Source organism: Butyricicoccus sp. OF10-2 (genome assembly GCF_003481925.1).
Taxonomy (GTDB): domain Bacteria; phylum Bacillota; class Clostridia; order Oscillospirales; family Butyricicoccaceae; genus Agathobaculum; species Agathobaculum butyriciproducens.
Window position 1 is genome coordinate 1 of record NZ_QUMC01000016.1, and the last position, 55,770, is coordinate 55,770.

Genomic DNA, 55,770 nt, shown 5'->3' on the forward strand with positions numbered 1-55,770 from the left:
GTAAAAAACTCTCGAAATTTCAGGTTCGCACTACAACCTTCGTTCTTTTGAACAAAAGTTTAAGCACATCGTTGTTTAATTTACAAGGTACAATCTGCTGTTTTCAAAGAGTTTTCACAACTTTTCGTTATCTTAACCGCTCATCAACAGCTTATTTAGTATATCAAAACCAGAAGCGTTTGTCAAGAACTTTTTTCAAATTCTTTTTTTGAAAGAATCAAGCCATTCTAAACCAAGCTTTTCGGTTTTGCGCTCGTCTCTGAGAGACAGCTTTAATAGAATACCAAATCCAACAGCGAATGTCAAGAGTTTTTCCGTCTCTGTTCGACATTTATTTCTCATTTCTCCGCACAAGACTGATTACAAAAGCCGCAATCGACAGTCCTGCGCTGACCGCTGACAATGCGCACGCAATAATATCCAGTGTCAGTTTGGCTTTTTTCTGTTTTTTATTCATTTTTGAGCATTTCTCCTTGTATAACTACAGCATGTACCGCTTCGAATGCTTTTACATAAAAGACCCGCCTGAAAGTACGGCGGGTCTTCCTCTATGCAGCTTTGCATCATTTCTTCATCAGTTCTGCCAGCAGCATAACCTTATCCACGTTGCCTTCCACCTTGATCTTACCCTCAGCGATAGCAACCTGCGGAACCAGCTTGCCGGTAAGCATCTTCTCCAGATTCGTCATCGAACCGGAAACGATTGCATCGTGATCAATATACTCATACGGCATAACGGACACATTGCCGTTCAGAATTTCGATGTAGAATACACCCGTAATCTTGCCCGTAAGATTAAACTGCACCGCAACCTTGCCTTCCGTGCCGGCAATATCTGCCTTCTTTAATCTGTTGTAAAACTTTCCAATCAGCTGATCAATATCCATCGGACTCACCCCTGCTCTATTTTCTATCTTTATTATACAACACATGCAAGAAAAAGCAAGGATAATTTTGGTGATTTAGCCGTGAAACCGTAACAAAGCGGCTGTGCAATTTTTAATGCACAGCCGCTTTGTAAATTGAACAGTAATCAACAGTTAATTTCAGGTCTTTCGGTCGAATTTGGTGTGACAATGCGGGCAGGTAATCATAATCTTTCCCTTTCCCTTGGGCACGCGCAGGCGCTGACCGCACTCCGGGCACTTGAAATAGCAGTGTGTCTTACGGTCGGCAAAACGGCCCTGTGCACCGCGAATCCTGTTCGATACCGGACGCCACCATCTCATGAACTTTTCATTCTCCGCATACCGCGCCTGAATATTGCGCGAGAACATGCGGAAATAGCACAGGCACAGCAGCGCAAGAATGAATACGTTCATCCACGCCCAGCCGAGAATGCGCGCAACGATAATGAGCGCAATGCCGAGAATGAGCAGTGCGTTATTGAGCGGGTCGCTGCCGTAGCGGCCTGCCATAAAACGGCGGAAAAAATCCATTTATGCCTCTTCCTTTCCGCAAACGTGCTCGAAAATCAGGTCAAGCACCTCATCACGACCGAATCCCTTCTCTGCCGAGAACGGAATGACCGGCACTTCCTCCGGCAACAGCAATGTCTGACGAATCTCCGCAATATTGCCCTCAAGCTGGCTCTTCTTAATTTTATCCAGCTTGTTGGCGATAATCACCCACGGTTTTCCGGATGCGCGGAACCACTCTGCCATCGTCATATCGTCGCGCGTCGGCTTGTGACGAATGTCCACAATCTGGATGCCCAGCGTCAGCAGATCCATTGCAAAGTAGGTCTCCATCAGAGCACCCCACCGCTGCTGCTCAGCCTTGGAAACGCGCGCGTAGCCGTAACCAGGAAGATCGACCAGATACATTGCCTTGTCGATTGTGAAATAGTTGATGTGAATGGTCTTGCCCGGCTGTGCGCTGACACGCGCAAAGTTCTTGCGGTTCAGCAGCTTGTTGATGACCGAGCTTTTGCCCACGTTGGATTTGCCCGCAAACACGATCTGCGGCAGCGGGTCGTGCGGAAAATCACTTTCCTTCACCGCCGAGCGCAGAAATTCCGCGTTATGCAAATTCGGTTTCTTCATTTCCATATTATTGTACCACCGTTGTCGATGCCGAGTCCGCTGCACGCTTTACCGGTGCGGACTTGCGTTTTTTCTGCTTGGGACGGCGCGAAAAGTCAATCGCGGTCTCCACCACCGTGTCCATGTGCTCCGCAATGACAAAGTTGATGTTTTCCCGAACGACCGGCACGATGTCCTTCAAATCGCTCTCGTTGTCCTTCGGAATGCACACGGTCTTGATACCCGCGCGATACGCCGCCATGGTTTTCTCGCGCAGACCACCGATCGGCAGCACGCGGCCGCGCAGCGTTACCTCGCCGGTCATGGCAACCTCGTGACGAACCGGCGCGCCGGTCAATGCCGAAATCAGCGCCGTGGTGATCGTCACGCCTGCGGACGGGCCGTCCTCGGAATCGCTGCCTCCGGGAAGTGAATGTGCAGATCGTTGTCCTTATAGAACATCGGGTCGATGTTCAGTGCCTCTGCCTTGGAGCGCACGAACGTCACAGCCGCCTTTGCGCTCTCCTGCATGACCGTGCCGAGATTGCCGGTGATTTCGATCTTGCCGGTGCCCGGCACGACTGCCACCTCAACCTCGAGCATTTCACCGCCGACACTCGTCCACGCGAGACCGTTTACAATGCCGACCTCGTCCTTCTTGCTGACCAGATCATCCTTGAAGGTCGCCGTGCCGAGCAGCTCCTCGAGGTTCTCCTTGGTAGCCGTCAGGCTTTCGTCACCGTCCGCGATATGCTTGGCCGCCTTGCGGCACAGCTTCGCCAGCACCTGCTCAAGACGGCGTACGCCTGCTTCACGGGTGTAGCCGCTGATAATCGCATCAAGCGTTTCATCGTCCACGATCAGCTGATTTTCGCTCAGGCCGTGCTTCTTCATCTGCTTGGACAGCAGATGACGGCGTGCGATCAGGCGCTTTTCCTCCGCCGTGTAGGACGGCAGCTCGATAACCTCCATACGGTCGAGCAGCGGACGCGGAACGGTCGAAAGATCGTTCGCGGTCGTCAGAAACACCACGTCGGACAGATCAAACGGCAGTTCAATGTAGTGGTCGCGGAAGGCAACATTCTGCTCGGTGTCCAGCACTTCAAGCATTGCCGATGCCGGATCGCCGCGGAAGTCGTTGCCCATCTTGTCAATCTCGTCGAGCAGGATGAGCGGGTTGGACGTACCGGCACGGCGCAGCGCATCCATAATACGGCCCGGCATTGCGCCGATGTATGTCTTGCGGTGACCGCGGATATCCGCCTCGTCACGCACACCGCCGAGGCTCATGCGCGTGTAGCTGCGGCCCATGGCCTCTGCAATGGACTTGGCAATCGAGGTCTTGCCGACACCCGGAGGGCCGACCAGACACAGCACCTGCCCCTTGAGGTCGGGCGCAAGGCTCTTGACGGCAAGGAACTCCATAATGCGTTCCTTGACCTTCTCCATGCCATAGTGGTCGCGGTCGAGGATCGCCTGTGCTTCCGCGAGATTATGACGTTCCTCGCTCTTCTTATTCCACGGCAGGTCGAGCACGGTATCCAGATAAGTACGCACGACACCCTGCTCGGCCGTCGAGCCGCTCAGCTTGGCAAAGCGGTCCACCTCACGGATGAGCTTGTCCTCGCACTCCTTCGGCAGCTTGAGATCGAGCACGCGCGCGCGATAGCTTTCCGCTTCTGCGGCTACGTCCTGCTCGCCGAGCTCGGTCTGAATGACCTTGATCTGCTCGCGCAGATAGTATTCCTTCTGGTTTTTGTCGATCTGGGTCTTGAGCTCATCCTGAATCTCATTTTCAATCTTGAGGACCTCGGTCTCCTCACCGAGCATGCGGATCACCATCACCAGGCGGCGGGTAATGCCAAGCTCTTCGAGGATCTCCTGCTTGGCTGCCACATCGACCGGAATATTCTGGGCGATATAGTCAGCCAGATAGCCCGGATCGCCGCCCTCGGCTACGGTCAGCTCCACATCGGGCGACAGGCGGGACGCATACTGCGCATACTCGCCGAAGCGCTCCTGCGCGGTGCGCACGAGTGCCTGCGCACGGCGTTCGGTCACGCCGTAAACATAGTCCTCGAGTTCCTCAACCTCGGCATATATGCAGTCCTCGTCCTTTTCGGCGGCGATAAAGTTGTGCGCGAGCGCACGGGTCTTGCCCTCGACCAGCACGCGGATATTGTCGCCCGGCAGACGCAGGATCTGGCGAATCTGGCAGATCGTGCCGATCTGGTACAGGTCGCTCGGCGTCGGCGTATCGGTTTTCAGTTCGCGCTGCGCGGTCAGGAAGATGGTCTGTCCGTTCTTCATTGCCGCTTCCAGTGCGCGAATCGACATCATTCTGCCCACATCAAAGTGGACGATCATATTAGGGAACGCCGTCAGTCCGCGCAGCGGCAGCACCGGCAGGCGGCTGAGGACGATTCCGTTAAGCTCTGTCATATATTCGTTTCTCCTTGCACGGAAAATTGTCTATTAGTTTCAGTATAGTATATCTTCCGGGGTTTGTAAAGGCGTTGAACGTTAAAAATACGGGCGGGAATCTTGTTCCCCGCCCGTATTGGTTTTGATTGATTATGCGCTCTTGGTCGGCTTTCTGCGCGAAGCCTTTTTCGGCGGCTTCTTTTCCGCCGGAACAGCCGTGCGTTCGCCGTGCTCGACAACCGGCTCGCCGGTACCGTCCACAACGCCCGGCGTGATCTCCACGCGGCAGACGGTCTCATCGGACGGAATACGGAACATGATGTCGGTCATCACGTTCTCCAGCACACCGCGCAGACCGCGGGCACCCGTTTTGCGCTCGAGTGCAACCTCAGCCACACGCTCCAGTGCCTCCGGCTGGAACTTCAGCTCTACGCCGTCCATTGCGAACAGCGTTTCGTACTGCTTGACCAGTGCGTTCTTCGGCTCCTGCAGGATGCGGACGAGTGCGTCCTTATCCAGCGTATCGAGCGAAACGATGGCCGGCAGACGACCGATCAGCTCGGGGATCAGGCCGAACTTCATCAGGTCATGCGGCTCGATCTTGGCCAGCAGACGGTCGGTCTGCTCGTCTTCCTTTCCCTTTACCTCAGAACCAAAGCCCATACCCTGCTTACCGGTGCGCTTCTGGATGATACCCTCGATACCGTCAAATGCACCGCCGCAGATAAACAGAATATTGGTCGTGTCGATCTGAATGAACTCCTGATGCGGATGCTTGCGGCCGCCCTGCGGCGGTACGTTGGCAACCGTGCCCTCGAGCATTTTCAGCAGTGCCTGCTGTACGCCCTCACCCGAAACATCGCGGGTGATGGACGGGTTTTCGCTCTTGCGGGCAATCTTGTCGATCTCATCGACGTAGATAATGCCGTGCTCTGCCAGCTCCACATCAAAGTCCGCCGCCTGAATCAGTCGCAGCAGGATGTTCTCGACATCCTCACCGACGTAACCGGCCTCGGTCAGCGTGGTCGCGTCCGCGATCGCGAACGGAACCTGCAGAGTCTTGGCCAGCGTCTGCGCCAGCAGCGTCTTGCCCGAGCCGGACGGACCCAGCATCAGGATGTTGGACTTCTGCAGCTCTACCTCGGTCTCCGGATGGTAGATGCGCTTGTAGTGGTTGTAAACCGCAACCGAAAGGGCAATCTTCGCACGATCCTGACCGATAACGTACTCATCGAGCACTTTTTTCAGCTCCTGCGGCGTCGGCAGGTGCTCGGGCTTTACGAGTGCATGGCTCTGCGGCTCGTACTCCGGCATGAGGTCCAGCTCGTCATCCAGAATGCTGGTGCATACGCCGATACACTCATCGCAGATATACACGTTCGGTCCTGCGATCAGCTTGCGCACGCGGCTCTGCGGCTTGCCGCAGAACGAGCATTTCAGTTCTTTTCCATCATCATAATTTGGCATATGCCACCTCTATACTACGAAAAAATTACAATTACGACAATGCAGAATTGCCTTAGTGCTTATCGAATACCTTGTCGATCAGACCGTATGCAACAGCCTCGTCCGCGGTCATGAAGTTATCGCGCTCGCAGTCAGCCGTCACGGTCTCAACCGGCTTGCCGGTATTTTCGGACAGGATCTTGTTCATGCGCTTCTTGATGATCTCAAGGCGCTTCAGGTGGATCGCCATATCAGTGATCTGACCCTGCGTGCCGGCGGACGGCTGATGGATCATGATCTCAGCATTCGGCAGCGCGTAGCGCTTGCCCTTGGCGCCCGAGGACAGCAGAAATGCACCCATGGAAGCCGCCATGCCAATGCAGATGGTCGAAACATCGCACTTGATATAGTTCATGGTGTCATAAATCGCCATACCTGCGGTTACGGAGCCGCCGGGGCTGTTGATATACAGCGAAATATCCTTATCCGGGTCCTGTGCTTCCAGATAAAGCAGCTGAGCCACGACCAGAGAAGCGGTCGTGTCGTTTACTTCATCGCACAGCATGATAATGCGGTCATTCAGCAGGCGGGAGTAAATATCAAACGAACGCTCGCCGCGGCCGGTCTGCTCTACGACCATAGGGACTAAACTCACTTGGGAAAACTCCTTTCAGCAAGGCGGATAAGCTGCGAAAAAGCGCAGATTTTGTCCTCCTTGAATATAGGTGAAAAAGCGCGAGCGTCGCTCGCGCTTTTCTTATGAACCAACGCTAAGCGTTTGGTTTGCTGTTGTTTGCGCGCTTTGGGGAATCAGCAGAAATTACTCTGCGGTCTCCTCGGTGGTCTCCTCAGCAGCCTTCTTCTTTGCTGCCTTCTTAACCTTGGCGTTCTTCTTGATGAACTCGAGCGCGTTCGAGATCTTCAGATCGCCCTCCAGAGCTTCCTTGGAAACGATGGCCTTAACCTTCTCAACTTCCATCTTGTACTGCTCTGCCATCTTAGCATACTCTTCCTCAAGCTCCTTATCGGAAACAGTAATGCCTTCCAGTTCAACAACCTTCTGCAGTGCCAGACGGGTCTTAACCTGACGCTCAGCCTGATCCTTGAACATTGCGCGGAATGCGCCCATCTCAGTGCCGGTCATCTTGAGGTACTGCTCGAGGCCCATACCCTGCATCTGCAGACGGTAGCCGAAGTCCTGTACAATGGTGTCAACCTGGGAGTCGATCATAGCAGCCGGAATGTCAGCCTTCATGCCGTCGATTACAGCGTCCAGAACCTTCTCCTCGAAAGCGTTGTCAGCAGCTTCCTGACGCTCTGCCTTCAGGCGCTCGGTGATCTCCTTCTTCAGATCATCAAGGGTCTCGCAGGTGTCGGAAACGTCCTTAGCGAACTCGTCGTCGATCTCCGGCAGGATGGTCTCCTCAACCTTGTGCACCTTGCACTTGAAGGTAGCTTCCTTGCCTGCCAGCTCCTTAGCGTGGTACTCCTCCGGGAAGGTAACAACTACGTCCTTCTCGTCGCCGGCCTTGCAGCCGATCAGCTGATCCTCGAAGCCCGGGATGAATGCGCCGGAGCCCAGAGTCAGCTCGTGATGCTCAGCCTTGCCGCCCTCGAACGGAACGCCGTCTACGAAGCCCTCGAAGTCGATATCAACGGTATCGTTCTTCTTAGCCTTGCGCTCTACGGTCTCGGTGCGAGCGTTGCGCTGAGCCATGCGGTTCAGCTCTGCCTTAACGTCAGCCTGCAGAACCTTAACGGTCTCCTTCTCAACCTCGATGCCCTTGTACTCGCCGAGCTCAACTTCCGGCTCAACCGGTACCTTGGCGATGATGGTCAGGCCGCCCTCTTCTGCCGGGTCGCCCAGGTCAACGTCTGCACGGCCGACCGGCTTGATGCCGGACTTCTCAACAGCCATTTCCATAGCGTCCGGGTAAATGATATTGAAAGCCTCTTCAAAGAACACGCCTTCGCCGTACAGCTTCTCGATCATCTTGCGCGGTGCCTTGCCCTTGCGGAAGCCCGGAACGGTGATGTTCTTGCCGGTCTTCTTGAATGCCTTGTCCTTAGCTGCTTCAAACTCAGCCTTGGTGATCTCGATAGTCAGAGCAACGACGCTGTGCTCCTGCTTTTCAGTGTTTTTCAGTTCCATGTTGCCAATCTCCTTACTTACTTTCGATTGTATCTAAATCATTCTACCAGATTATTTTGAGAATTTCCATAGTTTTTTCTATTTTTTCAGAAAAATCGGGATAAAATCCACAAAATCTCCGGAGACGAGCTTCCATTCAATTCCTTCCTGCTCACCTGTTACGGCATGACTCAGGCTTTTTCCATGCAAATGTCCGTAAATACAGCGCTTTACACCGTACTTATGCAGCAGTTCGATGATCTCACCGCAGCGGTAGGACGCGTAAAGCGGCGGATAATGCAGGAAACAGAGTATCTCCTCCGGATCTGCGGCAGCGCCGAGCTTCAGCGATGCCTCGAGCCGCAGCAGCTCGCGCTTGAAGATCTTCTCGTTGTGCGGGTCGGCGAAGTCCTCCTCAAAGGGCCAGCCGCGCGTGCCGCACAGCGCGGTCTTTTCATAGAAAAAACAGTTGTTATGCAGAAAATCAATGGTAGTAAATCCGTTTTCATCTAAGAAACGGTGCATTTTGGAGGCGGTTTCCCACCACAGATCGTGGTTGCCCTTCAAAATGATCTTTTTGCCCGGCAGCGAGTCGATCAGCGCAAAATCGCCTTTCGCTTCCGCAAGGTTGATGCCCCACGAAATATCCCCGCCCAAAACAATGGTGTCCTCCGGCGCAACAAGCGCACGCCAGTTTTTGATGATCTTTTCCGTGTGCCCCTGCCACCGGCCGCCGAAAATATCCATCGGCTTGGCTACATCAGCAGCAAGGTGCAGATCGGCAAGCGTATAAAGCGCCATTACAGATCCTTGAGCAGGCCGACGGTGGACAGAATGTCGGCCTTGTCTACCACGCGGTCAAAGCGCGGCGTTTTGCCTGCCAGAGCGGCGAGTGGAGCGGGTGCCGGTACACCCGTCAGCTGAGAGAGCACCTCCAGCTGGGTAACGTCGTCGTTCTCGAGCGTGCCGCCGAGCGCCTCGATAACCGAGCGGCAGAACTTGAACGGAGACGCGGTGGACGCGATCACGGTCGGCGTTTCGTCGCCGGTGCGTGCGCGGTAGTCCTCGTATACACGAACGGCAACTGCGGTGTGCGTATCGCACAGGTAGTTCTCGTCCTTCCACAGCTTGTTGATGGTATCAGCCGCGTGGCTGTCATCGCAGCAGCCTGCGTCGAACTCAGCCTCGATCTTGGCAAATACATCCTCAGCTACCTTGTAGCTGCCCTCGGTGTTCAGCTTGTTCATCAGCTCAGCAACCAGCTTGTCGTTGAAGTCGGAAGCGAAGAACAGCAGACGCTCGAGGTTGGACGAAATCAGGATATCCATCGACGGAGAAGTCGTGGTGAAGAAATCACGGTTGCGGTTGTACTCGCCGCCCTTCTTGAAGAAGTCAGTCAGCACGTTGTTGCGGTTGGACGCGCAGATGAACTTGTTGACCGGCAGACCCATCTTCTTGGCGATGTACGCCGCAAGGATGTTGCCGAAGTTGCCCGTCGGTACGCAGACGTTGATCTTGTCGCCCTGTGCAATGGTGCCTGCGGCAACCATATCGCAGTACGCAGAAACATAGTACGCGATCTGCGGCGCCAGACGGCCCCAGTTGATGGAGTTTGCCGAGGACAGCATCATGCCGTCCTTGTCGAGCGCTGCGCGGGTATTCTCATCGGTGAAGATGCGCTTTACCGCGCTCTGTGCATCGTCAAAGTTGCCATGGATGGCTACGACCTCGACGTTTCCGCCTTCCTGCGTTACCATCTGCAGCTTCTGCATGGGCGATACGCCGTCCACCGGATAGTACACCATAATCTTGGTGCCCGGTACATCGTGGAAGCCGTCGAGCGCTGCCTTGCCGGTGTCACCCGACGTAGCGACCAGAATGCAGGCGGTACGGGTTTCGCCGGTCTTGCGCAGGGACGCAGTGAGCAGGTGCGGCAGCATCTGCAGCGCCATATCCTTGAACGCGCAGGTCGGACCGTGCCACAGCTCGAGCAGGTTCTTGCCCTCGCCCAGTTTTACCACCGGTGCGGTATCTGCACCGCCGAACTTTTCATCGGCGTAGGCCTTGGACGCAAAGTCCGCCAGCTCCTCCGCCGTAAAGTCGGTCAGGAACTTGCCGAGAATGAGCGCCGAGCGGCCCTTGTAATCGCTCTCCGCAAGCGTTTTCCAATCCGCGTCGGTAAGCGTGGGAAACGCGGTCGGGCAGTACAAGCCGCCGTCCGGTGCGATACCGTTGGCGATGGCGTATGCCGCGGAAACCTTGCGCTCCTTATTTCTTGTGCTTACATAATCCATATTTTTACAACCTCCGCAGTGGTTTTGATTGCTTCTTCTATTGTATAGCAAATATGTATGTTTGGGCAATAGGCAATTCCGTGGAAATTCCGCCGTCCTGTCACAACATTTTCTGCATAAAGTTGAATGCGTTGTCATAAAACAGCCCATCGACCGTTTCCTGCTTGTAGCCAAGTGTCAACATACGGTCTGCCAGACGATACATATCCGCCAGACCGTCAATGCCGATCGGCAGGGTATCGCAGCCATCAAAGTCACAGCCGAGCGCGACCACCTTCTCGCCGTACATACCGAGGAAACGCTCGATGTGGTCGATGGCGTCATCGATCACAGAATCGCTCTGCCGCACGAGGAACGGCGTGTACAGGTTGACGCCGACCAGTCCCCTGCGGTTTGCAATCTCAGCGAACTGCTCATCGGTCAGGTTGCGCGAGTTGCGGCACAGCACGCGAGAGTCACTGTGGGTCGCAACGAACGGACGGTCTGTTGCCTCGCACACGTCCCAGAACCCGCGGTCGGACAGGTGCGATACATCAACGAGTATCCCCTTCTCGCCGCAGTCACGGACCAGCTGCTTGCCCAGCTCGGTCAGACCCTCGTTCTGATCCACGGCGGATGAACAGCCGTAGCGGCTGCGGTAATTCCACGTCAGCGTGATGAGACGCACACCGGCGTCGTAAACATAATCGAGCGCATCCGGCCGGTCGGGCAGCAGCTCCGCGCCCTCGATAGAGAGCAGCGCCGCCGCCTTTCCGGCCTCCACTGCCGCGCGGATGTCCGCCGCCGAACGGCAGAACGTCAGCCAGTCGGCGTTGACGGCAAACTCGCGTCTGGCAGTCGTCAGCATGCGGTCGAACCGCTCATCAGCGGGCGTATCGAGCAGACAGTCGCGTGTTTCCGGCGAATACGGCTGTCTCGCGCCGCAGAACAGCGCAAAGAACTGCACATACGGCTGATACCTGCGCGCTGCTGCATAATTGATATGTAAATCGTTCTCCCGCAGGTGTTTTCCTGTCTCGCAGCACTCATAGATGGTGTCACAGTGCAGATCAAACAGCTTCATACTCACCCTCCAAAGGCGTTTTCCAGATGGTTGATGCGCGGCGGAACCGATGCGTTTTCCTCGCCGTAAACCTCGATCACGTCAAACCGCGGCTGCTTTTCGGTCGGGTGCTCCTGCAGCCACGCCTGTGCAGCGGCGATGATCTTCGCCTGCTTGGCCGGTGTGACGGCTTCGCACGCCGGACCGTAGCGGGCGTTTTTGCGCGTCTTGACCTCCGCAAAGATAACATACTGCGCGTTCTCCGCGATAATGTCAATCTCACCGAACCGGGTGCGGAAATTCGTCGCTGCCGTGTGCCAGCCGCGCTTTTCGAGGTACAGCCGCGCCGCTTTTTCTCCCCACGCGCCCTTCATCGCGGTGCATCCGGATGCTTTTCGTAAAATTTCTTGAGGAAGGTCATCCGGTGGATCGGGCACGGGCCGTGCATGAGCAGGGCCTCATCGTGCGCCTTGGTCTCGTAGCCCTTGTGCTTTTCAAAGCCGTACTGCGGGTACTGCTCGGCGAACTGGCGCATCAGGCGGTCTCGCGTTACCTTGGCGATGATGGACGCTGCCGCGACAGACGGGATTTTTGCATCGCCGGAGACCACGCACTCGTGCGGCTGCTCAAGTCCCTGTGAGCGGTTGCCGTCCACATAGACAAAATCCGCCGGGCGTGTCAGACCGTCCACCGCCTGCTTCATCGCGCGGTAAGTCGCCTGCAGGATGTTGATCTCGTCGATCACCCGCTCGTCCACGAGCGAAACCGACCACGCAAGCGCGTTTGCCGTGATTTCGTCGAACAGCTTCTCACGCTTCTTTTCACTGAGCTTTTTCGAGTCGTTCAGTCCCTCGATGACGATTCCGGCGGGCAGGATGACCGCAGCAGCGCACACCGGTCCGGCGACCGGACCGCGTCCGGCCTCATCCACGCCGCACACCGAGCCGTAGCCGTTCGCCCATGCTTTTTCTTCGTATTCCCAAGTCATGTTTGTCTCTCCTAAAACCAAGGGCGAACACAGTGGTTCGCCCTCGAAATGTTGGTTTATTCCGGCTTCTCGAGCGTAATGCGGCCGAGAACACCGCCGCGGAACTCATCGAGCAGGATGCGCGCCATGCGCTCGGTGTCGATCTCACCGCCGCGCAGCAGAAAACCGCGGCGCCTGCCCGCCTGCTGCAGCAGCTCATAACCGAGGAAATCGCACTCCTCCTCCGGAATGGCGATGCTGTAGCGGTCAATGATGGTCTGCGGCGCCTGTTCGGCGAGCAGCTCCATCAGCTTGCAGCCGAGCGTCTCAACGTCCAGAATATCGTCCTTGATCGCACCCGTGCACGCCAGCAGAATACCGACGCGCTCATCGTCGAACTTGGGCCACAGGATGCCCGGGGTGTCGAGCAAGTCAATGCCGCTCTCCACGCGGAACCACTGGCTGCCGCGCGTCACACCCGGACGATCCGCCGCCTTGGCGGATTTTCTGCCGAGAATGCGGTTGATGAACGTGGATTTGCCCACATTCGGGATGCCGACGACCATCACGCGGACGGACTTGCCGACCAGACCTTTTTCGTTCCACTGGGCGATCTTGTCCGCCAGCAGCGTGCGAACCGCACCGGAGAACGCCTGCGTGCCATTGCCGCTGCGGCTGTCGGTCTGGATGACCGCCATGCCCTGCTCACGGAAATGCTTCGCCCAGACAGCCGTCATGTTCGGGTCAGCCAGGTCGATGCGGTTGAGGATCATCATACGCGGCTTGCCTGCTGCAATCTCATCCATATCCGGGTTGCGGGACACCTGCGGAATGCGTGCGTCCACGACCTCACAGACCGCGTCCACCTGCTTGATATACTCCGCCATCTGCCGGCGGGTCTTTGTCATATGTCCGGGATACCATTGAATATTCATATTACTTCACCGTTCCAAAATCGCTGATTGGGAAAACCACGCTCTGCACATGACCGAGGATGTAGCGCTCATCCACCATGCCGAGACGGCTGTCGCGGCTGTCGGTAGAGGCATTGCGGTTGTCGCCCATGACGAACACGCAGCCCTCCGGCACGGTCTGCGGATAGGTCAGATCGCCCATATGCTCGAGTACATCGATCTTTTCGTTGATATACGGCTCATCGAGAACCTCGCCGTTGACGCTCACGTCGCCGGTTACGGGATCAATGTCCACCGTATCACCGCCGGTCGCAATGATGCGCTTGACGATCGGCTGATTGTTGTAAAAACCCTCCTTGCGCAGCACGACAACGTCTCCGCGCTCGGGCGTATAGTTCAGGTTGCTTACCAGCATGATGCTGTGATCCTCGAGGGTCGGGTACATGCTCATGCCGTCCACGCCGATCAGGCGCACGAAAAACGTGAATACGACCACGAAGAACACCAGAACCGCCATCAAGGATTCGCCCCAGCCGAACAGCTCGCTCGAGAAGCGTCCCTCACTCTTTTTATTTTCGGTTTGCTGCATTATGATTTCCTCCATCAAAAAGATAGCATACAATATTATTATAGCGATAATACAGCGTATGCGCAAGTGAAAACAAAAAACGGAGAGCAAAAGCTCCCCGTTTTTGTTCGGTTGTAATGTTAGAATTAAACCTTCTCTGCGATCTTGGCAGCCTTGCCTACGCGACCGCGCAGGTAGTACAGCTTAGCACGGCGAACCTTACCGCTGCGAACAACCTCGAACTTAGCAACGTTCGGAGAATGTACCGGGAAGGTCTTCTCTACGCCTACGCCGTAAGAAATGCGGCGAACGGTTACGGTCTGGTTTACGCCAGCGTGCTTCTTAGCAATGATGATGCCTTCGAATACCTGAATACGCTCGCGGTTGCCCTCCTTGATCTTTGCGTGTACCTTAACGGTATCGCCGATCTTCAGAGTGGGCAGATCGCTCTTGAGCTGCTGCTCGGACAGGACTTTAACGAGATCCATTTTTTAGTCTTCCTTTCGTCTTAGACATTCTTGCCGCATCGTAAACCCATAAATGAGCAGAGGAATGCCCGTGTTCATTGTTACTCGACTATAATATCATATCATGTAGCGGATTGCAAGTGTTTTTTCAATCCTGCACAGATTTTTGTCTCATTCGCTCGACAGACTCGGCGCGAACGGTCTCGGTCTGCGCCTGCGCCTTCTCGTTGTCATAAAGGCCGATGACAACGTAATCTCCCACCTGCAGGTCCTCAAAGCCGATTTCCTGCGTTTTGCCGGTATCGGAATTGTAAGCAGAAAGCGCTGCTTTCGAGCAGTCTGCCGTGCCATGCTCACCGAATACGGTCGTCTCTCCCGCATCCCGCACAGTGATTGTTTGATTTCGGCTGTCTGTGGACACAATTTCTGCGTCGGCAAGCAATCTAATCGGCTTTTGCTGACCGCAAGCGCATAAAAGCAGACAAATCCCCAATCCCGCAACATAAGAATTTTTTCGCATTTTATCGCCATCTTGCATAATTTTTATCGAAAATTGCTTGCAATTCTTATTCACTTTTATTATACTGAAAATGCTACCCGATGTAAAGGAGTGTTTTTTCATGTGGGCATACGAAAGCGTATTTTATCAGATCTATCCCATCGGCTTCTGCGGTGCGCCGCGCGTAAACGACGGCGTGACTGTTCCGCGCATCCGCAAGGTCAGCGACTGGGCGGAGCATATTGCATCTCTCGGCTGCAATGCCGTGTACTTCTCCCCGATTTTTGAGTCCGACAGCCACGGCTACGACACCCGCGATTTTCGCCGCGTGGACTGCCGTCTCGGCACCAACGAGGATTTCGCCGCCGTCTGCAAAACGCTGCACGAGCACGGCATCAAAGTTGTGCTGGATGGCGTATTCAATCACGTCGGACGAGGTTTCTGGGCGTTCAAGGATGTGCAGGCGAAAAAGTGGGATTCCCCCTACAAGGACTGGTTCCACATCTCCTTTGACGGCAATTCAAACTACAATGACGGCTTCTGGTACGAGGGCTGGGAAGGTCATTTTGAGCTGGTAAAGCTCAATCTGCGCCATCCGGATGTGCAGCACCACATTTTCGAGTGTATCCGGCAGTGGAAGGACGAATTCGGCATTGACGGTCTGCGGCTGGATGTGGCGTACTGTCTCGACAAAGATTTCATCCGTGCGCTGCGCGGCTTCTGCGACTCGCTCTCGCCCGACTTTTTCCTCGTCGGCGAGCTGCTCCACGGCGATTACAACCAGTTTGTCGGAGACGGCATGCTGCACTCCTGCACGAATTACGAGTGCTACAAGGGTCTGTATTCCTCGATGAACAGCTACAACCTGTTCGAGATCACGCATTCGCTGCTGCGCCAGTTCGGTCCGGAAAACTGGACGCTGTATAAAGGCAAGCACCTGCTTTCGTTTGTGGATAACCACGACGTCACGCGCGTTGCGTCCATCCTGCAGAATCCGGCGCATCTGCCGCTGATCTACGCGCTGCTGTTCGGCATGCCCGGCATTCCGTGCATCTACTACGGCAGCGAATGGGGCGCCGAGGGCAAAAAGCAGGACGGCGATGACGCTCTGCGCCCCTCGTTCGAGCAGCCGATCGCGAACGACCTGACCGCCCGTATCACCGCAATGGCGAAGGCGCACCGTGAAAGCCGTGCGCTCTGCTACGGCGGCTTCAAGCAGCTTGTGCTCACCAACAAGCAGTGCATCTGGGAGCGCGAGACAGACGACGAACGAGTGCTCGTTGCCGTAAATATCGACGAGCAGCCGTACCACGCACACTTTGACGCGCGCTGCGGCCGTGCTGTGGACCTCATTACCGGAGAAATGCACGACTTCGGCGGCGGAAGTGAATTGCCGCCGTACTCGGCTTACTTCTGGAAGTGTGAGTGCTGAGCGTGCCCGTAAGCTAGAGAAAACCCTCCGTATGGTTTCATACGGAGGGTTTTAATGTCTTTATGCCGGATCATATCCCGGCAGTTCGCTCTGATCGGCAGGTTCTGCCACAAGCTCTTGATTCAAGTCATTCCAGCAGGCGCCGATATCCGCACGTGTGAAATAGCGAAATCCGCCTGTCCGCGAAGCCAGATAGCCGTTTTTCACGCCGCTGCAGACATAGAGCAGTTCATAGTCGGTCCCGTCCGAAAGCTGAAACCGAAAACTGGTCACATCTCCTCCGTCACCGCTATCATCTATCGTCTTATCTTTGAGCGACAGACCTTCCAGCCGCTCGTACAGCGCTTTGATATCATCTTTTTCTGTAACGATTTTCTTCTCTGCCGCTATAGGAACGCCCTCGAAATGATACATTACAGCACTTTCCACATCATCGGCTGTAAACGGCAAGTCCAGCTTGACCGTTTTTCCACTGCAGCCGATCAATCCCGTCATGAAAATCAGTAAAACGATAAAGCCTGCTGCCTTTTTCATTTCATCACGCTCCTTTACAAGAAGTTACTTTCGCTTTACATAGTCGATAACGAGGGCATAAGTCGTGCCGTCCGCCAGATCGGCGCTGAATACGACAGCCGTACCATCCTTGCGGTAACGCTCGAGCGCGGACTTTTTCAGCGTCAGTGTCTGACCGCTGATCGTGTAATCGCTGCCTGCGTTGAGTGCTTCGATCACGCCGTTGTTCTGCACGGTCACCGTACGCACGCTTGTGCGCGTCAGCGGCAGCGTGAACTTCGGTTCGCTCGGTGAAAACGTGTTGTACTCCTCGACCGCCCAGCTTTCGCCGGTCGGTGCGGAATCGCTCACGGTCAGGGTGAACACCTCGGTCTTGCCGTTTTTCAGTTCAACGCTGATGGTGTAGCTGCCCGCTCGAAGCTGCGCCAGTACACCGCGCGGCAGGATGAGCGAACGCGTCGAAGAATCGAACGTGTAGTCGATGCTCGACAGACCGAGCACCACATCCCGGATATCCTCCGAGGTATTGGCGCCGCTCAGACGCATGCGTACATCTGCGTAGTTCTCCGACTTGTAATAGCGGTCAAAAGACGCATTCTGCACATTTTCGCTCACCGAAGAATCGGTAACAGCAATGGCGATTGCCGCCGTTTTGCCGTCCGAGAGCGTCAGCGTCAGCTTGTAGTTACCGCGCGGCAGCCTGCCCAGCCAATCCGCGCTGATGGCGGCGCCGGTCGAGGTCTGCGTATAGTCCGTGCCTGCGGTGAGGACTGCACCGTTACTCTCGATTTTCTCAATTTTCAGACCGTTCGGCACGGTGACCGCAACATTTTTGCCCAGTGCAGAGAGGTTATTCAGGTCGACCGTTATGCTTTCCGGCGAAACAGCCGCCGTCACGCTGCCCGTGAGCGTCTGTCCGCCTGCGATGGCGGTCACGCCGTTTGCGATCGTGTAGCCGGAGACCCGCACGCTGCTGGCAAAGCTCACGCCGCTGCTCTTGATCTCCGCCTGATAAATCGTGCCGTAGCCGGTGACAGACGCAGGCTTGCTGGCGGTCATGCGGTAGACCGACGCATTCGCAGTGATGGAAACCGTGGATTCGGTATTCAGCTCCAGATGATTGATATCCGCATCCAGCGTCAGCGAAACCTTCTTATCTCCGTTTATTTTTACATCCGCAAAGCCCTCATAGCCTGGGGTGGTCAGCTTTTTCTCGTAGAGCACTGCTGTGCTGCGGACCTCCGTGTTCGGAAAACGAGCGGCGCCTGCCGCAGTAACCTGCAGCAGGCGACCCATAGGCGAGGACACAACGATGTGGTCGCTCATTGTATTCGTCATTGTTACCGTGCCGCCGGCTACGATGATCGTACCCTTGACGTACACGTCATTCAGCTGTACCGCATCCGAGGCCAGACCTTCGGTCAGGTACAGATCGCCGTCGATCGTCGCATCGGACAGCGTGCAGCTTTCCGAGATGGTGACGTTCGCGGTATCGCTCTTGAGGTCGGAGCCGGTATACGCTTTTCCTGCCGTCGAGAGCGAGGTTCCAAGATAATAGTACAGGATCTTCGCCAGCTCTGCGCGGGTGATGACCTTGGTCGGCTTGAAGGTGTTATCCTTGTAGCCGGTGATGATGCCCTTGTCCACAGCCGCCTTGACGTAGCCTGCCGACCACGTTGCAACCTTCGCCTTATCCTTAAACGACAGGTTTGCCGGTTTTACATTACCCGGATCGGCCTTGTACAGCCGTCCGAGGATAACCGCCGCCTGCTCACGGGTGACATAACCCTCCGGATTCATCCTGCCGTTGCCGGTGCCGTTGATGTAGCCGTACTTCTCGGCAATGCGCACCGTGTCGTAGTACCACGAGTTGGACTGCACATCGCTGTACGAAATGCTTGCCTTCTCTGTGAAGTGAAACGCGCGGTTGACATAGCGCATGAACTCCGCACGAGTGACCTTGCGCTCCGGCTCGTACTTGCCGGTGGTCGCACTCGGATTGATGATGCCCTCCTCATCCAGATATTCGATAAAGTTTTTGCTCCAGTGTCCGTCCAGATCGGAGGCAAATGCTGCCGGTATCATCGTTGCCAGCATCGCCGCACACAGGAATGCAGATAATAAACGTTTTTTCATAAGATACACCTCGTATGTGGGTTACAGGCAATACCAAATGATTGAACAAGAGCGATTTACGAGCAAATTTTGCGTACTGATTAGGCGTGGTTTTGCAGCAATACGAGGTATTGCAAAAAATCACAACGACATCAGGACACAAAATTTCCGTAAAGCGCCGCAGCTTTAATCGTTTGGTATTGCCTAAAGTATAACATAGACAAACCCGCTTGACAACAGGCTTTGCCGGACACATTCTGCCAATGTTTACGCATTGCGGACATATTCGAGAAAAATTCGTCCTTTACGGCTTGTACCGCCGAACGCCTCCACGCGCGCACGGCCGACGCCGCGCACAGTCAGACGGTCGCCTTCTGTAATCTGGTGCTCCGGCTTCATGCAGGGCGCGTTGTTGACGAACACCAGGCCCTTCTCGATCCGCGCCTGTGCGTCCTTGCGCGGCAGGCCAAAAATCAGAGCGGCTACACTGTCCAGACGCGGCGACGCCACCGAACCGGTCCCCCGTTTTTCCTCGACTGCCGCGTGCTTCAGGTCACTGAGATCCTCGCGCGTCAGCGAAAGCTGCTTGCGGCCCGCTTTGGCGAAGTGCATGAGGATGAACTCCGCCATGTCCTCGAGCACGATGATGTCTGCGCCTTCCTCGTGCACGAGAATGTCACCGACCACCGAACGGTCGATCTGCAGTCCCATCAGCGAACCGAGGTAGTCGCGGTGCGTGAGCGTGTCCTCCCTGCGCTTGCGGGCGCGCAGCAGCGCCAGCGGCGCGGACATCTTCGCGCTCTCGGCATCCATGTAATCCGGATAAAACAGATAGATCCCGCGTTCCGCGTCCTCATAGCCGCCCCAGAACAGTGCATGACCGGTCCCTCCGGCAAGGCGCACCGCATCCGTGCACAGCGCCCGCTGCTTGAGGTCGAGGAACTTGGTATGGGTCAGATAACCGCGCTGCTCACACGTCTGCTCCTTGTCAAGCAGTCCTGCCAGCAGCAGCTTATCGTCGCCGCTGTGTGCAAGCGCGGTCAGTATCTCTTGCTTGGTCTTCAAGGTATTTTCCTCCATTGCGGCATGGATTTTCCGTTATGCCGCCCATTGTTTTGCATGATAGTATTGTACTATCTTCTTTTTTCGTTTACAATAGAGATTAGCATTTTAATGATGGAGATGATCAAATTGACCGTGAAGGACGCCGTTTTGCAGGCACTCGAACAGGCACGAGGCACCCGCCTTTCCGGCGGACGGCTCGCCGAGCAGCTTGGCGTATCTCGTGCGGCGGTGCACAAGGCGATCGCCGCACTGCGCGAGAGCGGCCTTGCCATTGACGCCGTGACCGGAGAAGGCTATCGCTTGGCCTCGGATGACGACAGCCTGACCGCCGCAGGCATTGACGCACTGCTCGATACCGCGGTCATCGGACGCGAAATCCTGGTCGAGCCGTCGCTCACCTCGTCCAACACAACGATGAAGGAGCAGTATCTCAGCAGAAAGCACGGCTTCACGCTGTTTGCCGAGGAGCAGACCGGCGGGCGTGGACGGCTCGGACGCACGTTCGTCTCCCCTGCCGACACCGGCGTGTACATGACCATTCTGCTGCATCCGACACTGCCGCTGTCGCACCTGTCGTTCGTTACCATTTCGGCGGCGATCGCGGTCGTGCGCGCCATTGAGCAGACAGCTGGCTTCACGCCGCAAATCAAATGGGTGAACGATGTGCTGATGAACGGACGCAAGCTGTGCGGCATCCTCACGGAAGCGACGATCGAGGGTGAAACCGGCACGGTAAGCTCGCTTGTGGTCGGCATCGGCATCAATCTGCAGCCCAATCCGGCGTGGCCCGAGGAAGTACAGGCGGTCGCGGGTGCCATCAGTGACTTCGGCAAGCCGCCCCGCAGAGCCGAACTGGCCGCCGCTGTCCTCAACCACTTCGAGGATGTGTACATGCTGCTCGAGCAGGGCAAGGAACCCGAGCTGCTCGAGCAGTACCGCGAACGGCTGTGCTGCATTAACCGTCCGGTAACGGTCAGCAGTCCGGCAGGCCGCTACGAAGCCGAGTGCGTCGGACTGGACGAGGATGCACATCTGCTGGTCAAAACCGCGGACGGACAGGTGAATGCCCTGTCCTCGGGCGAGATCAGCATTCGACTGTAAACCGCATTTTTATACATTATATATAAGGAGATATTTCTATGTTTCAAACCGCTGCAGGCGTGACCGTTCCGTTCCCCGAAAAGCTGTCCGAGCAGTACGAGCTGGACGGCAACACCATCACCGCAAACCTCAGCTTTGAGAAGCTGAGCGACTTTGTTCATTCGTTCTACGCCGAGCTGGACGAGCCGCTGTTCCTCGCCATCCATCCGGATGCAGAAAGCGATGAGGTCTGGTATCTGGACGGCATGACAAAAAAGCAGCTGACCATGATTTTAGACGGCTACGGCGAGCTGCTGTATCAGGACGGGCTTTCGGCATTCGCCATTGGTTCTCTGACCACCGAGGAGGAGCTTTTCGTACAGAAGTACAAGGTTCTGTCCATTTACAGCGAGACCGCAAAGCGTTTCGTTCCCCTGCTGAAAAAGTACGGCATGGAGCCGACCGGACATCTTGTCACAGCATGGGATACGTTCTCCGAAGAAAAGCCCGGCGCCGCAGAGCGCCTCGAGATCGCCGGTCAGACCGTGCCGGATATGATCAAAGAGCTGTGCAAGATCGGCATGTATAAAGGTTAATTACAGGGCTTATATGAAAAAAGACACCGAAAAAAATCGGTGTCTTTTCTTATCTGGCTTACATTTAGATTTCCATGATGATCGGCAGGACCATCGGACTGCGCTTGGTCTTCTTGAACAGGTAATCACTGACATCGCCCTTGATGGCGGATTTCAGGCTGTTCCAGTCACGCAGATTCTCTACCGAGCAGCGGTCGAGCGCCATCTGCGAAATGGTACGCAGCTCCTCCATGAGAGCCTCGGCTTCCTTGACGTAAACGAAACCGCGCGATACGATATCCGGACCCGCAATGACAACGCCGGTCGTTGCGTCCACGGTTACTACGATAACCAGCAGACCGTCCTCGGACAGATGCTTGCGGTCACGCAGAACGGCAGTGCCGACATCACCGATGCCCAGACCGTCTACCAGCAGACGGCCGGCCGGCACGGAATTGCCCAGACGAGCCGAATTTTCGCTGATCTCGATCGGACGGCCGATCTCACTGACGAGAATGTTCTTCGGGTTGACACCCATCTCGCGTGCCAGACCGGCATGCTGCACGAGCATGCGGTACTCGCCGTGTACGGGAATGAAGTACTTCGGCTTGCACAGACCGAGCATCAGCTTAAGATCCTCCTGGCAGGCATGGCCGGAAACATGGATGGCTGCCGAACGGTCGTAAATAACCTCAGCGCCCTGCTTGTACAGCTCGTTGACCATGTTGTTGATCGACTTCTCGTTGCCCGGGATAGCAGACGCTGCGATCAGGATACGGTCGCCGGAATTGACCTCCACCTGCTTGTGGCTGCCGTACGCCATACGGTACAGCGCGGACATGGTCTCACCCTGAGAGCCGGTGGATACGATGATCAGCTGGCTGCGCGCGTAGCGCTTGATCTCGGAAATGTCGATCATGACCTTGCCGGAATCCTTCAGATAACCCAGCTCCATCGAAACCTTGGAGATCTTCTCCATGCTTCGGCCGCAGACAGCTACCTTGCGTCCTGCCTTGGCGGCAATGTCGAGAATCTGCTGCAGACGCGATACATTGGACGCGAACGTTGCAATGATGATGCGCTGGTCGCTCTCCATGATAAATTTCTCAAGCGATTTGCCGACGATCTTCTCACTCGGCGTGTAGCCGGACGCTCGACGTTGGTCGAGTCGCTCATCAGCGCAAGCAGTCCCTTCTTGCCCAGCTCACCGATGCGGACAAGGTCGATCATCTCACCGGAAACCGGCGTCAGGTCGATCTTGAAGTCGCCCGTGTGCAGAATGGTGCCCAGCGGCGTGGTGATCGCCAGCGCAACCGAATCCGCAATGGAGTGGTTGGTGTGGATAAACTCGATCTTGAAACAGCCGAGTTTAATCGTATCACCGGCGCGCACGCGGTTCATCTTGACCTTCTGGGGCATCTTGTGCTCGGACAGCTTGGTCTCGATGATGCCGCAGGTCAGTCGGGTCGCGTAGATCGGTGCGTTGCACTCGCGCAGAACATACGGAATAGCGCCGATATGGTCCTCATGTCCGTGGGTGATCACATAGCCGCGCAGCTTGTTCAGGTTGCGCTTGAGGTACGTTGTATCCGGAATGACCAGGTCAACACCCAGCATGTCGTCATCCGGAAAGGCAACGCCGCAGTCGATAACTACGATGTCATTGCCGTACTCGATCACCGTCATGTTCTTACCGATCTCGTTCAGACCGCCGAGCGGTATGATCTTCAGTTTTTCCTTCATAATAGTATTATCACTTTCCTTTATCTGATTGTTGTTTATTATATGTACGCGGATGTCGTTTCCGCTTTTCTGAAAAGGCAGACCATGCGATCCCGTCTGTCTTTATCCACATGTGAAGGATGCGGCCCGTTTTCGCTGCAAATGGCACAGCGCATTCCCGCACGGACTGCAAACACTTATTTTTAATATACCACAGCTCAGCAGAATTGTAAAGAGCCAGTCACCAAAGCGCTCTGTACGGCTTCGTCGAAACAGCCAATTTACCTATATACTATTTATGCACAGTGTCCCGCTGTTTTACCCATTCTGCGTGTCCTGCATAATGGCCGGTCAAACCGGGCAGACTTCCCTTTCGGTCCCTGCGGTTTGTAACAAAGCCGCCGATGTGCGTTTTACACGGCTAACCGTAAAAAACCGTTTTTTCGCCCAATTATGCCATACAGATTAACGAAATCCAACGACGAACTCTGTTAAATGTGCACAAAATTCTATGAAACCGTTTGACAAATCGGAGAGGATGCAGTATGATTGGTTACAGTTCGGAAACAGAACGTAAACAAAACAGTAACAACCCAGAAAACAACATCGGTTTTTCCGGTGGCGCGGGAAGTGTTCCCGCTGCGTTTTCACCTGACTTTTAGGAGCGTAACACAAATGTCTATTTCTCTGCGTAAGCATGCTGCCATGTTCCTCGCGGCAACCTTCACGGTAGGCTCGATGGCAACCTTCGGCGCTGCTGCACTGGAGCAGCCGACTGCGGTACTCTCTTCCACTCTGAACCATTCTGTCGGCACGGTGCTCACCTCTGCCGAAATCTCCAATGCACAGCAGGCTATGGTGAAGGCAAAGGCTTCCGCACTCAAGGCACAGCAGGATGCTGCCAAGAAGGCGCAGGAGGAAGCTGCTAAGAAGGCTAAGGCTGAGGCTGCCAAAAAGGCCGCTGAAGAAGCAGCTAAGAAGGAAGCCGAGATCAAGGCCGCTGCAACCCAGGCCGCTTACAACCAGCTGGTCGCAAGTGCAGCCACCGCCCGTCCGGTAGCTTACTCCACAACGTATCTGGCAAGCGATGCCATCAAGCAAATGCCACTGCGCTTGGCAATTATAAACTGACCTTCTACGATCCGTGCGTTGAATGCAACGGCAACAATCTGGCACTGACCGCTACCGGCACCACCCTGACCGAAGGCCGCACGATCGCAGTTGACCCGTCCGTCATTCCGCTCGGCAGCCGCGTATTCATCGAGGGCTACGGCGTGTTCATCGCTGAGGACACCGGCGGAGCGATCAAGGGCAACAAAATCGACATTGCAGTAAGCACCCACGAGCGTGCAAACGAGCTTGGCGTGCAGTACGCAAATGTATATCTGCTGAAGTAAATTTTTGAAGAGCTGTGCGAAAGCACGGCTCTTTTTTTTTGCCAGTTTGAACAGTTTGGAGACCGAGGACAGGTACGTCCTCGGTTTTCGTTTTGTATTTCGCGTCAGAATCGCGTGTACGATGGTTTGGGCGAGTCTGTTCAAAACTATACGCCGAATTTGCAGGAGCGATTGTGCGGCGTTTGAGCGGGTTTTCATTATCATTCCAGAAATTAGGGTTTTCGCTTGCGAAGCGAGAGAATCCTGCCTCCCCGGCAGGCACAAGAAGAAGAGAACCAAGGTTCCCTCCTTCCTATTCAGCACAGCGAAAATCAGAGAACGGTGAATTGCCCGAAGGACAAGAGAGAGTCCTCCAGAGGATACCTGTGCCGCGCAACTCGTTGGTCTGGTGGCACAAGGGAGACCACCGGCCTCCCCTGCGATTACACATCTGCAAATGGTAAAAAAACAGCCACAGACACCCTGCGGCTGTTTTGATTCAATTACGCGCTCTCGCGCTCCTCCTGCACCTTGGCGATGCCATGCTGGATCGGCTTCCACTCGACCTTGCCGACCAGAGCGGCGATCGAAATCGGAACATAGGTGAGCATGAAGAACGGGAAGGTAAAGGTATACAGCACCTTTTTCCACGCCGGACCTGCGATGCGCTTCCACTCGGCGATCATCGTCACCGCGCCGAAGGCAAACAGGCTGAACGTAATGCCGCGCACGGTCAGCAACAGAATACGGCCGAGCATGCGCATAACGCGGTATGTAATGTATGCCGGCTGTGCGAAGCTGGTCACGCACAGGAGTACGGCCAGCAGCAGCGAGCCGATGGTAACAAGGTTGCACGGTGCAACCGTCATCAGCATATCATAGCAGGACATGCCCGCCTTGCCGCCGCGCGTACAGCCGCGCAGCAGTGCGCCGGTATACTTTGCGTCCACCTGATAGAAGCCCTTGCTCCAGCGCAGACGCTGATCCCACGACTGACGGAAATGCTCCGGCTGCTCATCGTAGATGATGGCATTGCCGCAGTAGCCGATCTTACGGCCGCGGACCGCACTGGCGATGGAGAACTCGATATCCTCGGTCAGCAGATGATAATTCCAGCCGCCTTCCTCGCGGAGCACATCAGCCGAAATCAGAAAACCGGTGCCGGAAACCGCACAGTTGACGCCCAGACGGGTTCTCGGGCGGTTCAGGAAGCGCGACTCACGCAGGAACCACAGTGCATAGCCTGCGGAGATCCAGTTCGCGCAGAAGTTCTGCGAATTGCGGTAGCTGGTCAATGCAGAATACTCGCCGGTATCGTACATCTTGTTCATCTCACGGACGAACTGCGGATCTACGATGTTGTCCGCATCGAATACGAAAAACGCATCGTACGCATCCTCACCCTGCTCCTCAAAAATATGCTTGAACAGATAATCCAGCGCGTAGCCCTTGCCGACCTGCACCTTATTAAATCGCTCGTACACGATCGCACCGGCACTGCGCGCTACCTCAGCGGTATTGTCCGTGCAGTTATCTGCAACAACAATAACATCGAGCAGCTCCGACGGATAATCCTGCTCCTTCAAGGTGCGGATCAGTCTGCCGATAACGGCGGACTCATTGCGTGCCGAAATGATCGCCGCGTAACGGTGCAGCTCTGCATTTTCTACACCGCCGCGCTGCTTGCCCCACAAGCCAACCAGAAGGTAAAAGATCTGGTACGCATACGCCGCAGTAAAGAAAATGAACAGCACCCACTGCATGCTCTCCAAAAACCGAAGCATAAAAATTCCTCGTTTCTTCTCCTGATTTATTTCTCTATACTTTAGATATTGTGGCGGTTGTTTCAACCCTTGTACTATAATAGCACTATTAACGCATTATGCAACACATTTTTAACCGGATTTCACAAAATTTTTAATTTTTCACTGTTCGCACAAAATTTTTGTGCTTTCATGCGTTTTTTTCATGCCACTTTGCCCTGTCTTTCCGTAAAAAAACAGTGAACTGAGAGACGCATTCGTTCCGCACCGCTGACGCTCTTTCACTTTTCCCTGCTGTTTGCCTGGATAAATCCGGGTTTTCTCTATAACATCATCAATTTCGTATACATTTCATAAAGGAAAGGAGGGCATTTTCTCTCGCCGCTCTCCCCTGCATATACAGCAAAACGGCTGCCGCATTGCGACAGCCGCCGGTATTTGATTATTAAGGCAACACCGCACAATTAAAGCTGCGGCGCTTTGCGGAAATTTTGTGTCCTGACTTTGTTGCGATTTCACAGTAATACATTAAGTATTACTGCAAAACCGCGCCTCGTTAGTACACAAAATTTGCTCGCAAATCGCTCTTGTTCAATTATGCGGTATTGCCTTAACCGTTTACCTGCTTTGCCAGCTCGTCAGCCAGCGCTTCGAGTGCGCCGAGCTGGTTCTCTGCCAGGGCAGACTTGATGGAGATCGGGTTCTCGAGGATGGTCATGTTCTTCATGCCCTCGAGCATGCCGATCATCTGCTTGCCCGCAGTAGCGGCCCAGGTGCCGTTGTCAATGACGGCAACCGTGCGGTTCTGCAGGTTAAGCGCCTTGATGTCGGACAGATATGCCTCCATCTTCGGCTGAATGCCGCTGTTGTAGGTCGGCGCGGCGAGCACCAGATGGCTGCACCGGAAGCTCTCGGCTACCAGCTCGGAAACGTCGGTTTCGGAAACATCGTACATCGCGATATTCTTCACACCCTTGTCAGCCAGCATACCTGCGAGCACGTTTGCGGCGTTCTCAGTGTTGCCGTACATGGTCGCGTAGGCGATCATGACCGTCTTGTCCTCCGGCTCGTAGGTGCTCCACTTCTGGTACTTCTCCAGCAGCAGGCCGAGATCCTTGCGCCAGATCGGACCATGCAGCGGGCAGATCATCTCAATATCGAGCGATGCCGCCTTCTTGAGCAGCGCCTGCACCTGTACGCCGTACTTGCCGACAATGTTAGTGTAGTAGCGGCGGGCATCGTTCATCCAGACCGTGTCGAACGTAATCTCGTCATTAAAAATGTTGCCTGCCAGTGCACCGAACGTGCCGAACGCATCAGCAGAGAACAGGATCTTGTTCTTCTCGTCGTAGGTGACCATGACCTCCGGCCAGTGCACCATCGGCGCCATGACAAAATGCAGGGTATGCTCGCCCGTGGACAGCTTGTCGCCTTCCTTGACGACCAGCGCACGCGCGGCAACGTCCGTTCCGTAGAACTGGGCATACATGCCGACCGCCTTGGCACTGCATACCATCTTCGCCTCCGGATAGCGGCGCAGCATGTCGTCGATCATCGCACAGTGATCCGGCTCCATATGCTGAACGACCATGTAGTCCAGCGGACGGCCGTTCAGCGCGTGAACGACGTTTTCGATATACTGACGGCTGATGGACTCGTCCGCCGTGTCAAACAGCACGGTTTTCTCATCCAGCAGCACATAGCTGTTATAGGATACCCCCTTGGGGATCGGGAACAAATTTTCAAAGCGGCTCAGGCGGCGGTCGCTGCCGCCAACATAAATGAGATCATCCTTGACCTTTCTGGTACTGTGCATCGCACGACACCTCCGTATAAATATCTATATTGAATTGTAGCATATTTTTGTGCATTCGTCCAGTGGTAGGGTTAGTCTCGGCATACAAAAAACGACCGATGAAACAGCCGGTTTTTGACGGGATACAGGTTTCGATCGATTGCAGCAGCGGGCAGGTACCGAGCACCATGAACAACAGGCTGATCAGCCGGCCGACAATCTCGCCGGGAGTTTGCCGTTCATCGGTCCGTGCAGTATATCGATCGAGCGTTTTGTCTTTGCCATGTGCATTCTCCGTTTCGTTTTTTTGTCTACTTCTATTGCAGCACGGTTTTATTGATGAGAAAAGCACATGTTTCTCATGTTTTGCATTGCAATTCTGCATATATATTGTTTTGTCTAAAAAAAGAAAAAGTGCAGAAAACTTGCGTTTTCTGCACTTCGAAAGCACAAATATTGATTAGCGCTTGGAGAACTGCGGTGCGCGACGAGCTGCCTTCAGGCCGTACTCACCTGATCCTGATCCGAAAAGTCCAGTATTCATGCGGGTTTTCGGGCTTCCCTCTCTCAGTAAACCCATAGGTAAACCCACGAAATCGGGGAATTTTTGGTGCAATTTAACGCAGCCCGAATGCTGCATTCACAACGCTGCTCAATTCCTCAGGTTTATTATACTTGACTTTCGCATAGATGTCCATAGTCGTTTTGCTGTTCTCATGGCCTGCCAGATACTGCACCGTCTTAGGATCAACACCTTTGTAAATCAGATTGGTGATGTAGGTGTGTCGCAGCATGTGCGGAGTCACCTAGAAGTCCATCGCATACACCAGTTTGGGATTGTTCGGCTGATGCTCACCAAGCCTTGGCTTTATTCTATGCTTCCTCGTTCGACAAAATATTCTACAATGATATCGAATTTGCTCGAATGGGAAGGGTAACCCCTGCCTTGCCGAGCATCTCCTGCATCTGGACAAGTGGCAACTCCAACATCCAGAAATTGTAGTCCTAAAATACGCAGTCAAACATATTGGGCAACAGTAAAAGTGGTTTTGATTTTCGCGGTAGCTGCGTTCATTGAAAACTTGCAATTTGCGAACAACTCGCATATTGACTTTCTTGCTTTCTTGGATTATAATATTTGCGAATGAACTGCAAATTGGAGGTGCGGTGACTTGCATAGCTACAGCACGCGGCAGCGAAAGGTTCTGCTTGCCTATTTGAGCCAGCACCCGGACGAGCTGTTGTCCGCACGGCAAATTGCGGACGCTTTGGCAGATAAAAAAATCAGCCTGAGCGCCGTATATCGAAACCTTGCACAGTTAGAGACAGAGGAAAAAGTGCGTCGGAGCAGTAAGAGCGGCACGCGCGAGGTCTACTATCAATACCTTGATGCCGAAAGCTGCAAAGGTGCGCTGCACATGAGCTGTATCAAATGCGGCAAGACCTTTCACATGGCAGCTGGTAACGCAGCTTTGCTCGCAAAGCTTTTGGCGCAGAGCGAACAGTTTATGTTGGACACGACTGACACGATCCTCTATGGAACTTGTTCGGACTGCAAGGGAAAATAACGATTGGAAAGGAGGACAGACCATGACAAAGAAATTTCGTTTTATGACGGGCTTGCTGGCCGTAGTGCTGGCCTTTGTTATGCTGTCCTCTCTTGCCTATATCGCAGCGGAATCCGACCATGACTGTACTGGCGTGGACTGCGCCATCTGCCATCAGATCAACGTCTGCGAAAACCTGCTCAAAAGCATTGGGCTTGCCGGCTCCGCCGCAGCTACTGTAACGGCGATTCTATATATTCTGTGCCGGATCATTCCCTCCTGTACAGAGGTTGCCCGCACCTTTACGCTGGTTTCTCTCAAGGTCAAACTTTCAAATTAAAAATAAGAACTTTTTACAAGGGTGTAGTCTATCTGTTTTCGGATAGACTTTTGCGGCGTTGCTGTTACCCTTGTATTTTTGCGCCCATTTTTAAGTTCTTATCATGATTTGGAGGTAACAAACCCTATGAAAAAAATAACTGCGCTGCTGCTTGCGCTTTTGATGCTCGTCGGCGCTCTTGCCGGCTGCGGAAAGCAGAACGATACCAACAAAACCGACAAACTGAGCATTGTCACCACCATTTTCCCCGAATATGACTGGGTGCGTGAGATTTTAGGTGACAAAGCCGATAACACCGAAGTCACGATGCTGCTTGATAACGGCGTTGACCTGCACAGCTATCAGCCACTGCCGATGACATTGTCAAAATCTCCAACTGCGACCTGTTCATCTATGTGGGCGGCGAGTCCGACGGCTGGGTGGACGATGCTCTGAAAAATGCCACCAACAAGAACATGAAGGTCATCAACCTGCTGGATGTCCTTGGCGACAGCGTCAAGACCGAAGAAGTGGTCGAGGGTATGCAGGAAACAGAGCACGATCACGACCATGACCACAGCAAGGAAGTCTCCACCTTTGAAGATGACGAGGTTCAGGACAGAAGCCTGTCTGATTGGGCGGGCGACTGGCAGTCTGCCTATCCCTTTGTGCTGGACGGAACGCTGGATGATGCGTTTGCAGCGATGGCAGAGAAAGGCGAAATGACCGCCGAAGAATACAAGAACTACTATCAGAACGGCTACAAAACGGACATTACCAACATTGATATTGAGGGTGACCACATCGAGTTCACCTACGAAGATAGCAAGAAGGTCGGCTCTAACTACAAGTATGTCGGCTATTACATTCAGAACTGGTCTACCGGCACGAAGGCGGCCATGTATCGCTTTGAGGCGGAGGACAAGGATTCCGGCGCGCCGGTCTACATTGAGTTCAATGACCACATGATCGAACCGGCCGCCGCCGAACACTTCCACATCCGGATGAGCAACGAGAGCTTCGACGCGATCGTCGATCCCGAAAACTCCTGGCCTACCTTCTTCCCGGCTGATATGACCGGCGAAGAGATCTGCGAACACATGGAAGGGCATGACCACGACGAGGACGAAGACCACGAGCATGAGGAAGAAAAGGACGAGCACGTTTGGCTTTCTCTGAAAAACGCGGAGGTTCTTGTAAATGCCATTTCCAAGTCCTTGCAGGAGCTGGACCCCGACAATAAGGACATCTACGCTACCAACGCCGCTGCCTATATCGAAAAGCTCTCTGCGCTGGACGGCGAATATCAGGCTGCCGTGGACGCTGCGACCTATAAGACCGTTCTGTTCGGCGACCGTTTCCCGTTCCGCTATCTGGTGGACGATTACGGTCTGAGCTACTATGCCGCTTTTGTGGGCTGCTCCGCCGAAACGGAAGCCAGCTTTGAGACCGTTTCGTTCCTTGCTAAGAAGGTGGATGAATCGAAACTGCCCTGCGTTCTGACCATTGAGGGCGCACAGCATAAAATTTCCGAAACCATTATCCAGAACACCGCTGAGAAAAATCAAAAGGTGCTGACCATGGATTCCATGCAGTCCACCACTTCTAAAGATGTGGCAAACGGTACGACCTACCTCTCCGTGATGGAGAAGAACCTGTCCGTGCTGAAAGAAGCATTGGGTTAAGGAGGTAGGTCTATGGCTCAGCTCACTTGTCAAAATCTCCGCGTCGGCTATGATGGGAAGTCCGTTCTGCAAGATCTCAGCTTTGAGGTCTTTGCAGGCGACTACCTCTGCATCGTAGGGGAAAACGGCTCTGGTAAGAGTACACTTATGAAAACGATCCTTGGCTTGCAGCCGCCCATCAGCGGCAGAATTTTGACAGGCGACGGGCTGAGGAAAAATGAGATCGGCTACCTGCCGCAGCAGACCGTCGTACAAAAGGATTTCCCTGCATCCGTGAGAGAGATCGTTCTCTCCGGGTGTCAGGGGCGCTGCGGCAGCCGCCCCTTTTATAACAAAGAAGAAAAACAGCTTGCCGAAGAAAACATTCGGAAAATGCAGATTGATAAGCTCTCAAAGCGATGTTATCGAGAGTTGTCCGGCGGGCAGCAACAGCGGGTATTGCTTGCCCGTGCGCTGTGCGCCACACAAAAAATGCTGCTCTTGGACGAGCCTGTTTCCGGGCTTGATCCCAAAGTGACAGCGGAAATGTATCGTCTGATCGACGAACTGCACCATCGGGACGGTATCACCATTATTATGATTTCTCACGATATTGCCGCCGCAGTCAAATACGCCAGCCATATTCTGCATATTGGCAACACCGTTTTCTTCGGAACAAAGGCAGAGTATCTCCAAAGCCCGCAAGGGCGGCTATTTGCCGCAGAGAAAGGCGGTGATGAACAATGACTGCAATCTTGGAAAAACTGACCCTCTATTGGGCGTACCCCTTTGTCCGCTATGCGCTGGTGGTCGGCGTGCTGATTGCGCTCTGTTCCTCTCTGCTGGGCGTAACGCTGGTGCTGAAACGGTTTTCCTTCATCGGTGACGGACTTTCTCATGTGGCGTTCGGAGCATGGCGGTTGCCGCTGTGCTACAAATCACCAACGAAATGCCGCTGGTCATGGTCATTACAATCATCAGCGCCGTGCTGCTTCTGCGTACCGGGCAGAACACGAAGATCAAGGGCGACGCCGCCATCGCCATGATCTCGGTGGGGGCACTTGCTATCGGCTATCTGCTGATGAATTTGTTCTCCACATCCTCTAACTTGTCCGGCGATGTGTGCAGTACGCTATTCGGCTCGACCTCTATTCTGATGCTGACGAAAAGCGAGGTCTGGCTGTGCGCGGTGCTGTCGGTGGCGGTCGTGGCGGTATTTGTTCTTTGCTACAACAAAATTTTCGCTGTGACCTTTGATGAAAACTTTGCAAAGGCTGTGGGGACAAAGGCCGATTTGTATAACTTACTGATTGCCATAACGGTCGCCGTTGTGATCGTGTTGGCAATGAACCTTGTCGGCTCACTGCTCATATCCGCCCTTGTTATTTTCCCGGCGCTGTCTGCCATGCGGGTCTACAAAAACTTCCGTGCGGTGACGATCTGTGCGGCCGTCCTTTCCGTCTGCTGCGCCGCACTGGGCATTCTGATCTCCATCCTAGCTGGAACGCCGGTCGGCTCGACCATTGTGGCTGTGGATATTTTTGCATTTCTGATTTTCTCAGGAATATCCCGATTGGGAGGTATCCGCACATGAAACAGGCTTTGTTTATTCTCGCCGTCGCGCTTTATCTGGTTTCCCTCTGCGCCTGCGGCGATCAGAAGATCCAGTCCAAATCGAAGCAGGGCAGCGCGACCCAGCAGGTCGTTCAGGAGCAGATGGCGAATGCCATAGGCGAAACAACCGCTCCGCCGACTGCAATTCCGGAGCAGCAGCCTGCTTCGGATAAAACTGCACCGAAAAAATCCGTTCCGGAACCGGAGCAGACGCAGCCCGCCGAAGCGCTTCCGGACTATGAACCGGCACAGGCCTCCGGCGAACCGGATGTCGATCTGACTACGCTCAGCAGCACGATGGTCTACTCCGAGATCTATAACATGATGTACGAGCCGGATCGGTATGTCGGAAAGCGCATCCAAATGAATGGGCAGTTTGCGGCCTATGGGAATCCGAACACCGGCGCGGTGTACACGGTCTGCATCATCATGGACGCGACTGCCTGCTGCTCGCAGGGGCTGGAATTCGTCCTCGCGGGCGAGCATAGCTATCCTGCCGACTATCCCGAACTGGGAACAGAAATCACGGTCGTTGGCACATTCCAGACCTACGAAGAAAACGGATATATGGACTGCCATCTGGTCGATGCAGAGATAACCAAGTAAGAAATCGTATCTTGCAAAAAATAGCAGCTTTCCACCGAAGCCGCATTTCTGCGCAACGGTTGACGAAAGCTGTCTGTTTTGCTATATTATGCCCGTCAGCACAGAATATATCCGATGCGTGGCTTCCTGCATCGAGCGAGCCGGGTGGTATTGAATAGCGCTTTACAATCACCCGGCGGTTATCGCCCTAAAATGCAACTTTTCTGCGAATACAAGCTGATTTTCAGTTTCCACAGTGTCGAACATACTCTGCATCGAAATACCCACCTATCGACTTTGCGGTTTTGTGGGATTTTTTGCACGACCGCAAATATACACACGCCCCAGCGAATGGTGTTCACCCCGCAGCAATTCACTGTTTCACAAAGGAACTGCACAAAAGCGATAACTATTTCACCTTTTTCACTGCCCTTGCTTTACAGAGACGAAAATTGGTGATTTTCGACCCTTAGATGTACAAAAACAGGCGGCACCCAGCTGAGTGCCGCTCAGCCTGTAGAAAAAGTCTGTCTTAGCAATCACGCCAAGGCAGGCTTTTTCGTTTGAAAAGGGAAAAATAGCAGCCAAGAAAAATAATCGGCCGCCAAAATCCTTCTCCACCTCTTCCTATGAGAAGGATTTTTGCGTTTCCATTTCCAAGCGGCCAGTTTTTTCAAATTCATGGCAGCAAATTTAAGCTTCACCCAGTTGGTAACCTGAGCCAAGCCTCTGTACTGCGTATAGCGCATACCGTGCTTTTCTTTTGCATCGGCAAACACACGCTCAATTTTTTGTTGTCTTAGCTTGTAGATATCCCTGTACGAAGGTGTGTGTCGTACATCCTCAGCCATCTCCACAAAGTGCTGCCAGATATGCCTTGTAACGTTTTTTTCGCACTTGGCATTTTGTGTACACATCGCTTTTGTTGGGCAGTCTGCACACAGATAAGAACGGCTTTTGTATTCGCGGTAGCCATCGCGGTTTGTGGTAGAATGAAGTCAGAACTCTGCCACTTTCAAAGATTCTTTTGCAGATCCAAGGGGTTTTGTAGGCGCTGTCGGCTGCAACGATTTTGTGTTCGGGGTAGTGCTGGCAAATATCATCATACAGAGAATCAAATGCTACGCTGTCGTGAATATTTCCTGGCGTAACATGTACACCTAAAATAAAGTTGTGCTTGTCACAAGCGGTATACGCTTCATAGGCAAAGACTTTCTTGTGTTCGCCCGAATACGCCGCATTCCGGGTCTGTAGTCGAAACAGTCTTTTCTACCATTTCCGATTCACCGGAGTTATCTCCACTGCCAGAATCATTCCCGTTGTTGTTTTCGTCGAAGGGCTTCTTTCCGTGCGCTTCTCTGTCCAAATATCCCTCGTCCGCAGCTGCCTTTAATACCCAGCGAAAAATACACTCTACCGATGCGGTATTAAAACGGTGTTTGAAGTTATAGCTCACCGTTGAAAAATGCGGAACCTGCTCGTTCAGCGGATATCCAATAAACCACCGATGCGCCATATTCATCCCAATCTCTTCCAGTGTTCGGTGCAGAGAACGAATGCCGTAGATATGTTGAATCAGCACAATTTTGAACAGAACAACAGGATCAATGCTGGGACGTCCATTGTCTTTGCAGCACAAATCCTCAACAAATTCATACACCTTATTAAAGTCGATCGCTGCATCGATCTGACGCAGCAGATGGTCCTGAGGAACCATCTGTTCCAAACTTACAAACTCAACTTGATTTCTGTTTTCAATATTTTTCGTTAGCACGTTTATCACTCGTACTTATTATTCCATTTTTCGAACCATTTTACCAGAAAAAGGCCACCCAAATACTTCACGGTCAAACTCCATAATGAGGCCTCCCAATGTGTTACAGAGTAGAGATTTCTATGTATGTTGCGGATGATAAACTTAGGGCAATACCGCATAATTGAACAAGAGTGATTTGCGAGTAAATTTTGCGTACTGACGAGGCTCAGTTTTGCGGTAATACTTGATGTATTACCGTGAAACTGCAACAAAGTCAGGGCACAAAATTTCCGCAAAGCACCGCCGCTTTAATTGTGCGGTGTTGCCTTAGTTTTAATATATACTTAGGGCTTATTTGCTTTTCTTATTCAGCAGTTCACCATATGATCTAAATTCGTCAATGCGATGATCTCCTACAAGGGGACTGCATCATCTGCTTTGCGCTGGCGTTCAACCGGAGCAGTCTCTCACTCTGGGGGATTCCTTGGCGAATCAACTCCGCATTGATGCTTTCAAGATTAGCAAGAACGATCAATTGTTGCAGGCTTGCTTCATCCCGAATATTTCCTTTGGAATCCGGGTGTGTCTGGCGCCATTCCTTTGCCGTGATGCCGAACAGTGCAACATTCAGCACATCTGCTTCATTGGCGTAGGTAAAGCACTGACGCTGTGGGATCACATCCGGCGGAATCAGTACATCTTTGATTGCATCCGTATGCTTCCTCCGTATTCTGAAATTTGGTTGGCTGCAAATCTCGGAAACGGAGGGCGGGCCGCGGCAGCGGGGTTGCGCACAGGGCGCAAAAAATCCCACAGCGACACCGCTGCGGGCATAAGAGTATTTGAGGGTAACGATGATGGACGGGGCGGGGTATCCTCAAAAGGACGCAAAAAGTCAGGGCATCCGATGCCCGGCCATAGGTGAATGAAGGAGGGCTGCCATTCGACAGCGACGACAGTGCCGCGGATGTGAGGATACCTCATAAGAACCGCCTGTTCCGGCTTGGAGCCATGTTTTTCATTATCGTGCAGGTTCGGCCTCTGCGCTCAAAGCAGAAGATCACGACAGAAAAGCGGAGAGATTGCTGTATCGCAGTCTCTCCGCTTTCAACATGGATGGCTGTTCAGAAGCTCTGAACAGAGGGATGTATCAGATGGTGTGTTCTCAGTGGTCGAATGCCTGCCGGTTATTTCTTAGGCGGGTATAGAATGCTGCTTCAACCCCCATGTTCGTTGCCTACCGATTGGCCTCTTGTTCCTACATTTTGCTGACAACAGCCCTGATATCTACCACTATAAAAGCTATCCCTCGCTTGTTCATCTGCCTCCGATCATCCTTCCGGAAATTGCTCATTTGTGTACTTCCGCCGATAGCTGGACCATAGTTGAAGTCCCACTGGGACAAACGGGCTGGTGACATCACATAGCTGCCATGTTCAGCCGGATGCATCTGCTCCTGTGTTCATTTTTGAAATGATGTCAGAGAGGAAGCTGTCTGCGTTCCCAGACCTCAGGTCCTTTTTCTGAAGCAGCAGCACGCGTTCATCGTCGCAGACCACAAGCCACAAATGCAATGATTCAAAGACGCTCTTTATCCGTGTATAAGAGAGATGTTCTTCCTTCTCCTCTGCGCAGATCGTTACACCGGCATCCTCGAAGCGGATAGTGGTTTTGAACTTTTCCCAATCAACGGCCCGCCGCAGCTTCAGCGCTTTCCACGCCTCCTTTTTGCAGGATGCCGGTATGCGCGGCGGCGTTCTTCCGCGAGCAAGGGCAAACTCCAGCAAACCTGCAATGATCACGGCTCCGCCCACAATGATTCCCGCGGTGGTTTTTGGCGGCATCAAACCAAGAATCAGTGTCAAAAGGCCCAGAGCCAGCAGGAACACGCCATAAATGCGGTAGCGCACCGTCCGCTTTTCGCGCGCCGGGCCTTTCGCGGCGTGAGTTCTGATGCGGTCTATCGCATTCCACATAGCAGGGCAGCGCCGCCGGCTTTCAGCTTCCAAACACTGGTGCAGCAGCTCTACGGTTTCTCTGTCCACAGCAGGGTCATCGCAGTTGCTTATTTGAAAAAGATACATGGTGCTTCTCCGTTTCGAAATCGGCTCATTGAGAGTGCCGGAAAATCCATTCACAGCATATCGACTGCCCGGCGGCAGTCCGATATGCTGTGATGTGCTGATGGTACTTTGCATAAGAATTGCCGACCGCTTGCATCCTATTTTTCAAACAGATGCAGCAGATATCCGTAGCCCTCGGCCTCCATTTTTTCATAGGGGACGAAGCGCAGAGCCGCACTGTTGATGCAGTAGCGCACGCCATTGGGGGACTCCGGATCGCCGGTGAACACGTGGCCGAGGTGGGAGTCTCCGGCACGGCTTCTGACCTCTGTGCGGCGCATGCCGTGGCTCAGGTCCTCCAGTTCCACCACGGCAGGGCCCTCAATGGGCTTTGTGAAAGCCGGCCAGCCGCAGCCGCTTTCGTACTTATCCGTGGAGGAAAAGAGCGGCTCGCCGGTGACGACATCCACATAGATACCCTTTTCAAACTTGTCCCAGAACTCGCCCGTGAAGGCACGCTCCGTGCCGCTCTCCTGCGTAACACGGTACTGCTCCGCCGTCAGCTTGTCCCGGATGGACTCCGCCGCAGGCTTCTGATAGTCGCCCGGGTCGATGCGCAGCCGGGAAAAAAGCTCCATCTCCTCGCGCGGGATGTGGCAGTAGCCGTCCGGATTCTTTTCGAGGTAGTTCTGATGGTATTCCTCGGCGGGATAGTAGTTCTTGAGCGGGCCGATCTCCACGAAGAATTTCTCGCTGCGGCCGCGCTCGATCTCCGCGATGCGCTTCACCGTTTCTCTCGCGCTTTCATTGGTGAAGTAAACGCCGGTCTGGTACTGGCTGCCCCGGTCGTTTCCCTGCCGGTTTTGTACCGTGGGGTCGATGACATAGAAGTACGCCATCAGCAGCGCGTCGAGGCTCACCTGCTCGGGGTCGTATTCCACCCGCACGGTCTCCCGAAAGCCGGTCTCTCCCTTGCAGACGGTCTTGTAATCGGCGTCCGCCTCGCAGGTGCCGTTGGCGTAGCCGCTCTCGGCGTCGATAACGCCGGGGATGGACTGCATCAGCTGTTCCATGCCCCAGAAGCAGCCGCCCGCCAGATAGATGACATTGTCTGTGGTATCCATATAGGTGATCTCCTCGTCAGACCGGTCAAAAGCCGGGCCGTCCATGTTTGCTTCCTGTCCGCTCTTTTCCTTCGGCACAGTCTGCCGCCCGGCGGCGCAGCCGCTCAGCAGCAGTACCGCGGCGAAAAGCAGGGCTAATACACTTCGATACATCGCGTTTCCTCCTTTCAGGGGAATCCGGGCTCACTCCGCCCCTTGCCCGCCGAGGGCAATGCAATGGCGCGCAGCAGGCACTTTTTTAAATCTCAGGTCAGCCCATATCGGCGGCAAGAGCCTGGTCGATGAGTTTTTGCAGCGTCTCCGCCTGCTTCTTTTCCGTGATGGCGCCTACGATGGGTTCACCCACGATGTTGCCGCTGCGGTCGACCACATAGGTTGTGGGATAGGCAAAGATGTTGGTGGTAAACTTTCCCGCCTCACCGTCGGAGTCAAAATACACATTCTGATAGGTGGCGCCTTTCTTGGCAAGCACCTCCTTCGCCTCGGCAATGGCCTTCTCGTCGCCGTCCAGCGTGAAGGTGTTGACGCCGATGAGCGCGCCGCCCTTCTTCGCCAGTTCCTTGTTCAGCGCGTCCAGCTCGCCAAGCTCACCCACGCAGGGATTGCAGGTGGTGAACCAGAAATTCACCACGGTGACGGCGTTGGCGGAGAACAGCTCGTCGCTCTTCACCGTGTTGCCATCCAGGTCCTTGCCATCAAAGACGGGGAATTTCTGCATACTGCCGTCGTCGGGAGGGTTGCTCGTGTCGCTGCCCGCGGGCATGCTCATATCGCCGTCCATGGATTTCTGCATGATATCGGGATACTTCTCTTCCAACTCGGTCAGCTTGTTTTCAATATTGCTGATCTCCGTGGCTGACTCCTTCAGCCATGCAAACTCCTCGTCGCTGAACTCTTCCTTGGCGTCCTCGATGGTCTTGAGCAGGAAGTCGCCATAGTTTTTGCCGTCCTCCTGCATGGTCATGCCCTTATCGGCCGCCATGAACACCTTCTCCCAGAGCTCGGTTTTTTCCGACAGGAGCGCGTTCTCCTGTGCCATGAGTTCCTTGTGCATGGCGAGCGCTTCCTCGGCATTTTTCGCTTCGCCAGTCATGGCGGAGCCGTTACCGCTCATGTCGCCCATCTTGTCATTGTTCTTCGTACCGCAGGCCGCCAAGGCCAGCAACATCAGCACGGCAAAAGCCCGTGTAAAAATTCTCTTTCTGTTCATTTTGATTCCTCCATCGTTATTTTCTTTGTTGTTTCTTTCCCATTGCCGAAGCCGTAGTGGAAGCTCACGGCGTTCGTCGGGCAGGCGCGGATGCACATCCCGCAGCGGATGCACTCGGTATGGTTGGGCGTTTTCGTCACATCCACATCCATCTTGCAGGCTCTGGCGCATTTCCCGCAGGAGACGCACTTATTCTTATCCACTTTCATCTGGAAGAGGGACACCCGGTTGAACAGCGCGTAGAACGCGCCCAGCGGGCAGAGCCACTTGCAGAACGGTCGGTAGAACAGTACACTCAGCGCAATCACCGACAGCAGGATGCTGAATTTCCATGTAAACAGCTTGCCCAGCGCCGCCCGGATGCCGGAATTGGCAAGGGACAGCGGGATGGCTCCCTCCAGCACGCCTTGGGGGCAGAGGTATTTGCAGAAGAACGGGTCTCCCATGCCAACATCGTTCACAAGGAACGCCGGCAGGAGAATGACCATCACCAGCAGGACAGCGTATTTCAGGTATGTCAGCGGCTTCAGCCTCTTTGTGGAGAGCTTCTTTGTCGGAATTTTATGCAGCAGCTCCTGAAACCAGCCGAAGGGGCATAGAAAGCCGCAGATAAAGCGCCCCAGCAGCACGCCCAGCAGAATGAGAAAGCCTGTGATATAGTAGGAGAAGCTGAACTTGGACGAGCCCACCACCGCCTGAAACGCCCCAATGGGGCAGGCCCCGGACGCCGCCGGACAGGAGTAGCAGTTCAGCCCCGGCACGCAGACGGTCTTCCCTGCCCCTGATACAGTCTGCCCTTGAGGAAATTCGGCAGATGCAGGTTGGTCAGCAGCGTCGCCCCCGCCTGAATCCAGCCCCGGAAGCGGGACATGGTCTGTGAAACGCCTGAAAACTTTTTACCCAATGCCCACACACTCCAGACATAATTGGATTGCTTTGCTCAGCACCGTCGCCGCCTCGCCCCGCCAGACACCGAAGCACAGCATGGTAATTCCGGTTATCAGCAGCACGATCTGCGCCGCGGCCTTTTTCCCGCAGCTCATTTTTCATCACCCTTTCCGATTTTCTACCCCCATTATAGCGCGGGAGAGTTAAAGTCTCTGTTAAGAACGAAAACTTAACGCAACTCTTATCTGTTTTTTCTATAAGGAAAGCAACACAAAAACGAAGAAATATAAAGGAGGGCTCTCATGCACCTTTTAGTAATTGAAGATGAACGCGCCCGGGGCGAACGACTATCTGGCAAAGCTCTTCCACTTGGCGGAGCTGGAGGCCCGCATCCGCAGCCTGACATTGCGGCAGTTCACCCAGCAGGATGTGCTGCTAAGCTGCGGAGGCCTGACCTTTGACACCCGCTCCCGTACCGCCGCCGTCAACGGGCAGACGCTGACGCTGACTCGCAAGGAAACGGGAATCCTGGGATACCTGATGGTGCATCAAGGAAGTCCAGTAAGTCAGGAGGCGCTGATGGATCACGTTTGGGACAATAGCGTGGACAGCTTCAGCAATTCCATTCGCGTCCACATCTCCGCCCTGCGCAAAAAGCTCCGCGCCATGCTGGGCTATGACCCCATCCGCAACCGCATCGGCGAGGGCTATCTGATGGGAGGCGAGGAGGAATGAAGCGTCTTTCTTTGCAGTGGCGCATCACGCTGATGACCGTCCTGCCCATCGGCATCACCTGCGTGGCCATGAATTTACTGCTGTGCTCCTCCGGTGTGTACTATATGGACACCATTGCGGACAGCTTACAAGGCGGCAGCACGGTGATCCTGAATGATGGCGGAGCGGCGAGCTTTGACCCGCAGCTCATAGCGCCCAACGAGGAGTTGACCATCGTCGTCGATGGGGTGCAGGGGCGCTTCCGCACCACCAACTGGTACATCACGGCGGCGGTAACGCTGCTCAGCGGCAGTTCATCGGCAACGCCGCCCACAAGCTGCGCACGCCACTGGCACTAATGCAGGCACAGTTGGAGCTGTTTTCCGCGGAGCATCCCGATGTGCGACCGGAGACGGCGGAGTTTCTCACCCTCCTGCGCGAGCAGACAGAGCGGCTGACGCAGATGACCAGGACGCTGCTGGAGATGAGCAATCTGCGGCAGGTGGCGCGGAATGAGCGGATCCAGCTCGCTCCATGGTCGAGGAGATCTTCACAGATCTCGCGCCGCTGGCGGAGAAGCGAAGCATCACGCTGGAAGCGGAGGGCGACAGCTCCCTGACCGGCAACGACGCGCTGATCTACCATCTACTCTTCAACCTGACGGAGAACGCCGTCAAATACAACCGCCCCGGCGGCTCGGTGCAGGTCGAGCTTGAGCATGGGCAGGAAAAGTGCATCATTCGCGTTTCCGACACCGGCTGCGGCATTCCGGAGGAGTATCAGCAGAGCATTTTTCATCCCTTCTTCCGGGTAGACAAATCCCGCAGCCGCGAGTACGGCGGCGCGGGACTGGGGCTTTCTCTGGTGTGGGAGATCGCCGATCTCCACGGCGGCTCCGTTTGGGTGGAGGAAAGCTCGGACAAGGGCACGACCATCGCGGTCGAACTGCCGGCAGGGACAGAAAGCGATCCCTCCGGCGCGGATATCACATAACAGTCCTCGGCTGATTCATGGCGATCGTTTTTCAACCTCCACAACATTATCGCGGCAACTTTCGATCAGTTTCCTGTCGTGGGTGATCACAAGAATGGTTCTGCCGTTCCGCGCTTCGCTTTTCAGCCTTTCCGCGATCAGGCGCATATTCTGCCCATCAAGGCCGCTGGTGGGCTCATCAAGGATCAATATCCTGCGGCCGGAAAAATGGCGCAGGCGATGGCAAGGCGCTGCTTCTGTCCGCCGGACAGGGCGGACGGATGCGCATCCCTGTACTCGTAAAGCCCAAATTCTTTCAGCAAATGTCTGGTACGGTCTTTGTTTTCTTCCGTCAATCTGGTATTCAGCAGCAGCTCCTCCGCCACGCTTGCCGTAAAAAACTGCGTTGACATGTCGTTGCCGCAGTAATAGATTTCCCTGCACCGGACTGCCGATCTTGCTTTTTCCCGTCTATCAGGATATGTTTTGTCATTTTTTTGCGAGTAACTCTTGACAGCTCAAACTGTGTCTGATATAGTTACAGTATAAACTGTTATCAAAACAGACACAGTTATTTCGGAGGTGAATCTATGCGTCAGATATTGCTTTTTGCGGCACTTACCGCCTCGCTGGCACTGCTGGCTGGCTGCGCGCTATCCAAAACAAAAAAGGACACGGAGGATATGACCGACAAGGCGGCGTATCATAAAATCAGTGCCGAGGAAGCCTATGAGATGATGGCCTCACAGGAGGTCGTGGTGGTAGACGTCCGCACCCGTGAGGAATACGACGGCGGGCATATTGAAAACGCCGTCCTTGTGCCCAACGAGAGCATCGGGAGCGAAATGCCCGAGGCGCTGCCCGATAAGGAGGCGACGCTGTTGGTCTACTGCCGCAGCGGCCGCCGCAGCAAGGATGCCACCCAAAAGCTGCTGGCGCTTGGGTATCAGAACGTCTACGACTTCGGCGGCGTCATCGACTGGCCCTACGAGCTTGTGAAGGAGGGATAATTGTGAACAGCTCCTTTAATCTGGCAGTCCACGCGCTGGTCTGCCTGAGCCACAGCGGACGCTCTCTCAGCAGCGAAGCGCTGGCGGAGAACATCTGCACCAACCCCACTCGCGTCCGCCGGGTGCTGGCGGGGCTGAAAAAGGCAGGAATGGTGGAGACCCGGGAGGGCTTGGACGGCGGCTACCGCCTGACGGCCGATCCTGCGAGCCTGACTCTGCGGCAAGTGGCGGAGGCGGTAAATACCCGCTTTGTGGACTGTGCGTGGCACAGCGGCGACATCGACCGGGACTGCGCCATCTGCTCCGGCATGGCGGGCGTCATGGACACGCTGTATCGGAACATGAACGAGGAATGCGCCGCCTATCTCTCGCACATTACGATCACAGATATTGAAACACAGCTTTTTACACAGAAATAGGAGGATTTTACGATGCTTACCATTACGACCAACAGCTTTGAAAACGATGTTCTCCGCGCGGACAAGCCCGTGCTGGTGGATTTCTGGGCGCAGTGGTGCCCCTACTGCCGCCGCATTGCCCCGGCCTTTGACAAGGTGGGCGAGCAGTATGCCGACACGCTTATCTCCGGCAAGATCAACTACGACGAGGAGCCGCAGCTCATCGAGCGCTTCGGCATCGACACCATCCCCACGCTGCTGCTCTTTAAGGACGGCAAGGTGCTCGGCTCCATTGTCGCCCCCGCCTCCAAGGCGGCCATTGAAGCGTTTATCAAGGAAACGCTGGCGCAGTGAGGACACGATTATGAAGCAGATCTATGATATGATCGTCATCGGCGGCGGCCCCGCCGGTTACACCGCCGCCCTGTATGCCGCCCGTGCCGGACTTTCCACGCTGGTGCTGGAAAAGCTCTCCGCCGGCGGGCAGATGGCGCTGACGGAGCAGATCGACAACTATCCCGGCTTTGAGGACGGCATCGACGGCTTTACGCTGGGCGAAAAAATGCAGCAAAGCGCGGAGCGCTTCGGCGCGGTGACGGAGCTGGCGGAGGTGTACAAAGTAAGTCTTTCCGGGAAGATCAAGACGCTGGAAACCAGCGAGGGCGTCTTTCAGGGCCGCACGGTGGTCATCGCCACCGGCGCGTCGCCCCGTCCCCTGGGCGTTCCCGGCGAGGATACGCTCATCGGCAAGGGCGTCCACTACTGTGCCGCCTGCGACGGCGCGCCCTATCGGGGCAAGACCGTGGCGGTGGTGGGCGGCGGCAACTCCGCCGCGGCGGACGCTCTCGCCCTGTCCCGTATTGCAAAGAAGGTCTATCTCATCCACCGCCGCGACAGCCTGCGGGCGACGAAGGTCTATCATGAGCCGCTGATGAACGCGCCCAACGTGGAATTCCGCTGGAACAGCACCGTTTCCGCACTGCTGCACGAAAGCCGCCTGACGGGGCTTCGGCTAAAAGACGTCAACACCGGCGCGGAGCAGGAGCTTGCCTGTGACGGCGTGTTCATCAGCGTGGGACGTGCCCCGGCCACGGAGCTGTTCCGAAATGAGCTGGCGCTGGACAAGTCCGGCTATATCGTGGCAGACGAATCCACCCGCACGAATCTTCCCGGCGTGTTTGCCGTGGGCGACGTGCGCACCAAGGCGCTGCGGCAGGTGGTCACCGCCGTATCGGACGGCGCAGTGGCCGTCCACTATGCGGAGGAATATCTGGCGGAGAATCGGTAAAGGGCTGCAAACGATCCTCTCAACGGCAGTTCCTGTCCGTAAGCGATACGATTGCGAGCCTTGCCTCAAAAGAGCGCAGGGCATGTTAGATTAAGGAGATCATATATATGTGGCTGTTTTTCGGAATTTCTGCGATCATTTTTACAGGATTCAATCTGATTTACTCTTTTAAAAACAAGAATGAAAAATGGTTTAGATTCGCAGCCCTATCGTTCACTGCCTTGACCGTATGTTCGTTTTATTCAGACGGAGCGATGCGTGTGCTAAATGAAGATTGGGGAGGCTTGATGGATATTATGCCAACCATGAGCAAGGCTCTGTGGGTGTGTGTAGGGATATCCATTCTATTAAACTCTGTTTCGCTCTTTAGAGAGAAATAACCACATTTCTATCTCAAGGATCCCCCCCCCCCCCGGCTGCACACGGCAGGTCTGTGCCTTTGCCGTAGCCTATGTGGAATTTGAAAAACTGAATGCCAATGCTTTATGACAAAGAAGCAGACTTAAAATGACAGCTTCGCACTGTTCCAACAGAGCAAAGGAGTGCCCCAAGGGGCACTCCTTTTTCATAGCTTTACGCCTTATTCAGCAAGATTTGTAATAAGAATATACTGAAATAGTTAAGCAGATTCCAGAAAAGAGAGAAATAAGCGTTCCGGCATGATTCCTCTAAAGACTTCATGCATAGTTTAGCAGCAACGCGCAGTCCTTAGCCGAGCGCGGAGCTTCTGCTATCCGGGTTTGGACGCCAGCCGTCCATGAGCTTGTCGTTCTCCATGATAAAGGGACTCGCCGTATCCTGTCCCCATGAGGTGTCATATTTCCCCATAAGGTAATCGCTCAGTGCCGTTCGGTCGGCAAAGCGTAGCAGCCGGTACGGCTCCTGAAAGGCAACCTTTTCTACAAAGTACAGCGTCCCGTCCTCTGCCGTCAAAAGAACGCCAACATGCCCGACAAACAGCAGAGATTCCTCCTCGGTCGGCTTATCGTGGAAGAATACCGTGATGAGACGGATTCTTTCATTCTCCCGAAAGGCAACACCGCGGGAAGCCCATTCCTCTTGTACGGTTTGCACATGACGCTTGATCTCCGTAGTATTCTTCGCCTTCATAGAGGAATACAGTGCGCGGAAATCCGCAAGGCTGCTTCCGCCCAGCGCATCGGGATCTGTTTCCAGCGTCTCCTCGTCCACAAACAGCACATCTTCACCGGAATTGATTTGAGAGTCTGCGCTCACAGAGATGAAATCCCCAAACAGGCTCATGGCGGTGATCCGGCAGTTATAGCCCGGAAACGTCCCGTTCTTCGCCGTCCATTCGTCCTGCATGGTATAAGGGTCGTATTTCGTATACAGCAGCTCCGCTTCCTCAAAGCCATCCGTAAGCCATTCCTGCTTCACGATGTCATTAAAGTGATCCACACGGCGGAAAAAGCCTGAATACGCTCATCTGACACGCCTGCGTCGGAGAGCAGCTCCTTCAAAAGTTCCCTTGATCCGCTGTCGTTCAGGTTCGTGTATTCAATTTTTTCCAATGCCGGACGCTGCTCGGCTGCGCCGCAGCCTGCAAGTACGGCGGCAATAATCACAACACATATAATAAAAGTGATTTTCCATCGTGATCTCATAGTTCTAATCTGTCCTTTCTTTGGCGATTGCTCGATTTGCTAAGGTTATTATAGCACCGGATCATAAAACCTATGTTAAGATATACAAAGTGTTGTGGCTTTTGCAGCAAGCAACTTTCCTCACATCTCCAGGTGTTCTGCCATGAGAAGCATTATCTGGTGCAGGCGGTGTGTAGGAGTATCGAAGCAAAGAACAAAAAAGTAAACAGACAATCATGAGTGGCGAGGATAAATGGCCATGCCTTCAATGATTGCTTTCAATAAAGTGCGGCTGCGGAGATGTTCCTCTCCGCAGCCGCATTACGGTTTGTCAGCGCTTCAGCAGCACCTTCAGATCCTCTTCCGGGGTGGTGATGGGAGCAATACCGAAATTCTCTACAAGGTAGTTCAGCACATTGGGCGAGACAAACGCCGGCAGCGTGGGGCCAAGGCGAATATTCTTAATGCCCAGATACAGCAGCGTCAGCAGGATACACACTGCCTTCTGCTCATACCACGAAAGCACCAGAGACAGAGGCAGGTCGTTGACCCCGCAGCCAAAGGCATCCGCCAAGGCCAGCGCGATTTTGACAGCACCGTAAGCGTCGTTGCACTGGCCTACATCCATGAGTCGAGGCAGGCCGCCAATGGTTCCGAGATCAAGGTCATTGAAGCGGAATTTGCCGCAGGCCAGCGTCAGCACCACAGTGTCGGCGGGCGTCTGCTTGACAAACTCAGTATAGTAGTTCCGTCCGGGGCGGGCTCCGTCACAGCCGCCTACCAGGAAAAAGTGCCGGATAGCGCCGCTCTTTACCGCATCGATCACCTGATCCGCCACACCAAGCACCGCGCCGTGTCCGAAGCCGGTCATGACCGTGCTGCCGCCGTTGATGCCGGTGAACGGCTTGTCCTCGTTGTAGCCGCCAAGTTCCAATGCCTTTTCGATGACAGGGGTGAAGTCCTTATCCTCGCCGATGTGCGTCATTTCCGGGTAGGATACCACCGCTGTGGTGAACACGCGGTCGGCGTAGCTTGCTTTCGGCGGCATCAGGCAGTTGGTGGTAAACAGCACCGGTGCAGGGATGTCGGCAAATTCTCTTTGCTGATTCTGCCACGCCGTGCCGAAATTGCCCTTGAGATGGGCATATTTTTTCAGTTCAGGATAGCCGTGGGCAGGCAGCATTTCGCCATGGGTGTAGATGTTGACGCCTTTGCCCTCGGTCTGCTCCAGCAGCAGCTTCAGGTCGTGGAGGTCGTGGCCTGTGATGACGATGAACGGCCCCTTCTCCACCGTCAGCGGGACAGTGGCAGGCGCAGGCGTACCGTAGCTTTCGGTGTTGGCCTTATCCAGCAACGCCATACACTTGAGGTTTTTCTCGCCCACCTCCATGACGATGGGCAGCAGCGCATCCATGCCCCAGTCCTCACCCACAGCAAAGAGTGCCTTGGCGAAAAAGCGGTTCACTTCCTCGTCGGTATAGCCCAGTACCATGGCGTGATGGGCATACGCCGACATACCACGCACACCGAAAAGGATGAGAGATTTGAGGCTGCGAATATCCTCCTGCGCGTTCCAGAGCAAATTCATATCATAATCATCATCCCGCCCACAGCGAGAGCCGCAGCCAGAGCAGTTTGGTGCCAGTCGTTCCCTTTCCGCGTGCACCTGTTCGATCAACTCGCGAATGGTCTTTTCGTTGAAGTTCACATTAGTGACGGTGGTGAACAGTCCCTCGATCATCAGCCGCCATGTATCGGCATTGACCGGTGTATCGGCGTCCGTGGCTCTTGCCAGCCCAATGAGCGCGCCCGTCAGCTCGTCCTGAAGTTCCGCTACATCGGCGGTCTTGCCGCAGACACCGGCCTTACCGGTACAGCCGGTACAACCCGCTGTCTGCTCGCACTGAAAGCAAAACATTTTATGATCCATTATCGTTTTCCTCCTATTTCGGTTCAAATTATGTCCTTTTATCAGAAGCTCACGCCTCCTCGAAGAACTCCTTGTCCACATTGCACAGGTGGCACTCAAAATCCTCCGACACCTCACTCCAAGGCGTTCCGGGGGCGATGCCGCCCTCTGGATAACCTGCGCTCTCGTCATATTATCAACCGCAAAGACTGCATATATACTTCATTGTGCTTCTTCCTTCCTTTTTCTAATGATTTTGTTATTCTTCCACCAGCCGGCCGTCCACTGTTACGGTGACCACCTGCCACGGAATGAATTTTCCGCTCTGCTGGAGCGCTGTTTTTGCTGCGTTCTCCAGCCCGTCGCAGTAATCGTCCCGCATGAGCCGCGCCTTGCCGTCCACCATGGCGATGGCGCCCTCGTGGCAGGCGGCGGCGCAGGCGCCGCAGCCGTTGCATTTATCTTGATCAATTTCAATGATTCTCCGTTTCATCGCAAGACCTCCTTGCTTTTGTGGTTTGAGTATAATAGAATTAAATCAACAAGTCGGTTGAATTTTCAACGAAAGAGGATTTTTTATGAAAGAATTTTTCCCGGTACTCCATACGGCGGCGCTTTTCTCCGGTATTTCCGACGAGGAGCTTGCCGCCATGCTCTCTTGCCTTGGGGCAAGAATCGACACCTTTCCCAAAGGCTCCCGCCTGCTCCGCGCCGGGGAGGCGGTGGAGGAGGTGGGTCTTGTGCTGGCAGGCAGCGCCCTCATCGTGCAGGAGGATATCTGGGGAAACCGCAACCTCCTCTCCAAGACCGGGCCGGGGCAGACCTCGCGGAGGTGTTCGCCTGCGCGCCGGGGGCAGTGCTGAATGTGAGCGTGGAGGCGGAGAGCACGGTGACGGTGATGTTTCTGCATATAAGACGCGTTTTGAGCATGTGCCCCTCCGCCTGCTCCCACCACAGCCGGATCATCCGCAACCTGCTGGGCGAACTGGCAGAGAAGAACCTGCGGCTCAACGAAAAGCTCACCCACATGGGCCAGCGCACAACGCGGGCAAAGCTGATGTCCTATTTTTCCGCCGAGGCGCAGCGCCGGGGTGGCTATGAATTCGACATTCCATTCTCCCGCCAGCAGCTTGCGGATTATCTCGGCGTGGAGCGCAGCGGACTGTCGCTGGAGCTTGGCAAAATGCGGGATGAGGGCCTGCTTGACTTTCATAAAAGCCACTTTCTTCTCAAGGCGCCAGAGACGGACGGCCTTCCTCCTTCTACGCGATAAGGAGCCCCCTTTGGGCGTATTGGAAAGTGCGGATACACCGGGCAGAATGTTGGGCTTTTACAGAAGGAGAGCGCAACTACGAACCTGCAGAGATTGACAAGGTAGCGTCAGCTCGTACAATCTGATTTGATCATACCCACAGCCGCTTTGGCTGTGGGTATTTTCTGTTTGAACTCTAAAATCTTTGCAGAACGCAAGGAGCCTAATGCCAAATTCAGCATGTCACCAACTATGAGGAAAACATCTTTTAGAGGAAGGTCAAACGGTTCGACAGGGAAGATGAACAGTGTCCTTTTGCGATGCCGCTTCCGAAAGATTGCGGCTTCGCCCCTTAACGAAGACTTTAAGTTAAATCTGTTATACTGCTGCAGTCCCCTCAAAAATACAGACAGGAGAAAAAATTGACCGTATGATGAAAAAAAGATATCTCGCTATTCCCATTCTTGCAATCGCACTACATTTTTTGCTATCCAATCTATTATATTTCCTTGTGGAAAGGCTCGTTTTGGATATTTTTCATATCCCCCCGCAGCAATTTATGAAACACTCATATTGGGGCGAGATTTTGATCTACGCTGTTCTTATCCTCGTATTCTTTACGCTCTATAAACTGCTTTGGAGGAAAGATATAAGCGAACCGCGCACAGCGACAAATTTTAAAGATGTGCTCGGCAGTCTGGTCGTGGGATTTGGCATTTGCGGGATCTCCGGTCTTTGGATCATGCTGGCAGAACAGCTTCCCTCGCTGCAGAAAAGCGTTGAGGCAATAAACGCCGGTGCTGAAAATATTGCCGGCGGAAATGCATTTGGAACATTTATGATTGCGGTGATTGCTGCACCTGTTGTAGAAGAAATTCTATTCCGCGGCATTGTACTTCGCTCCATGCGGAAATTCACCCCCGTTTGGGCCGCGATTCTAATGTCATCCATACTCTTCGACGTTTATCACCTGAATATCGTGCAGGCCGTTTATGCCACCCTTATGGGCATTGCCGCAGGAATCCTTTACGAGAAGAAAAAGAACCTGTTGTTTCCCATCCTCGTGCATTTCGCAAACAACCTCATTACTATGCTGCAGGGCTTTGCGCCATCCGAAGTGATGAACTGATCAGCATTTTTATTCTGATTATGATTGCTCCGGCAGGGTATGTCATCTGCCGTTCACTCCGACAGGACAAAAGAGCAGATAGCATGTAAGGGGTTTGCCATCTTTGGTTTTGGGGCGTGTATAGGCAGAAGTCAGAACTCTGCCACTTTCAAAGATTCTTTTGCAGATCCAAGGGGTTTTGTAGGCGCTGTCGGCTGCAACGATTTTGTGTTCGGGGTAGTGCTGGCAAATATCATCATACAGAGAATCAAATGCTACGCTGTCGTGAATATTTCCGGGCGTAACATGTACACCTAAAATAAAGTTGTGCTTGTCACAAGCGGTGTGCGCTTCATAAGCAAAGACTTTCTTGTGTTCGCCCTTGTGGAATACGCCGCATTCCGGGTCTGTAGTAGAAACAGTCTTTTCTACCATTTCCGATTTACCGGAGTTATCTCCACTGCCGGAATCATTCCCGTTGTTGTTTTCGTCGAAGGGTTTCTTTCCGTGCGTTTCTCTGTCCTTGTTTATCTCATCAAACAATTCGTGTGCATAGCGGCTTTGCTTCTTTGGGTGCAGCTTTGCGGGCCTGCTTTTTCAGATTCGCACTTGCCTTTATGTGCGTACTGTCTACAAATATGGCTTCTGTGTCCAAATATCCCTCGTCCGCAGCTGCCTTTAATACCCAGCGGAAAATATATTCTACCGATGCGGTATTAAAACGGTGTTTGAAGTTATAGCTCACCGTTGAAAAATGCGGAACCTGCTCGTTCAGCGGATATCCAATAAACCACCGATACGCCATATTCATCCCATTCTTTTCCAGCGCTCACCGCAGAGAACGAATGCCGTAGATATATTGAATCAGCACAATTTTGAACAGAACAACAGGATCAATGCTGGGACGTCCATTGTCTTTGCAGTACAAATCCTCAACAAATTCATACACCTTATTAAAGTTGATCGCTGCATCGATCTGACGCAGCAGATGGTCCTGAGGAACCGTCTGTTCCAAACTTACAAACTCAACTTGATTTCTGTTTTCAATATCTTTCGTAAGTACGTTTATCACCCGTACTTATTATTTCATTTTTCGAACCATTTTACCAGAAAAAGGCCACCCGTAGGTGACCTTTTTCGACAGGCTGAGGCGGCACCCGGCTGAGTGCCACCTGTTTTTTGTTGTCCAATCCTGCCTGGCAGATGCCGATTTTGTGGTTCTCTCAAATTACTGTCTTATCGGCACACGACTGACAGCCATTTTCTTTTGCTATGTTCAAAGATGTCCGATAACGAGATTCCAGAAGCTCCTGTTCCCGATGTTTGCCATCCCTCCAACGCGGTCCCACTGCATGGATCACATATTTGCAGGGCAAGTGGTATCCCTTTGTGATTTTTGCGCTGCCTGTCTCGCAGCCATGCAGCGTACTGCACTCTGCAAGCAGCTCCGGTCCGGCGGCACGATGAATGCAGCCGTCCACACCACCACCGCCCAAAAGAGATGTGTTGGCAGCATTGACGATTGCATCAACACTCATCTTTGTAATGTCGTTTCTGATAATCTGTAAGGGCATTGCTTATTCCTCTCCCTTCTGCACATCGTTAAACATGCTTTTTTGCAATTCTCGAATCAACATTTCAACCTGTGCCCCTGTAAGAAACGGTGTTTTTATTGTCGATGCCCAATAAAAATTCCGCTTCAAAATTGTTTTTATTTCATTCGGAGAAAGTGCAGGCAACGCCTTGACATCCCCATTAAATTTTTCCGGCACAATCATTCTGACACTATGATATTTTTCATCTGCCACTTCTGTCGGCGTGTCTGTGACAATCTGTCCAACCGCAATAATTCCTCTTCCTTTGGAATAAAAAAGAGCATAATCCCCCTGGGGGAAGCTGTCGATATACCGTTTTGCATCTCCATATGCCGCTATTTTGTTTCCAAGAATCATCTCGGATTCATTTGTGTCTGAATACGAGATATTCGTATCAAACATGATTCCCTTACACGCAGAGAACTCCAATCGATTATTTTCTATTTCTGCCAGAAACTTCACCCAGTATAAAACATTTTCCGGAATGATATGGGACTTATCCGGATTGATCGCAAATTCATAAATAACCGTTGGATCTGCTACTTTCACATTTGAATATTTCTGTGCATTCTGAACGTTTCCTTCCGTTGTAAGCAAATACACTTCACCATTCAGGCTGGAATAGTCATCTGTATTAGGATCAACATCACCCTTCTTTACCTGAATGTAAATATGCTTTCGGTTCAGGTCATTTGGATCAACCAAAACGCACTCATACTTTGGTGTGGCAATTCTATTTGTCGATGGGATGCAAACATAGCCTTTGGTATCATACAACCACAGCGCAAGTAAATCTTCAACATCTTCCGGCTGGAGCAAGCTATAAAAATGTTTCTCACATAATGAGAGAGCCGGATCGGGATAATTGAATAAATCCAGTGCTGAATCGTGGACACGGTTATACAGCATTTGACTGTATGCTTCCACTCCATTTTCTTAATTCTCTGGATGGTTGATCCCATAATAAATGATGTTGCCACAGCACCAGGAACGGATTCTTCATCTGCCGTATCTGTAGCCAGATACCAGTCAATGTTTGTCAACTGATTCGCAGCATCAATCTGTACCGCATCTTCACGAAACGCCCAGGTGCTATTTGCCTTAACCCTTGCAATATAGTATTTTCCTTCATTTCTTGAGCGCATCCATAGGAGGTCTCCTTCTTTTACATCCTCTACCATACGGCACACACTGTCAAATGATTTGTACTGAGTTCTTGCCAGATTACAGTAATCCAAAAATGTATGTATCCCAGAACGTTCTGCCTGGGTTAATTCACGCAGACTCCATCCCATTGCTGCGACATGATTTCTCAAGCAATAGTCGGCAACATTTGTGCCTCCTGTATTCACCTGTAATCTCCATACTGCAGTCAAAGAAAGTTCGTCTACACAATTCTGTAAAAACACCTGCTTACAACAACTTGGCTTTTTCGTAAATCTCCGCACGATAGCGGAAGGTGGAAAGCGGCATCCCGCACAGCTTTGCGGCAGCTGTTCCGGTGATTTTTCCATTTTTCCATTGCTGATATAGATGATGGAAGTTTTCAGGTAAAGGCGCTGGGGGTCTGCCGAAGCGGACACCTCTTGCTTTGGCTGCGGCAATTCCTTCTGCTTGGCGCTGTCGGATATTGGTGCGCTCGTTTTCTGCCACAAAGGACAATACTTGCAGCACAATATCGCTGAGGAATGTCCCCATCAGGTCTTTGCCCCGACGGGTATCCAGCAAAGGCATATCCAGCACCACGATGTCAATTCCTTTTTCTTTAGTCAAAATCCGCCATTGCTCCAGAATTTCAGAATAGTTACGCCCCAGACGGTCGATGCTCTTGATATAGAGCAGATCGTCTTTTTTTAGTTTCCGTACCATTTTCCGGTACTGAGGACGTTCAAAATCCTTGCCAGATTGCTTATCAATAAATAAATTTTTCTCTGGAATAGAAAGTTCTTTCAGAGCAAGAATCTGCCTGTCCTCATTCTGTTCTCTGGTGCTGACACGGATATATCCATACAAATTTCCCATTGCTTTTTCCTCCTTTCTCCTGACCGGGAAAACAGCTCCCGAATCGGATATTTTTCATCTTCTATGGTACTGGATACGTTTACCCCCTGAACAAACAGCCTGTGAAAATGCCGGGTGCAGACCCGGCATTTTGCTGTCACTTGTCCTGTAATCAGGCACTTTCCTTTTCTGTACGCAAAACCTGAAATCCATGTTGTTTGGCGTACTTTCTGGCAGCCGCCAGCCTTTCCTCACTGTATGGTGGAATCAACCGGACAGACAGCCGGGACTTTTCAATCACATAGGTCTCGCTTCCCTCCGGGGTACTGCGCTCTAACCGACACAGTTGGGGATATTTCCGACTGAACTCTGCCAATCTGCGTTTCAGATCAGCGTTGAACGTATAGATGCTGGCGGTGCTTTCCGCTTCGTTCCAGTTGATAATGGTTTCTTTCTCATACTTAGACAGCTTCATCATAAGAATCCTCCTCATATTCCATTTCACGGTTATGCTGTTTTCTCTTTTTCGTTCTCGTGGGAATTGCCGCCGCTGTCCAGCCAATTAAAAAAGGCTTTCTTGCTGATTTTAATCAACCTGCCACTGCGCACCGCCGGAAATCCCGGCGTGTGTACCAGCTCATAGGCGCTGGCTCTGGAAATTCCCATGATATGCTGAATATCCGTAACATCCAAAATCAGGGGCAGTGAATCGTAATCATTCCACTTTATTTTTTCTTTCATATCGGTGTTCCTCCTTTATTTAAATTTTTTGATATTTCATTTTCCGCATATTTGCCGTTCTACCTGTCCCGTTTCCTTCATGCTGCCCTGCTCGACATACATGAGTCACCGATTTCTCGATGCGCTCGCCCTCGTTTTAGGAGAGGTCATGGCGGTTTATCTCGGTTCAGACGGTCATTCAGTTGTCAAGGTACAC

The 55,770-nt window shown here is 53.5% G+C and carries 57 protein-coding genes and 12 pseudogenes; 22 read left to right on the forward strand and 47 right to left on the reverse strand.

Annotation, left to right across the window (positions count from 1 at the left end; translation table 11 throughout):
• Window positions 1-331: 331 nt before the first annotated feature.
• The 17 genes and pseudogenes from DXB00_RS17715 to DXB00_RS09380 all read right to left on the reverse strand — a co-directional run bounded on the left by DXB00_RS17715 (window position 332) and on the right by DXB00_RS09380 (window position 14,698).
• A complete protein-coding gene (locus DXB00_RS17715) occupies window positions 332-457 on the reverse strand; it encodes a hypothetical protein (RefSeq protein ID WP_256129151.1) in 126 nt (41 codons plus the stop codon).
• Window positions 458-563: 106 nt separating this feature from the next.
• Complete coding sequence (locus DXB00_RS09305; protein WP_110436606.1) at window positions 564-887, reverse strand: SCP2 sterol-binding domain-containing protein; 324 nt, start codon at window positions 885-887, stop codon at window positions 564-566.
• Window positions 888-1,046: 159 nt separating this feature from the next.
• Complete coding sequence (locus DXB00_RS09310; RefSeq protein ID WP_117490730.1) at window positions 1,047-1,439, reverse strand: hypothetical protein; 393 nt, start codon at window positions 1,437-1,439, stop codon at window positions 1,047-1,049.
• Complete coding sequence (yihA, locus tag DXB00_RS09315; protein WP_227109736.1) at window positions 1,440-2,051, reverse strand: ribosome biogenesis GTP-binding protein YihA/YsxC; 612 nt, start codon at window positions 2,049-2,051, stop codon at window positions 1,440-1,442.
• A 1-nt stretch (window position 2,052) separates the two neighbouring features.
• Window positions 2,053-4,466 (reverse strand): annotated as a pseudogene (lon, locus tag DXB00_RS09320) (endopeptidase La).
• 132 nt (window positions 4,467-4,598) lie between these two features.
• A complete protein-coding gene (gene clpX / locus DXB00_RS09325) occupies window positions 4,599-5,915 on the reverse strand; it encodes an ATP-dependent Clp protease ATP-binding subunit ClpX (RefSeq protein WP_119214824.1) in 1,317 nt (438 codons plus the stop codon).
• 52 nt (window positions 5,916-5,967) lie between these two features.
• Entirely contained in the window at window positions 5,968-6,549 is a 582-nt protein-coding gene (gene clpP, locus DXB00_RS09330) for an ATP-dependent Clp endopeptidase proteolytic subunit ClpP (protein ID WP_117490728.1), read from the reverse strand.
• A gap of 165 nt (window positions 6,550-6,714) precedes the next feature.
• Entirely contained in the window at window positions 6,715-8,046 is a 1,332-nt protein-coding gene (gene tig, locus DXB00_RS09335) for a trigger factor (RefSeq protein ID WP_116704876.1), read from the reverse strand.
• Between the two features lie 78 nt (window positions 8,047-8,124).
• The gene (locus DXB00_RS09340; protein WP_116704875.1) at window positions 8,125-8,826 is read right to left on the reverse strand and encodes a metallophosphoesterase; all 702 of its coding nucleotides are present in this window, start codon (window positions 8,824-8,826) and stop codon (window positions 8,125-8,127) included.
• Window positions 8,826-10,319 carry a threonine synthase gene (gene thrC / locus DXB00_RS09345; RefSeq protein ID WP_119214825.1) on the reverse strand — a complete coding sequence of 498 codons (1,494 nt, stop codon included), beginning with the start codon at window positions 10,317-10,319 and terminating at the stop codon, window positions 8,826-8,828. Before thrC ends, DXB00_RS09340 begins: the two co-directional genes overlap by 1 nt.
• A gap of 100 nt (window positions 10,320-10,419) precedes the next feature.
• Window positions 10,420-11,382, reverse strand: a complete 963-nt coding sequence (locus DXB00_RS09350) for a dipeptidase (protein WP_119214826.1) — start codon at window positions 11,380-11,382, stop codon at window positions 10,420-10,422.
• 2 nt (window positions 11,383-11,384) lie between these two features.
• Window positions 11,385-11,735 (reverse strand): YraN family protein, encoded by a 351-nt coding sequence (locus DXB00_RS09355; protein ID WP_119214827.1) that lies wholly within the window; start codon window positions 11,733-11,735, stop codon window positions 11,385-11,387.
• Window positions 11,732-12,349, reverse strand: a complete 618-nt coding sequence (locus tag DXB00_RS09360) for a ribonuclease HII (protein ID WP_119214828.1) — start codon at window positions 12,347-12,349, stop codon at window positions 11,732-11,734. The genes DXB00_RS09355 and DXB00_RS09360 overlap by 4 nt, the downstream gene beginning before the upstream one ends.
• A 56-nt stretch (window positions 12,350-12,405) precedes the next feature.
• Complete coding sequence (ylqF, locus tag DXB00_RS09365) at window positions 12,406-13,263, reverse strand: ribosome biogenesis GTPase YlqF (RefSeq protein WP_110436595.1); 858 nt, start codon at window positions 13,261-13,263, stop codon at window positions 12,406-12,408.
• Window position 13,264: 1 nt separating this feature from the next.
• Window positions 13,265-13,831 (reverse strand): signal peptidase I, encoded by a 567-nt coding sequence (gene lepB / locus DXB00_RS09370; RefSeq protein ID WP_117490717.1) that lies wholly within the window; start codon window positions 13,829-13,831, stop codon window positions 13,265-13,267.
• A gap of 125 nt (window positions 13,832-13,956) precedes the next feature.
• On the reverse strand, window positions 13,957-14,298 hold the full coding sequence (gene rplS / locus DXB00_RS09375; protein WP_110436593.1) for a 50S ribosomal protein L19: 342 nt from the start codon (window positions 14,296-14,298) through the stop codon (window positions 13,957-13,959).
• 127 nt (window positions 14,299-14,425) lie between these two features.
• Window positions 14,426-14,698, reverse strand: coding sequence for a hypothetical protein (locus DXB00_RS09380; RefSeq protein WP_147359201.1), 273 nt, complete (start codon window positions 14,696-14,698; stop codon window positions 14,426-14,428).
• Between the two features lie 199 nt (window positions 14,699-14,897).
• On the opposite strand from DXB00_RS09380, the gene DXB00_RS09385 reads away from it, so the two are divergent.
• Window positions 14,898-16,208: an alpha-amylase family glycosyl hydrolase gene (locus DXB00_RS09385; protein ID WP_118730216.1), complete on the forward strand. Its 1,311-nt coding sequence runs from the start codon at window positions 14,898-14,900 to the stop codon at window positions 16,206-16,208.
• A 60-nt stretch (window positions 16,209-16,268) separates the two neighbouring features.
• Here DXB00_RS09385 and DXB00_RS09390 read toward each other — a convergent pair whose 3' ends face one another.
• The 3 genes from DXB00_RS09390 to DXB00_RS09400 all read right to left on the reverse strand — a co-directional run bounded on the left by DXB00_RS09390 (window position 16,269) and on the right by DXB00_RS09400 (window position 19,901).
• Window positions 16,269-16,742, reverse strand: a complete 474-nt coding sequence (locus tag DXB00_RS09390; RefSeq protein WP_118730217.1) for a hypothetical protein — start codon at window positions 16,740-16,742, stop codon at window positions 16,269-16,271.
• A gap of 24 nt (window positions 16,743-16,766) precedes the next feature.
• Window positions 16,767-18,857: an S-layer homology domain-containing protein gene (locus DXB00_RS09395; RefSeq protein WP_119214829.1), complete on the reverse strand. Its 2,091-nt coding sequence runs from the start codon at window positions 18,855-18,857 to the stop codon at window positions 16,767-16,769.
• Window positions 18,858-19,103: 246 nt separating this feature from the next.
• Window positions 19,104-19,901 (reverse strand): YlmH family RNA-binding protein, encoded by a 798-nt coding sequence (locus DXB00_RS09400; RefSeq protein WP_158578377.1) that lies wholly within the window; start codon window positions 19,899-19,901, stop codon window positions 19,104-19,106.
• A 108-nt stretch (window positions 19,902-20,009) separates the two neighbouring features.
• Here DXB00_RS09400 and DXB00_RS09405 point away from each other — a divergent pair, with 108 nt between their 5' ends.
• A complete protein-coding gene (locus DXB00_RS09405) occupies window positions 20,010-21,002 on the forward strand; it encodes a biotin--[acetyl-CoA-carboxylase] ligase (RefSeq protein ID WP_158578378.1) in 993 nt (330 codons plus the stop codon).
• Between the two features lie 38 nt (window positions 21,003-21,040).
• The gene (locus DXB00_RS09410) at window positions 21,041-21,577 is read left to right on the forward strand and encodes a hypothetical protein (RefSeq protein ID WP_116704867.1); all 537 of its coding nucleotides are present in this window, start codon (window positions 21,041-21,043) and stop codon (window positions 21,575-21,577) included.
• A gap of 64 nt (window positions 21,578-21,641) precedes the next feature.
• Here the strand turns inward: DXB00_RS09410 and DXB00_RS09415 are convergent.
• Window positions 21,642-23,299: pseudogene (locus DXB00_RS09415) on the reverse strand (ribonuclease J).
• A 654-nt stretch (window positions 23,300-23,953) separates the two neighbouring features.
• On the opposite strand from DXB00_RS09415, the gene DXB00_RS16655 reads away from it, so the two are divergent.
• Together DXB00_RS16655 and DXB00_RS09425 are read left to right on the forward strand one after the other, a co-directional pair.
• Window positions 23,954-24,409: a hypothetical protein gene (locus DXB00_RS16655; protein WP_199697274.1), complete on the forward strand. Its 456-nt coding sequence runs from the start codon at window positions 23,954-23,956 to the stop codon at window positions 24,407-24,409.
• A gap of 83 nt (window positions 24,410-24,492) precedes the next feature.
• Window positions 24,493-24,675 carry a 3D domain-containing protein gene (locus DXB00_RS09425; protein WP_278308867.1) on the forward strand — a complete coding sequence of 61 codons (183 nt, stop codon included), beginning with the start codon at window positions 24,493-24,495 and terminating at the stop codon, window positions 24,673-24,675.
• Between the two features lie 482 nt (window positions 24,676-25,157).
• On the opposite strand, the gene DXB00_RS09430 is transcribed toward DXB00_RS09425, so the two are convergent.
• The 3 genes and pseudogenes from DXB00_RS09430 to DXB00_RS09440 form a co-directional block, all read right to left on the reverse strand.
• Window positions 25,158-26,438, reverse strand: coding sequence for a glycosyltransferase family 2 protein (locus DXB00_RS09430; RefSeq protein WP_330425280.1), 1,281 nt, complete (start codon window positions 26,436-26,438; stop codon window positions 25,158-25,160).
• Between the two features lie 589 nt (window positions 26,439-27,027).
• Window positions 27,028-28,233, reverse strand: coding sequence for an FprA family A-type flavoprotein (locus tag DXB00_RS09435; RefSeq protein ID WP_118730221.1), 1,206 nt, complete (start codon window positions 28,231-28,233; stop codon window positions 27,028-27,030).
• A gap of 596 nt (window positions 28,234-28,829) precedes the next feature.
• Window positions 28,830-29,093, reverse strand: a pseudogene (locus tag DXB00_RS09440) (tyrosine-type recombinase/integrase); the annotation flags it as partial.
• Between the two features lie 291 nt (window positions 29,094-29,384).
• Between DXB00_RS09440 and DXB00_RS09450 the strand changes: the two are divergent.
• The 7 genes and pseudogenes from DXB00_RS09450 (at window position 29,385) to DXB00_RS09475 (ending at window position 33,962) form a co-directional block, all read left to right on the forward strand.
• A complete protein-coding gene (locus DXB00_RS09450) occupies window positions 29,385-29,780 on the forward strand; it encodes a Fur family transcriptional regulator (RefSeq protein ID WP_118730222.1) in 396 nt (131 codons plus the stop codon).
• Window positions 29,781-29,802: 22 nt separating this feature from the next.
• Complete coding sequence (locus tag DXB00_RS09455) at window positions 29,803-30,099, forward strand: hypothetical protein (protein WP_118730223.1); 297 nt, start codon at window positions 29,803-29,805, stop codon at window positions 30,097-30,099.
• A gap of 162 nt (window positions 30,100-30,261) precedes the next feature.
• Window positions 30,262-30,626 (forward strand): annotated as a pseudogene (locus DXB00_RS18180) (metal ABC transporter substrate-binding protein); the annotation flags it as partial.
• Entirely contained in the window at window positions 30,621-31,763 is a 1,143-nt protein-coding gene (locus tag DXB00_RS09460) for a metal ABC transporter solute-binding protein, Zn/Mn family (RefSeq protein WP_442861368.1), read from the forward strand. The pseudogene DXB00_RS18180 and the gene DXB00_RS09460, both read left to right, overlap by 6 nt.
• Before the next feature lie 12 nt (window positions 31,764-31,775).
• Window positions 31,776-32,489: a metal ABC transporter ATP-binding protein gene (locus DXB00_RS09465; protein WP_118361407.1), complete on the forward strand. Its 714-nt coding sequence runs from the start codon at window positions 31,776-31,778 to the stop codon at window positions 32,487-32,489.
• A pseudogene (locus tag DXB00_RS09470) lies at window positions 32,486-33,336 on the forward strand (metal ABC transporter permease). The gene DXB00_RS09465 and the pseudogene DXB00_RS09470 overlap by 4 nt, the downstream one beginning before the upstream one ends.
• Complete coding sequence (locus DXB00_RS09475) at window positions 33,333-33,962, forward strand: hypothetical protein (protein WP_118361405.1); 630 nt, start codon at window positions 33,333-33,335, stop codon at window positions 33,960-33,962. Before DXB00_RS09470 ends, DXB00_RS09475 begins: the two are co-directional and overlap by 4 nt.
• 518 nt (window positions 33,963-34,480) lie before the next feature.
• On the opposite strand, the gene DXB00_RS17720 is transcribed toward DXB00_RS09475, so the two are convergent.
• The 9 genes and pseudogenes from DXB00_RS17720 to DXB00_RS16675 all read right to left on the reverse strand — a co-directional run bounded on the left by DXB00_RS17720 (window position 34,481) and on the right by DXB00_RS16675 (window position 41,137).
• Window positions 34,481-34,885, reverse strand: coding sequence for a transposase (locus DXB00_RS17720; RefSeq protein ID WP_118361403.1), 405 nt, complete (start codon window positions 34,883-34,885; stop codon window positions 34,481-34,483).
• The gene (locus DXB00_RS17725; protein ID WP_199677316.1) at window positions 34,785-35,204 is read right to left on the reverse strand and encodes a transposase; all 420 of its coding nucleotides are present in this window, start codon (window positions 35,202-35,204) and stop codon (window positions 34,785-34,787) included. Before DXB00_RS17725 ends, DXB00_RS17720 begins: the two co-directional genes overlap by 101 nt.
• On the reverse strand, window positions 35,140-35,715 hold the full coding sequence (locus DXB00_RS16670) for a transposase (protein ID WP_199697277.1): 576 nt from the start codon (window positions 35,713-35,715) through the stop codon (window positions 35,140-35,142). Before DXB00_RS16670 ends, DXB00_RS17725 begins: the two co-directional genes overlap by 65 nt.
• A 379-nt stretch (window positions 35,716-36,094) precedes the next feature.
• Window positions 36,095-36,511, reverse strand: a complete 417-nt coding sequence (locus DXB00_RS16175; RefSeq protein WP_147359202.1) for a hypothetical protein — start codon at window positions 36,509-36,511, stop codon at window positions 36,095-36,097.
• A gap of 622 nt (window positions 36,512-37,133) precedes the next feature.
• Window positions 37,134-37,895: a YcxB family protein gene (locus DXB00_RS09500; protein ID WP_147359203.1), complete on the reverse strand. Its 762-nt coding sequence runs from the start codon at window positions 37,893-37,895 to the stop codon at window positions 37,134-37,136.
• Window positions 37,896-37,918: 23 nt separating this feature from the next.
• Window positions 37,919-38,884, reverse strand: coding sequence for a peptide-methionine (R)-S-oxide reductase MsrB (msrB, locus tag DXB00_RS09505; protein ID WP_407926641.1), 966 nt, complete (start codon window positions 38,882-38,884; stop codon window positions 37,919-37,921).
• A gap of 250 nt (window positions 38,885-39,134) precedes the next feature.
• A complete protein-coding gene (locus DXB00_RS09510) occupies window positions 39,135-40,094 on the reverse strand; it encodes a TlpA disulfide reductase family protein (RefSeq protein ID WP_118730229.1) in 960 nt (319 codons plus the stop codon).
• Window positions 40,091-40,965, reverse strand: a pseudogene (locus DXB00_RS09515) (4Fe-4S binding protein). The gene DXB00_RS09510 and the pseudogene DXB00_RS09515 overlap by 4 nt, the downstream one beginning before the upstream one ends.
• A gap of 25 nt (window positions 40,966-40,990) precedes the next feature.
• Entirely contained in the window at window positions 40,991-41,137 is a 147-nt protein-coding gene (locus DXB00_RS16675; protein ID WP_188885841.1) for a CD1871A family CXXC motif-containing protein, read from the reverse strand.
• Window positions 41,138-41,318: 181 nt separating this feature from the next.
• Here DXB00_RS16675 and DXB00_RS09520 point away from each other — a divergent pair.
• Together DXB00_RS09520 and DXB00_RS09525 are read left to right on the forward strand one after the other, a co-directional pair.
• Window positions 41,319-41,717 (forward strand): annotated as a pseudogene (locus tag DXB00_RS09520) (winged helix-turn-helix domain-containing protein); the annotation flags it as partial.
• Window positions 41,714-42,689 (forward strand): annotated as a pseudogene (locus DXB00_RS09525) (sensor histidine kinase). The pseudogenes DXB00_RS09520 and DXB00_RS09525, both read left to right, overlap by 4 nt.
• Window positions 42,690-42,704: 15 nt before the next feature.
• Here DXB00_RS09525 and DXB00_RS17230 read toward each other — a convergent pair.
• Entirely contained in the window at window positions 42,705-42,836 is a 132-nt protein-coding gene (locus tag DXB00_RS17230) for a hypothetical protein (RefSeq protein ID WP_243022757.1), read from the reverse strand.
• A 38-nt stretch (window positions 42,837-42,874) separates the two neighbouring features.
• The gene (locus DXB00_RS17235) at window positions 42,875-43,081 is read right to left on the reverse strand and encodes an ATP-binding cassette domain-containing protein (RefSeq protein WP_243022753.1); all 207 of its coding nucleotides are present in this window, start codon (window positions 43,079-43,081) and stop codon (window positions 42,875-42,877) included.
• A 177-nt stretch (window positions 43,082-43,258) separates the two neighbouring features.
• On the opposite strand from DXB00_RS17235, the gene DXB00_RS09535 reads away from it, so the two are divergent.
• The 5 genes from DXB00_RS09535 (at window position 43,259) to DXB00_RS09555 (ending at window position 45,744) form a co-directional block, all read left to right on the forward strand.
• Window positions 43,259-43,678: a rhodanese-like domain-containing protein gene (locus tag DXB00_RS09535; RefSeq protein WP_118730231.1), complete on the forward strand. Its 420-nt coding sequence runs from the start codon at window positions 43,259-43,261 to the stop codon at window positions 43,676-43,678.
• 2 nt (window positions 43,679-43,680) lie between these two features.
• Window positions 43,681-44,097: an RrF2 family transcriptional regulator gene (locus DXB00_RS09540; protein ID WP_118480765.1), complete on the forward strand. Its 417-nt coding sequence runs from the start codon at window positions 43,681-43,683 to the stop codon at window positions 44,095-44,097.
• Between the two features lie 12 nt (window positions 44,098-44,109).
• A complete protein-coding gene (gene trxA, locus DXB00_RS09545) occupies window positions 44,110-44,430 on the forward strand; it encodes a thioredoxin (RefSeq protein ID WP_118730232.1) in 321 nt (106 codons plus the stop codon).
• 10 nt (window positions 44,431-44,440) lie between these two features.
• Window positions 44,441-45,364 carry a thioredoxin-disulfide reductase gene (trxB, locus tag DXB00_RS09550; protein WP_118730233.1) on the forward strand — a complete coding sequence of 308 codons (924 nt, stop codon included), beginning with the start codon at window positions 44,441-44,443 and terminating at the stop codon, window positions 45,362-45,364.
• 107 nt (window positions 45,365-45,471) lie between these two features.
• Window positions 45,472-45,744 carry a hypothetical protein gene (locus DXB00_RS09555; protein ID WP_118480771.1) on the forward strand — a complete coding sequence of 91 codons (273 nt, stop codon included), beginning with the start codon at window positions 45,472-45,474 and terminating at the stop codon, window positions 45,742-45,744.
• 328 nt (window positions 45,745-46,072) lie between these two features.
• Here DXB00_RS09555 and DXB00_RS09560 read toward each other — a convergent pair whose 3' ends face one another.
• The 5 genes and pseudogenes from DXB00_RS09560 to DXB00_RS09575 form a co-directional block, all read right to left on the reverse strand.
• On the reverse strand, window positions 46,073-46,783 hold the full coding sequence (locus DXB00_RS09560) for a DUF4300 family protein (protein WP_243107191.1): 711 nt from the start codon (window positions 46,781-46,783) through the stop codon (window positions 46,073-46,075).
• Window positions 46,759-46,989 (reverse strand): hypothetical protein, encoded by a 231-nt coding sequence (locus DXB00_RS17240; protein ID WP_243107192.1) that lies wholly within the window; start codon window positions 46,987-46,989, stop codon window positions 46,759-46,761. Before DXB00_RS17240 ends, DXB00_RS09560 begins: the two co-directional genes overlap by 25 nt.
• Before the next feature lie 310 nt (window positions 46,990-47,299).
• Complete coding sequence (hcp, locus tag DXB00_RS09565) at window positions 47,300-48,898, reverse strand: hydroxylamine reductase (RefSeq protein WP_199677315.1); 1,599 nt, start codon at window positions 48,896-48,898, stop codon at window positions 47,300-47,302.
• A 49-nt stretch (window positions 48,899-48,947) separates the two neighbouring features.
• Window positions 48,948-49,058: pseudogene (locus DXB00_RS09570) on the reverse strand (rubredoxin); the annotation flags it as partial.
• A gap of 174 nt (window positions 49,059-49,232) precedes the next feature.
• A pseudogene (locus DXB00_RS09575) lies at window positions 49,233-49,370 on the reverse strand (ATP-binding protein); the annotation flags it as partial.
• A gap of 85 nt (window positions 49,371-49,455) precedes the next feature.
• Between DXB00_RS09575 and DXB00_RS17245 the strand changes: the two are divergent.
• From DXB00_RS17245 to DXB00_RS09585, 3 genes are all read left to right on the forward strand, one after another.
• Entirely contained in the window at window positions 49,456-49,740 is a 285-nt protein-coding gene (locus tag DXB00_RS17245) for a cyclic nucleotide-binding domain-containing protein (RefSeq protein WP_243107193.1), read from the forward strand.
• A 65-nt stretch (window positions 49,741-49,805) separates the two neighbouring features.
• Window positions 49,806-50,150 (forward strand): Crp/Fnr family transcriptional regulator, encoded by a 345-nt coding sequence (locus DXB00_RS17250; protein ID WP_243107194.1) that lies wholly within the window; start codon window positions 49,806-49,808, stop codon window positions 50,148-50,150.
• A 409-nt stretch (window positions 50,151-50,559) separates the two neighbouring features.
• Window positions 50,560-51,258 carry a CPBP family intramembrane glutamic endopeptidase gene (locus DXB00_RS09585; RefSeq protein ID WP_243107195.1) on the forward strand — a complete coding sequence of 233 codons (699 nt, stop codon included), beginning with the start codon at window positions 50,560-50,562 and terminating at the stop codon, window positions 51,256-51,258.
• A gap of 42 nt (window positions 51,259-51,300) precedes the next feature.
• Here DXB00_RS09585 and DXB00_RS09590 read toward each other — a convergent pair whose 3' ends face one another.
• From DXB00_RS09590 to DXB00_RS09630, 7 genes and pseudogenes are all read right to left on the reverse strand, one after another.
• Window positions 51,301-51,780 (reverse strand): transposase, encoded by a 480-nt coding sequence (locus DXB00_RS09590; RefSeq protein ID WP_118730236.1) that lies wholly within the window; start codon window positions 51,778-51,780, stop codon window positions 51,301-51,303.
• A pseudogene (locus tag DXB00_RS09595) lies at window positions 51,773-52,309 on the reverse strand (transposase). The gene DXB00_RS09590 and the pseudogene DXB00_RS09595 overlap by 8 nt, the downstream one beginning before the upstream one ends.
• 169 nt (window positions 52,310-52,478) lie before the next feature.
• Window positions 52,479-52,811: pseudogene (locus tag DXB00_RS09605) on the reverse strand (macro domain-containing protein); the annotation flags it as partial.
• Window positions 52,812-52,814: 3 nt separating this feature from the next.
• Entirely contained in the window at window positions 52,815-53,741 is a 927-nt protein-coding gene (locus tag DXB00_RS09610; RefSeq protein WP_147358109.1) for a hypothetical protein, read from the reverse strand.
• A gap of 504 nt (window positions 53,742-54,245) precedes the next feature.
• Window positions 54,246-54,854, reverse strand: a complete 609-nt coding sequence (locus DXB00_RS09620; protein ID WP_118730241.1) for a recombinase family protein — start codon at window positions 54,852-54,854, stop codon at window positions 54,246-54,248.
• Between the two features lie 151 nt (window positions 54,855-55,005).
• A complete protein-coding gene (locus DXB00_RS09625) occupies window positions 55,006-55,311 on the reverse strand; it encodes a molecular chaperone (RefSeq protein WP_118730242.1) in 306 nt (101 codons plus the stop codon).
• Between the two features lie 29 nt (window positions 55,312-55,340).
• Window positions 55,341-55,574 carry a helix-turn-helix domain-containing protein gene (locus tag DXB00_RS09630; RefSeq protein ID WP_118730243.1) on the reverse strand — a complete coding sequence of 78 codons (234 nt, stop codon included), beginning with the start codon at window positions 55,572-55,574 and terminating at the stop codon, window positions 55,341-55,343.
• Window positions 55,575-55,770: the final 196 nt, after the last annotated feature.

Bases quoted from the DNA above. Each gene is read 5' to 3' on its own strand.
- DXB00_RS17230 (WP_243022757.1), bottom strand. From the start codon at position 42,836: ATGCGCCTGATCGCGGAAAGGCTGAAAAGCGAAGCGCGGAACGGCAGA.
- DXB00_RS17250 (WP_243107194.1), top strand. From the start codon at position 49,806: ATGTGCCCCTCCGCCTGCTCCCACCACAGCCGGATCATCCGCAACCTG.
- lepB (WP_117490717.1), bottom strand. From the start codon at position 13,831: ATGCAGCAAACCGAAAATAAAAAGAGTGAGGGACGCTTCTCGAGCGAG.
- DXB00_RS09460 (WP_442861368.1), top strand. From the start codon at position 30,621: ATGCAGGAAACAGAGCACGATCACGACCATGACCACAGCAAGGAAGTC.
- DXB00_RS09305 (WP_110436606.1), bottom strand. From the start codon at position 887: ATGGATATTGATCAGCTGATTGGAAAGTTTTACAACAGATTAAAGAAG.
- DXB00_RS09395 (WP_119214829.1), bottom strand. From the start codon at position 18,857: ATGAAAAAACGTTTATTATCTGCATTCCTGTGTGCGGCGATGCTGGCA.
- DXB00_RS09350 (WP_119214826.1), bottom strand. From the start codon at position 11,382: ATGAAGCTGTTTGATCTGCACTGTGACACCATCTATGAGTGCTGCGAG.
- yihA (WP_227109736.1), bottom strand. From the start codon at position 2,051: ATGGAAATGAAGAAACCGAATTTGCATAACGCGGAATTTCTGCGCTCG.
- DXB00_RS17715 (WP_256129151.1), bottom strand. From the start codon at position 457: ATGAATAAAAAACAGAAAAAAGCCAAACTGACACTGGATATTATTGCG.
- msrB (WP_407926641.1), bottom strand. From the start codon at position 38,884: ATGGATACCACAGACAATGTCATCTATCTGGCGGGCGGCTGCTTCTGG.
- DXB00_RS09430 (WP_330425280.1), bottom strand. From the start codon at position 26,438: ATGCTTCGGTTTTTGGAGAGCATGCAGTGGGTGCTGTTCATTTTCTTT.
- tig (WP_116704876.1), bottom strand. From the start codon at position 8,046: ATGGAACTGAAAAACACTGAAAAGCAGGAGCACAGCGTCGTTGCTCTG.
- rplS (WP_110436593.1), bottom strand. From the start codon at position 14,298: ATGGATCTCGTTAAAGTCCTGTCCGAGCAGCAGCTCAAGAGCGATCTG.
- trxB (WP_118730233.1), top strand. From the start codon at position 44,441: ATGAAGCAGATCTATGATATGATCGTCATCGGCGGCGGCCCCGCCGGT.
- DXB00_RS09465 (WP_118361407.1), top strand. From the start codon at position 31,776: ATGGCTCAGCTCACTTGTCAAAATCTCCGCGTCGGCTATGATGGGAAG.
- hcp (WP_199677315.1), bottom strand. From the start codon at position 48,898: ATGGATCATAAAATGTTTTGCTTTCAGTGCGAGCAGACAGCGGGTTGT.
- DXB00_RS09355 (WP_119214827.1), bottom strand. From the start codon at position 11,735: ATGAAGGGCGCGTGGGGAGAAAAAGCGGCGCGGCTGTACCTCGAAAAG.
- DXB00_RS09410 (WP_116704867.1), top strand. From the start codon at position 21,041: ATGTTTCAAACCGCTGCAGGCGTGACCGTTCCGTTCCCCGAAAAGCTG.
- DXB00_RS16655 (WP_199697274.1), top strand. From the start codon at position 23,954: ATGTCTATTTCTCTGCGTAAGCATGCTGCCATGTTCCTCGCGGCAACC.
- clpX (WP_119214824.1), bottom strand. From the start codon at position 5,915: ATGCCAAATTATGATGATGGAAAAGAACTGAAATGCTCGTTCTGCGGC.
- DXB00_RS09455 (WP_118730223.1), top strand. From the start codon at position 29,803: ATGACAAAGAAATTTCGTTTTATGACGGGCTTGCTGGCCGTAGTGCTG.
- DXB00_RS09585 (WP_243107195.1), top strand. From the start codon at position 50,560: ATGATGAAAAAAAGATATCTCGCTATTCCCATTCTTGCAATCGCACTA.
- DXB00_RS09405 (WP_158578378.1), top strand. From the start codon at position 20,010: ATGATGGAGATGATCAAATTGACCGTGAAGGACGCCGTTTTGCAGGCA.
- DXB00_RS17245 (WP_243107193.1), top strand. From the start codon at position 49,456: ATGAAAGAATTTTTCCCGGTACTCCATACGGCGGCGCTTTTCTCCGGT.
- DXB00_RS09390 (WP_118730217.1), bottom strand. From the start codon at position 16,742: ATGAAAAAGGCAGCAGGCTTTATCGTTTTACTGATTTTCATGACGGGA.
- thrC (WP_119214825.1), bottom strand. From the start codon at position 10,319: ATGGATTATGTAAGCACAAGAAATAAGGAGCGCAAGGTTTCCGCGGCA.
- DXB00_RS09500 (WP_147359203.1), bottom strand. From the start codon at position 37,895: ATGCAAAGTACCATCAGCACATCACAGCATATCGGACTGCCGCCGGGC.
- DXB00_RS09475 (WP_118361405.1), top strand. From the start codon at position 33,333: ATGAAACAGGCTTTGTTTATTCTCGCCGTCGCGCTTTATCTGGTTTCC.
- DXB00_RS09340 (WP_116704875.1), bottom strand. From the start codon at position 8,826: ATGGCGCTTTATACGCTTGCCGATCTGCACCTTGCTGCTGATGTAGCC.
- DXB00_RS17235 (WP_243022753.1), bottom strand. From the start codon at position 43,081: ATGTCAACGCAGTTTTTTACGGCAAGCGTGGCGGAGGAGCTGCTGCTG.
- DXB00_RS09310 (WP_117490730.1), bottom strand. From the start codon at position 1,439: ATGGATTTTTTCCGCCGTTTTATGGCAGGCCGCTACGGCAGCGACCCG.
- DXB00_RS09360 (WP_119214828.1), bottom strand. From the start codon at position 12,349: ATGACTTGGGAATACGAAGAAAAAGCATGGGCGAACGGCTACGGCTCG.
- DXB00_RS09510 (WP_118730229.1), bottom strand. From the start codon at position 40,094: ATGAACAGAAAGAGAATTTTTACACGGGCTTTTGCCGTGCTGATGTTG.
- DXB00_RS09610 (WP_147358109.1), bottom strand. From the start codon at position 53,741: ATGCTGTATAACCGTGTCCACGATTCAGCACTGGATTTATTCAATTAT.
- trxA (WP_118730232.1), top strand. From the start codon at position 44,110: ATGCTTACCATTACGACCAACAGCTTTGAAAACGATGTTCTCCGCGCG.
- ylqF (WP_110436595.1), bottom strand. From the start codon at position 13,263: ATGAATATTCAATGGTATCCCGGACATATGACAAAGACCCGCCGGCAG.
- DXB00_RS09625 (WP_118730242.1), bottom strand. From the start codon at position 55,311: ATGATGAAGCTGTCTAAGTATGAGAAAGAAACCATTATCAACTGGAAC.
- DXB00_RS17240 (WP_243107192.1), bottom strand. From the start codon at position 46,989: ATGAGATCACGATGGAAAATCACTTTTATTATATGTGTTGTGATTATT.
- DXB00_RS09535 (WP_118730231.1), top strand. From the start codon at position 43,259: ATGCGTCAGATATTGCTTTTTGCGGCACTTACCGCCTCGCTGGCACTG.
- DXB00_RS09630 (WP_118730243.1), bottom strand. From the start codon at position 55,574: ATGAAAGAAAAAATAAAGTGGAATGATTACGATTCACTGCCCCTGATT.
- DXB00_RS09620 (WP_118730241.1), bottom strand. From the start codon at position 54,854: ATGGGAAATTTGTATGGATATATCCGTGTCAGCACCAGAGAACAGAAT.
- DXB00_RS09555 (WP_118480771.1), top strand. From the start codon at position 45,472: ATGTGGCTGTTTTTCGGAATTTCTGCGATCATTTTTACAGGATTCAAT.
- DXB00_RS09385 (WP_118730216.1), top strand. From the start codon at position 14,898: ATGTGGGCATACGAAAGCGTATTTTATCAGATCTATCCCATCGGCTTC.
- DXB00_RS09435 (WP_118730221.1), bottom strand. From the start codon at position 28,233: ATGCACAGTACCAGAAAGGTCAAGGATGATCTCATTTATGTTGGCGGC.
- DXB00_RS16675 (WP_188885841.1), bottom strand. From the start codon at position 41,137: ATGAGCTGCGGGAAAAAGGCCGCGGCGCAGATCGTGCTGCTGATAACC.